Annotated in this window: 57 protein-coding genes and 2 pseudogenes (2 of these 59 cut by a window edge); 19 read left to right on the top strand and 40 right to left on the bottom strand. The window is 45.7% G+C overall.

The window, feature by feature from the left end; translation table 11 throughout:
• On the top strand, positions 1-471 hold the 3' portion of the coding sequence (ilvN, locus tag EYB58_RS19440) for an acetolactate synthase small subunit (protein WP_111959953.1). Its footprint begins 21 nt before the window's first position; 471 of the gene's 492 nt are visible here — the last part of the coding sequence; its start codon lies beyond the left edge, outside the window; its stop codon occupies positions 469-471.
• Positions 468-2,066: a citramalate synthase gene (cimA, locus tag EYB58_RS19445; protein ID WP_111959955.1), complete on the top strand. Its 1,599-nt coding sequence runs from the start codon at positions 468-470 to the stop codon at positions 2,064-2,066. The genes ilvN and cimA overlap by 4 nt, the downstream gene beginning before the upstream one ends.
• A gap of 145 nt (positions 2,067-2,211) precedes the next feature.
• On the opposite strand, the gene lepA is transcribed toward cimA, so the two are convergent.
• Positions 2,212-4,014: a translation elongation factor 4 gene (gene lepA, locus EYB58_RS19450; RefSeq protein WP_111959957.1), complete on the bottom strand. Its 1,803-nt coding sequence runs from the start codon at positions 4,012-4,014 to the stop codon at positions 2,212-2,214.
• Between the two features lie 139 nt (positions 4,015-4,153).
• Here lepA and EYB58_RS19455 point away from each other — a divergent pair, with 139 nt between their 5' ends.
• Positions 4,154-5,053, top strand: coding sequence for a GGDEF domain-containing response regulator (locus EYB58_RS19455; protein ID WP_111959959.1), 900 nt, complete (start codon positions 4,154-4,156; stop codon positions 5,051-5,053).
• A gap of 189 nt (positions 5,054-5,242) precedes the next feature.
• Here the strand turns inward: EYB58_RS19455 and EYB58_RS19460 are convergent, their stop codons facing one another.
• From EYB58_RS19460 to EYB58_RS19500, 10 genes are all read right to left on the bottom strand, one after another.
• The gene (locus EYB58_RS19460) at positions 5,243-5,557 is read right to left on the bottom strand and encodes an EAL domain-containing protein (RefSeq protein ID WP_278186259.1); all 315 of its coding nucleotides are present in this window, start codon (positions 5,555-5,557) and stop codon (positions 5,243-5,245) included.
• 13 nt (positions 5,558-5,570) lie between these two features.
• Positions 5,571-6,710: a transposase gene (locus tag EYB58_RS24260; RefSeq protein ID WP_242637443.1), complete on the bottom strand. Its 1,140-nt coding sequence runs from the start codon at positions 6,708-6,710 to the stop codon at positions 5,571-5,573.
• A 393-nt stretch (positions 6,711-7,103) separates the two neighbouring features.
• Entirely contained in the window at positions 7,104-7,517 is a 414-nt protein-coding gene (locus tag EYB58_RS19470) for a TolC family protein (RefSeq protein ID WP_131072122.1), read from the bottom strand.
• A gap of 79 nt (positions 7,518-7,596) precedes the next feature.
• Positions 7,597-7,746 (bottom strand): hypothetical protein, encoded by a 150-nt coding sequence (locus EYB58_RS23360; protein ID WP_163354678.1) that lies wholly within the window; start codon positions 7,744-7,746, stop codon positions 7,597-7,599.
• Positions 7,743-8,018 carry a hypothetical protein gene (locus tag EYB58_RS19475; RefSeq protein WP_131072123.1) on the bottom strand — a complete coding sequence of 92 codons (276 nt, stop codon included), beginning with the start codon at positions 8,016-8,018 and terminating at the stop codon, positions 7,743-7,745. The genes EYB58_RS23360 and EYB58_RS19475 overlap by 4 nt, the downstream gene beginning before the upstream one ends.
• Positions 8,019-8,083: 65 nt before the next feature.
• Positions 8,084-8,791 carry a cytochrome c biogenesis CcdA family protein gene (locus EYB58_RS19480; protein ID WP_111960761.1) on the bottom strand — a complete coding sequence of 236 codons (708 nt, stop codon included), beginning with the start codon at positions 8,789-8,791 and terminating at the stop codon, positions 8,084-8,086.
• On the bottom strand, positions 8,770-9,192 hold the full coding sequence (locus EYB58_RS19485) for a thioredoxin family protein (RefSeq protein WP_111960763.1): 423 nt from the start codon (positions 9,190-9,192) through the stop codon (positions 8,770-8,772). Before EYB58_RS19485 ends, EYB58_RS19480 begins: the two co-directional genes overlap by 22 nt.
• A 67-nt stretch (positions 9,193-9,259) precedes the next feature.
• Entirely contained in the window at positions 9,260-10,432 is a 1,173-nt protein-coding gene (locus tag EYB58_RS19490) for a permease (RefSeq protein ID WP_111960765.1), read from the bottom strand.
• Positions 10,433-10,564: 132 nt separating this feature from the next.
• Positions 10,565-10,798, bottom strand: coding sequence for a thioredoxin family protein (locus EYB58_RS19495; protein ID WP_111960767.1), 234 nt, complete (start codon positions 10,796-10,798; stop codon positions 10,565-10,567).
• A gap of 171 nt (positions 10,799-10,969) precedes the next feature.
• Positions 10,970-12,106, bottom strand: coding sequence for a permease (locus tag EYB58_RS19500; protein WP_278186260.1), 1,137 nt, complete (start codon positions 12,104-12,106; stop codon positions 10,970-10,972).
• 310 nt (positions 12,107-12,416) lie between these two features.
• Here EYB58_RS19500 and tnpA point away from each other — a divergent pair, with 310 nt between their 5' ends.
• Positions 12,417-12,848: an IS200/IS605 family transposase gene (tnpA, locus tag EYB58_RS19510; RefSeq protein WP_131071986.1), complete on the top strand. Its 432-nt coding sequence runs from the start codon at positions 12,417-12,419 to the stop codon at positions 12,846-12,848.
• 73 nt (positions 12,849-12,921) lie between these two features.
• Here tnpA and EYB58_RS19515 read toward each other — a convergent pair.
• The 4 genes and pseudogenes from EYB58_RS19515 to EYB58_RS19530 all read right to left on the bottom strand — a co-directional run.
• Positions 12,922-13,125 (bottom strand): annotated as a pseudogene (locus EYB58_RS19515) (ArsR/SmtB family transcription factor); the annotation flags it as partial.
• Positions 13,126-13,658: 533 nt separating this feature from the next.
• Entirely contained in the window at positions 13,659-14,393 is a 735-nt protein-coding gene (locus tag EYB58_RS19520; RefSeq protein WP_242637444.1) for an integrase core domain-containing protein, read from the bottom strand.
• 695 nt (positions 14,394-15,088) lie between these two features.
• Positions 15,089-15,676 carry a DUF6399 domain-containing protein gene (locus tag EYB58_RS19525; RefSeq protein ID WP_131072124.1) on the bottom strand — a complete coding sequence of 196 codons (588 nt, stop codon included), beginning with the start codon at positions 15,674-15,676 and terminating at the stop codon, positions 15,089-15,091.
• 21 nt (positions 15,677-15,697) lie between these two features.
• Complete coding sequence (locus EYB58_RS19530) at positions 15,698-16,768, bottom strand: hypothetical protein (protein WP_131072000.1); 1,071 nt, start codon at positions 16,766-16,768, stop codon at positions 15,698-15,700.
• A 146-nt stretch (positions 16,769-16,914) separates the two neighbouring features.
• On the opposite strand from EYB58_RS19530, the pseudogene EYB58_RS19535 reads away from it, so the two are divergent.
• The 6 genes and pseudogenes from EYB58_RS19535 to EYB58_RS19555 form a co-directional block, all read left to right on the top strand.
• Positions 16,915-17,324: pseudogene (locus tag EYB58_RS19535) on the top strand (IS66 family transposase); the annotation flags it as partial.
• 429 nt (positions 17,325-17,753) lie between these two features.
• Positions 17,754-19,406 carry a phosphoglucomutase (alpha-D-glucose-1,6-bisphosphate-dependent) gene (gene pgm, locus EYB58_RS19540; protein ID WP_111959304.1) on the top strand — a complete coding sequence of 551 codons (1,653 nt, stop codon included), beginning with the start codon at positions 17,754-17,756 and terminating at the stop codon, positions 19,404-19,406.
• A 639-nt stretch (positions 19,407-20,045) separates the two neighbouring features.
• On the top strand, positions 20,046-20,720 hold the full coding sequence (locus EYB58_RS19545) for a PEP-CTERM sorting domain-containing protein (RefSeq protein WP_111959306.1): 675 nt from the start codon (positions 20,046-20,048) through the stop codon (positions 20,718-20,720).
• An 8-nt stretch (positions 20,721-20,728) separates the two neighbouring features.
• Positions 20,729-20,893 (top strand): hypothetical protein, encoded by a 165-nt coding sequence (locus tag EYB58_RS23365; protein ID WP_163354534.1) that lies wholly within the window; start codon positions 20,729-20,731, stop codon positions 20,891-20,893.
• Complete coding sequence (locus EYB58_RS19550) at positions 20,893-22,242, top strand: hypothetical protein (protein WP_111959308.1); 1,350 nt, start codon at positions 20,893-20,895, stop codon at positions 22,240-22,242. Before EYB58_RS23365 ends, EYB58_RS19550 begins: the two co-directional genes overlap by 1 nt.
• A gap of 348 nt (positions 22,243-22,590) precedes the next feature.
• Complete coding sequence (locus EYB58_RS19555; protein ID WP_131072125.1) at positions 22,591-22,869, top strand: calcium-binding protein; 279 nt, start codon at positions 22,591-22,593, stop codon at positions 22,867-22,869.
• A 285-nt stretch (positions 22,870-23,154) separates the two neighbouring features.
• On the opposite strand, the gene nadC is transcribed toward EYB58_RS19555, so the two are convergent.
• The 11 genes from nadC to EYB58_RS19610 form a co-directional block, all read right to left on the bottom strand.
• The gene (gene nadC / locus EYB58_RS19560; protein ID WP_111959312.1) at positions 23,155-23,982 is read right to left on the bottom strand and encodes a carboxylating nicotinate-nucleotide diphosphorylase; all 828 of its coding nucleotides are present in this window, start codon (positions 23,980-23,982) and stop codon (positions 23,155-23,157) included.
• Between the two features lie 12 nt (positions 23,983-23,994).
• Positions 23,995-26,664 (bottom strand): valine--tRNA ligase, encoded by a 2,670-nt coding sequence (locus tag EYB58_RS19565; RefSeq protein WP_111959314.1) that lies wholly within the window; start codon positions 26,662-26,664, stop codon positions 23,995-23,997.
• A 199-nt stretch (positions 26,665-26,863) separates the two neighbouring features.
• Positions 26,864-27,199, bottom strand: coding sequence for a hypothetical protein (locus EYB58_RS19570; RefSeq protein ID WP_111959316.1), 336 nt, complete (start codon positions 27,197-27,199; stop codon positions 26,864-26,866).
• Positions 27,200-27,595: 396 nt separating this feature from the next.
• Positions 27,596-28,057: a DUF3465 domain-containing protein gene (locus EYB58_RS19575; RefSeq protein ID WP_111959318.1), complete on the bottom strand. Its 462-nt coding sequence runs from the start codon at positions 28,055-28,057 to the stop codon at positions 27,596-27,598.
• Positions 28,058-28,171: 114 nt separating this feature from the next.
• A complete protein-coding gene (locus EYB58_RS19580; protein WP_242637445.1) occupies positions 28,172-28,561 on the bottom strand; it encodes a YccF domain-containing protein in 390 nt (129 codons plus the stop codon).
• 12 nt (positions 28,562-28,573) lie between these two features.
• A complete protein-coding gene (recB, locus tag EYB58_RS19585) occupies positions 28,574-32,206 on the bottom strand; it encodes an exodeoxyribonuclease V subunit beta (RefSeq protein WP_111959321.1) in 3,633 nt (1,210 codons plus the stop codon).
• Entirely contained in the window at positions 32,203-35,559 is a 3,357-nt protein-coding gene (gene recC, locus EYB58_RS19590) for an exodeoxyribonuclease V subunit gamma (RefSeq protein WP_111959323.1), read from the bottom strand. The genes recB and recC overlap by 4 nt, the downstream gene beginning before the upstream one ends.
• A 25-nt stretch (positions 35,560-35,584) precedes the next feature.
• Positions 35,585-36,058, bottom strand: a complete 474-nt coding sequence (locus EYB58_RS19595) for a hypothetical protein (protein ID WP_111959325.1) — start codon at positions 36,056-36,058, stop codon at positions 35,585-35,587.
• Positions 36,059-36,172: 114 nt separating this feature from the next.
• Entirely contained in the window at positions 36,173-36,694 is a 522-nt protein-coding gene (locus EYB58_RS19600; protein ID WP_111959326.1) for an adenine phosphoribosyltransferase, read from the bottom strand.
• Positions 36,695-36,794: 100 nt separating this feature from the next.
• On the bottom strand, positions 36,795-37,559 hold the full coding sequence (mtnP, locus tag EYB58_RS19605) for an S-methyl-5'-thioadenosine phosphorylase (RefSeq protein ID WP_111959328.1): 765 nt from the start codon (positions 37,557-37,559) through the stop codon (positions 36,795-36,797).
• A gap of 187 nt (positions 37,560-37,746) precedes the next feature.
• A complete protein-coding gene (locus EYB58_RS19610; protein ID WP_111959330.1) occupies positions 37,747-38,301 on the bottom strand; it encodes a thioredoxin family protein in 555 nt (184 codons plus the stop codon).
• 687 nt (positions 38,302-38,988) lie between these two features.
• Between EYB58_RS19610 and EYB58_RS19615 the strand changes: the two genes are divergently transcribed.
• The 4 genes from EYB58_RS19615 to EYB58_RS24895 all read left to right on the top strand — a co-directional run bounded on the left by EYB58_RS19615 (position 38,989) and on the right by EYB58_RS24895 (position 41,914).
• The gene (locus tag EYB58_RS19615) at positions 38,989-40,299 is read left to right on the top strand and encodes a cytochrome ubiquinol oxidase subunit I (protein ID WP_111959332.1); all 1,311 of its coding nucleotides are present in this window, start codon (positions 38,989-38,991) and stop codon (positions 40,297-40,299) included.
• A gap of 14 nt (positions 40,300-40,313) precedes the next feature.
• Complete coding sequence (cydB, locus tag EYB58_RS19620) at positions 40,314-41,342, top strand: cytochrome d ubiquinol oxidase subunit II (RefSeq protein ID WP_111959334.1); 1,029 nt, start codon at positions 40,314-40,316, stop codon at positions 41,340-41,342.
• Between the two features lie 76 nt (positions 41,343-41,418).
• The gene (rd, locus tag EYB58_RS19625; protein WP_111959335.1) at positions 41,419-41,577 is read left to right on the top strand and encodes a rubredoxin; all 159 of its coding nucleotides are present in this window, start codon (positions 41,419-41,421) and stop codon (positions 41,575-41,577) included.
• Positions 41,578-41,692: 115 nt separating this feature from the next.
• Entirely contained in the window at positions 41,693-41,914 is a 222-nt protein-coding gene (locus EYB58_RS24895) for a rubredoxin (protein WP_170299835.1), read from the top strand.
• A gap of 119 nt (positions 41,915-42,033) precedes the next feature.
• Here EYB58_RS24895 and EYB58_RS19635 read toward each other — a convergent pair whose 3' ends face one another.
• The 5 genes from EYB58_RS19635 to EYB58_RS19650 form a co-directional block, all read right to left on the bottom strand.
• On the bottom strand, positions 42,034-43,026 hold the full coding sequence (locus tag EYB58_RS19635; RefSeq protein WP_111959337.1) for a DHH family phosphoesterase: 993 nt from the start codon (positions 43,024-43,026) through the stop codon (positions 42,034-42,036).
• Positions 43,016-43,390 carry a hypothetical protein gene (locus EYB58_RS24605; protein WP_163354532.1) on the bottom strand — a complete coding sequence of 125 codons (375 nt, stop codon included), beginning with the start codon at positions 43,388-43,390 and terminating at the stop codon, positions 43,016-43,018. The genes EYB58_RS19635 and EYB58_RS24605 overlap by 11 nt, the downstream gene beginning before the upstream one ends.
• 115 nt (positions 43,391-43,505) lie before the next feature.
• Complete coding sequence (locus EYB58_RS24610; RefSeq protein ID WP_306464114.1) at positions 43,506-43,730, bottom strand: hypothetical protein; 225 nt, start codon at positions 43,728-43,730, stop codon at positions 43,506-43,508.
• Between the two features lie 958 nt (positions 43,731-44,688).
• On the bottom strand, positions 44,689-45,069 hold the full coding sequence (locus EYB58_RS19645; protein ID WP_111959339.1) for a desulfoferrodoxin: 381 nt from the start codon (positions 45,067-45,069) through the stop codon (positions 44,689-44,691).
• Positions 45,070-45,138: 69 nt separating this feature from the next.
• On the bottom strand, positions 45,139-45,366 hold the full coding sequence (locus EYB58_RS19650) for a hypothetical protein (protein WP_111959341.1): 228 nt from the start codon (positions 45,364-45,366) through the stop codon (positions 45,139-45,141).
• Positions 45,367-45,865: 499 nt separating this feature from the next.
• On the opposite strand from EYB58_RS19650, the gene EYB58_RS19655 reads away from it, so the two are divergent.
• A complete protein-coding gene (locus tag EYB58_RS19655) occupies positions 45,866-46,135 on the top strand; it encodes a glutaredoxin family protein (protein WP_111959343.1) in 270 nt (89 codons plus the stop codon).
• Positions 46,132-46,461, top strand: a complete 330-nt coding sequence (locus EYB58_RS19660; RefSeq protein WP_111959345.1) for a ferredoxin-thioredoxin reductase catalytic domain-containing protein — start codon at positions 46,132-46,134, stop codon at positions 46,459-46,461. The genes EYB58_RS19655 and EYB58_RS19660 overlap by 4 nt, the downstream gene beginning before the upstream one ends.
• Positions 46,462-46,524: 63 nt before the next feature.
• On the opposite strand, the gene EYB58_RS19665 is transcribed toward EYB58_RS19660, so the two are convergent.
• The 8 genes from EYB58_RS19665 to EYB58_RS19700 form a co-directional block, all read right to left on the bottom strand.
• Positions 46,525-47,316 carry an exodeoxyribonuclease III gene (locus EYB58_RS19665; RefSeq protein ID WP_111959347.1) on the bottom strand — a complete coding sequence of 264 codons (792 nt, stop codon included), beginning with the start codon at positions 47,314-47,316 and terminating at the stop codon, positions 46,525-46,527.
• 32 nt (positions 47,317-47,348) lie between these two features.
• The gene (locus EYB58_RS19670; RefSeq protein ID WP_111959349.1) at positions 47,349-47,810 is read right to left on the bottom strand and encodes a ferritin family protein; all 462 of its coding nucleotides are present in this window, start codon (positions 47,808-47,810) and stop codon (positions 47,349-47,351) included.
• Between the two features lie 281 nt (positions 47,811-48,091).
• Entirely contained in the window at positions 48,092-48,949 is an 858-nt protein-coding gene (gene pstB / locus EYB58_RS19675; protein WP_111959351.1) for a phosphate ABC transporter ATP-binding protein PstB, read from the bottom strand.
• An 18-nt stretch (positions 48,950-48,967) separates the two neighbouring features.
• Complete coding sequence (locus EYB58_RS19680) at positions 48,968-50,032, bottom strand: substrate-binding domain-containing protein (protein WP_111959352.1); 1,065 nt, start codon at positions 50,030-50,032, stop codon at positions 48,968-48,970.
• Between the two features lie 110 nt (positions 50,033-50,142).
• Positions 50,143-51,429, bottom strand: coding sequence for a phosphate ABC transporter permease PstA (pstA, locus tag EYB58_RS19685; RefSeq protein ID WP_111959354.1), 1,287 nt, complete (start codon positions 51,427-51,429; stop codon positions 50,143-50,145).
• Positions 51,422-52,810, bottom strand: coding sequence for a phosphate ABC transporter permease subunit PstC (gene pstC / locus EYB58_RS19690; RefSeq protein ID WP_111959356.1), 1,389 nt, complete (start codon positions 52,808-52,810; stop codon positions 51,422-51,424). Before pstC ends, pstA begins: the two co-directional genes overlap by 8 nt.
• Before the next feature lie 428 nt (positions 52,811-53,238).
• Positions 53,239-53,868, bottom strand: a complete 630-nt coding sequence (locus tag EYB58_RS19695) for an MlaC/ttg2D family ABC transporter substrate-binding protein (protein WP_111959358.1) — start codon at positions 53,866-53,868, stop codon at positions 53,239-53,241.
• Between the two features lie 13 nt (positions 53,869-53,881).
• A complete protein-coding gene (locus tag EYB58_RS19700; protein WP_111959359.1) occupies positions 53,882-54,445 on the bottom strand; it encodes a hypothetical protein in 564 nt (187 codons plus the stop codon).
• Positions 54,446-54,630: 185 nt separating this feature from the next.
• Between EYB58_RS19700 and rnhA the strand changes: the two genes are divergently transcribed.
• Entirely contained in the window at positions 54,631-55,392 is a 762-nt protein-coding gene (gene rnhA / locus EYB58_RS19705; protein WP_242637446.1) for a ribonuclease HI, read from the top strand.
• Between the two features lie 3 nt (positions 55,393-55,395).
• Here the strand turns inward: rnhA and EYB58_RS19710 are convergent, their stop codons facing one another.
• A complete protein-coding gene (locus tag EYB58_RS19710) occupies positions 55,396-56,472 on the bottom strand; it encodes an HDOD domain-containing protein (RefSeq protein WP_111959361.1) in 1,077 nt (358 codons plus the stop codon).
• A gap of 253 nt (positions 56,473-56,725) precedes the next feature.
• Here EYB58_RS19710 and EYB58_RS24270 point away from each other — a divergent pair, with 253 nt between their 5' ends.
• Both EYB58_RS24270 and EYB58_RS19720 read left to right on the top strand, forming a co-directional pair.
• Positions 56,726-56,911 (top strand): hypothetical protein, encoded by a 186-nt coding sequence (locus EYB58_RS24270; protein ID WP_242637447.1) that lies wholly within the window; start codon positions 56,726-56,728, stop codon positions 56,909-56,911.
• A protein-coding gene (locus tag EYB58_RS19720; RefSeq protein ID WP_131072126.1) for an aldo/keto reductase crosses the window boundary here: on the top strand, positions 56,908-57,671 show its 5' portion. Its footprint extends 247 nt past the window's final position; 764 of the gene's 1,011 nt are visible here — the first part of the coding sequence; it begins with the start codon at positions 56,908-56,910; its stop codon lies beyond the right edge, outside the window. Before EYB58_RS24270 ends, EYB58_RS19720 begins: the two co-directional genes overlap by 4 nt.

The raw sequence follows: 57,671 nt of genomic DNA on the forward strand, positions 1-57,671 counted from the left end.
TTATCAATTCTTGTGGACAATGAACCGGGGGTTCTGTCCCGGATTTCAGGCCTGTTCTCGGGCCGCGGGTTTAACATTGACTCCTTAAGCGTTGCAAAAACAGCAGATCCGGATGTTTCAGTGGTCACCTTGGCCACCTTCTGTGACGCACACATCATAGAACAGATCAAAAAACAGCTGCATAAGCTGATCAATGTCATCACGGTTAATGATTTAACGCAAAAAAAATATGTGGAGCGTGAGCTTGTCCTGGTCAAGGTCCATGCAAAAACCGAAAAACGGGCTGAAATTATGCGGATTGTTGATATTTTCAGATCCAGGATCGTTGATGTGGGCTGCTCACACTTTATTATTGAAGTGTCAGGAGATTCAGGCAAAATAAAGGCCTTTGTTGAGCTGATGAAGCCCATGGGCATTGTTGAGATTGCCTCCACCGGCACCATTGCCCTGGGCAGGGAGACCGGAAAATGAATGTAGTAAAAGCAAAGAAAAAAGCCTTGCTTTACGACACAACCTTACGCGATGGGATGCAGGGGGAAAATATTTTCTTTTCCCCCGAGGATAAGCTCAAAATCGCCATGCGACTGGATGATGCCGGTATCCACTACATTGAAGGGGGCTGGCCCGGCTCCAATCCAGGGGCCCAGGCTTTTTTTGATCTGGTCAGGGACAAACAGTTCAAACAGGCCAAAATCTGCGCATTCGGATCCACAAGAAGACAAAATTCAACCTGTGAAGAAGACGGCAACATCAAGGCCCTGATTGATTCAGATGCGCCAGTGGTTACAATTTTCGGCAAATCCTGGGATCTGCATGTCACAGAGATCATGAACAATACCCGGGAAGAAAACCTGGCCATGATTACGCAAAGCGTATCCTATCTCAAGGCCCAGGGTCGTGAAGTCTTCTATGATGCTGAACATTTTTACGACGGATATAAGGCCAACGCCGATTTTGCGCTGGAAACCCTGGAAGCGGCTTTGGAAGGTGGGACCCGTTGTCTGATACTGTGTGACACCAACGGCGGCAGCCTCCCCTGTGACATTGACACCATCACCAGGAAAATCATTGCCCATTTCAAAAATTATGATGATGTCATTTTTGGTATACATACCCATAATGACTGTGCCATGGCTGTTGCCAACACCATCAACGCAGTGCATGCCGGTGCAACCATGGTGCAGGGCACAATAAACGGATATGGGGAACGCTGCGGCAATGCCGATCTCACAGCGATTATCCCCATCCTGGCTCTTAAGATGCACAGGAATTGTATCAGTGAAGAAAATTTGGCCAAGCTACAGAATCTGTCCAGATTTGTATCTGAGACAGCCAATATGCAGCCCATCGCCTCCAGACCCTTTGTGGGTCACTCTGCGTTTACGCATAAAGGCGGGGTTCATGTGTCGGCCATCATGAAAAACCCCAAAGCCTATGAACACATAGCTCCGGAACTTGTGGGCAACCGCCGACGGGTTCTGGTATCCGAGCAGTCCGGCAAGAGCAACATTGTCTATAAGGCCAAGGAACTTGGGGTTGATCTGGGCGATGACGAATCCAAAAAGACCTTGATTGTCAACAACATCAAGGAGATGGAAAACTACGGGTATGAATTTGACACAGCGGAAGGGACCCTGAAGCTGCTCATGGAAAAACTCACAGAGCAGTATCAATCCCATTTTGATCTGGAATCCTTCAGAGTGGTGGTGGAAAAGGACAAGGAACGCCCCTGTTATTCCCATGCCATGATCAAAATCCGGGTTGGAAACGAAACCGAAATCACCTCAGCCGAAGGCGAAGGTCCGGTATCTGCCCTTGATAATGCCCTGAGAAAGGCATTGGCGACCATGTATCCCGGCGTCAAAGACCTTCATCTGGTGGATTTTAAAGTTCGTGTTATTGACGGATCCGACGGAACCGATTCAAAAGTCAGGGTATTGATCGAGTCCCGGGATACGGACAATATCTTTTCAACCATTGGTGTTTCCGAGGATATTATCGAAGCCTCATGGCAGGCGCTGGCGGACAGTTTTCAGTATAAACTGGCGCTGGACCATAAAAAATGAAGCAAAGGCGGCCGCATCAAGTGAATAGATATTTTTATTTTCAGATCGACCGGTTTTGTCTTTTTTAAATACATTACAATGAAAAAACCCCCCAGGCTTTTAATAGTCAGGGGGTTTTTTATATTTTTTTACGACGTCATTAAATTTAATCGGACTTCAACACAGACAGGAACGCTGACTGCGGAATCTCCACAGACCCGACCATCTTCATTCTTTTTTTGCCTTTTCTCTGTTTTTCAAGAAGCTTACGCTTCCTTGAAATATCACCGCCATAACATTTGGCGGTAACATCTTTGCGATAGGCAGAAATGGTTTCCCTTGCAATGAACTTGCCGCCAATAGCTCCCTGGATGGGTATTTTAAACTGCTGTCTTGGAATTTCTTCACGCAGCTTTTTGCAGGCAGATCTGGCCTTGCTCTCTGCTTTATCCCGGTGGATCAGCATGGAAAGTGCATCAACCCGTTCCCCATTGATCAGAAAATCAAGTTTTACAAGATTTGTTTCCTGGTAGCCTGCAATTTTATAATCAAAGGAACCATAGCCCTGGGTCACACTTTTAAGGCGGTCATAAAATTCATAAACCACCTCGGCCAAAGGCAGGATAAAATTCATTTCCATACGGTTTGATGTCAGATACTGATAATTGGTGCTGATGCCCCGAAATTCATGGCAGACCTGCATGACATTGCCCATATATTTATCCGGAACAATAATAGAGGCTTTGATAATGGGTTCCCTGACACATTTTATTTCTGTGGGATCAGGATATTCAGTTGGGTTGTCAATGATCTTCACTTCCCCTGACACATAGGTGACTTCATACTGAACCGAAGGAGAGGTCAAAATCAATGAAATATCATATTCCCGCTCAAGGCGTTCCTGAACCACCTCAAGGTGTAAAAGCCCCAGAAACCCACAGCGGTAACCAAACCCCAGTGCTGCAGATGAATCCTTTTCATAAATCAGGGCGGCATCATTCAATTTGAGTTTTTCCAGGGCCTCGGTCAGTTCCACATAATCATCTGATGCCACCGGATACATGGAAGAAAATACCACGGGCGTAGGCTCTCTGAAACCGCCCAGCGCTTTGTCGCACCGTTTGTCCGGCATGGTCACTGTATCACCGATTCTAACATCGGATATAAGCTTTATCCCTGCAAGAAAATACCCTACTTGGCCTGCTTCGAGAATAGGCATAGGGTTCCTTTTGATCTGGAACAGTCCCACTTCTTCAACCTTGTAGGTCGAATTATTAGACATAAACTGTATCCGGTCCCCTTTTTTGATATTTCCCTCAAAAATTCTGATATGAATAATAACACCTCGGAAAGCATCATAGTGAGAATCAAAGACCAGGGCCTTAAATGCGCCTGTATCTTCAATGGTGGGACCGGGTATTTTGTCAACAATGGTCTGAAAAATTTTATCAACACCTACTCCCGTTTTTGCGGACACAAGAAGGGCCTGTTCACTGTCAAGGCCTAAGTCTTCATCAATCTGATTTTTGACCCATTCAATTTCAGCCGAAGGCAGGTCAATTTTATTAATGACCGGAAGGATTACAAGTTCATGTTCCATGGCCAGGTACAAATTGGCAAGAGTCTGGGCCTCTACCCCCTGGGTTGCGTCGGTCAGTATTAAAGCGCCTTCACAGGAAGCAAGGGCCCTTGACACTTCATATGAAAAATCCACATGTCCCGGTGTATCAATGAGATTAAGTAAATACTTGCTGCCGTCCGAAGCCGTATAAGGAAGGGACACGGTCTGGGATTTTATGGTGATTCCCCTTTCCCGCTCAATGTCCATGGAGTCCAGGATCTGTTCTTTCATATCCCGATCTTCTATAATACCGGATAGTTGTATCAGCCGATCAGACAAAGTGGATTTGCCGTGGTCAATATGCGCAATAATAGAAAAATTTCTAATATTCAGGTGATCGTGTTTCAATTAGACTCCAAACTAAGAGTTGACAAAAAAGATGTATCTATCATAATAAGACTATATATTTAACAATTGTATTTTGCAGTGTCAAGAAAAGCCGCCGTTCAAGGCGTTCTATTTGTATTGGATTGTATCGGAGAAACTAATGGCCCATGCCATCCTCATTGTTGATGATGATATAGCAATTAAGGAATCAGTAGAAGAATTTTTAACACTAATGGCCTATGAAGTCAAAAGTGCTGAAAATGCATTCCAGGCCGTTGACATTTTAAAAAATTTTCAGCCCGATATCGTTTTAACGGATATCATGATGCAGGGAATGGACGGACTTGAGCTTACCCGATTGATCAGGGAGAAGTACGACATTGATGTCATGGTCATGACTGGGTATTCTGCTGATTATTCCTATGAAGAAGCCATTAATTCAGGGGCCAGTGATTTCATCTTCAAGCCGTTCCGTTTTGAAGAGCTGAATTTAAGAATCAAACGGATGCTTAGAGAAGCTGCATTTAAGAAGGAAAGGGATAAGCTTCTGAAAGATATGAAGAAACTGGCCATCACCGACGGATTAACAGGCCTGTTCAATTTCCGACAGTTTTTTCATCAAATTAAGCAGGAGGTTGAACGTTTTCAGCGCTACTCCAGGGATTTATCACTTCTCATGCTGGATATCGATTTTTTTAAAAAATACAACGATACCTGGGGACACCTGGAAGGAGACAAAGTGCTGATGAGCATGGGCATGATCATCTCCTCCTGCCTGCGCAGCATGGACTCCGCCTATCGTTACGGCGGTGAGGAATTTGCCGTACTTTTACCGGAAACAGAGTTAGAGGAAGCCTGTCTGGTGGGCACCCGCATCGGGGCCAATGTTCGAAAAGCGATATTCACACCGGAAAAAGGTGTGCAGACATCTGTGACCGTAAGCATCGGGGCGGCACAGATTATCAGTGGTGAAGACGTTACATCATTTATCAAACGGACAGATAAGGCATTGTACCGTTCCAAGGAAAACGGTCGCAATCGGTTAACCGTAGCCTCTTAATCCCGTCTTACATTTTTCTCTTCTTTGTTGTGCATTGAATAATAATGTGAATCAGACAGGGAGACGTTAATTTTCATATTTTCCTGATACTGTTTTCGAATCACGGCACACCTCTATTGAAAGTCGTGTTCGGTTGAACTGGGGGGGATTTTTTATGAGAGCCCTGATTTATGTTATTGCAGTTTTTGATCATTTTTTTTGAAAAAGAGGTGTAGGCTTGCAAACGCCAAATCCCTGGGCAAAATCAACACCTATCTCATTTAATATTTCAATGATAGCTTGATTTTCCGCAAATTCCGCGACGGTCTTTTTCCCAAGAATATGTCCAATTCGATTAATTGTTTCAGTCATTGCTCTATCCACATCATCATGTTCTATATTTTTCACGAAACTGCCATTGATCTTCAAGTCGTCAACAGGTAGGTTTTTTAAATAGCTGAAAGAACTTGTACCAGTACCAAAGTCATCAATGGCAAATTTAAATCCTATCTTTTTGCATTTCATTGATAAATTCTGATTATAACGGATTTGGGGGACCCGTCCGTAAGCCTCCCAATGAACCCGAAATCAAAAGGTTCTGAAGCCAGTTTTCGTGGTACTGAAATCCGTTAATTCTTTCAAAAGAACTCACATGGCCTTTGTGCTTTACCGTCCATGGATTGAGCGGGGCAAAATTTTGGATAAGCGCCCAGGCACGTATGCTGAGATTGGCAGATTTCATAGTGCCGTGAAAATATTTGGTACTGAATAAATGACGATCCATCCGTTGCATCAGCCGGTCAACCATGTTGCTCGTTCTATGTGCGCCAGGAAAATCATAGGCTTGGGAAAACTGTGGAAGATTATCCCTAAGCTTCTTGATTTTAACTGAAATGACGTCTGGAACTTCATTCTCCGTATTTCGACACCATTCGGAAAGCCTCCGAACTCTTTGTGAGAATGATCTTTTGGACTCTGCCCTGAAGCAATCCCATAATCTGGTAGCCGCATCCAGGAAATGCTCCTTGTATTTTTTGCGTGAGCGATCACGTATGCCAATAAAAATGTGCAAAAAGCAGGATAGCACGGCTATCTTGGGAAACAGCTTTTTCCAGGCCTTCTGCGTTGACCGCCATCCGTCGGTATTGACAGTATCCGGCTGATATTCCGGATTAATGCATTCAGCCTCCTCTTTAAAAACACCGTATGCTTTTTGAAGATCTTTACCGGATGCTGTTTCCGAAACACTGGCTCCTAAAATACAGTTATTTCCGACCGTCGTGGCAATATAGGTCTTTTCTCCCAAAAGGCGGGTATGTTTTTCATCAGCAGAAAGGTGCTGGGGTAATTTCTCTGGGGACTTGATAGTGGTTCCTACGAGGCTGTACCGGCCAATAGTTGCTTCAAGACGATACCAATACATGGGATTTTTCCCGAAACAGTGGCTCAGAGCCCAAAATGGAACAGCAAACTTACGCAAAAATAACGGTTTTTCAACATCTTTCACAAATCCAGTCATATACGGCATGGCAAAAGACGGCCTTATTGTGTAACTGACACCAGCTATGACTATCCTTCTGATTTTTAATTTCAGTTTTTTTGAGACTCTGATCTCCTTCATTGTGTATCCGCAGGCGATTTCAGGCGGAAAAATATTAGGATGCTCCTTGATTACCATGTCTAATATTATCCGAAATTGGATGGCATGTTTAATGATGCTGTAATATTGTGCTTGACAAACGTGCATACAAATAGTTCGATTCAGTCGGGGAGCGATGTTAGAGGCAGGAGTCATAATTTTCCTTAGTTGTTATAGTTGCTGTTCGCACTTCAACCATAACTCAGGAAATGAATTTTTTCAGCCTATTTCATCGCTCCCCGACTCAGTCCCCCAAATCCGTTATAATCAGGAACTATTGTATTCAAATAACATTTATTTTACTCTGCTCATTGAAGGCTGGCCAACCGATGAGTGAGATATCAGTTTGGAAAATTGGTATTATAGCATCGACTTGACCAGCCTTTGCATTTTTCAATACTGATTACCTGTTCTTCCCTCAAAAAAACTGGATCATCGAGTATTAATTATACTACCTCCGGAAAAAAGCGGCATGCGAACCGTGACTGCGATATCCGACATATTCCTGCCGAAAACGCCTTGTTCGCCGTTGAAACGTGCCGGTACCAGTCTCTGATCATCGTCAAATTCCGTGACGCCGCCTTTGAGTTTAAAATAGGGCCACCTCTCTGCACCTGCTATTTTCCGGTCAGATGCCGCAATCTGTTTTTCATCACGTGAAGCCTGAAGATCCGGATTGTTAGCAAGGGCGGTTTCAATGCAAAAATCAAGTGTTAAAGGAGGCGCTGTTTCCCCGATGGGTCGAACATGCTCCCCGGATGCTCCGAATACGGGCATCCCACCAACGAAAAGTGGAATCAACATGAAGAGTGAAATAACACTATTCCATAACATGCGGTACGTCATAACTCAGCATCACCTTTTTATTCTCTGGTAAACCGCTCCAAGTCTGGCCGGGGTCGTAACAGGCCTCGAAGACCGGCACTCAATGCCTTTGAAGGGCCGTTTTCAGTTTTCCTGAAAGCGTATCCTTGATAAAGGCAAGAGCTTCCTCTGCGTTATCATCCAGATCAATCATCAAAACTCTGTGAACGTCGGATGTAGTCAGTTCAATTTGAACCTTTTTCACATTCATTGTTCACTCCTTTTCTTTAAAAACCTCTGTATCTCTTTTTGGACGTAATCGGTGAATTGCTCCTCTTCGTGAAGATAGTCCCAAACCTTGGGCAGGTTTTTCCATGCCCTTTCAGACCCATTGACAACCGTAAGTTCAAGCTGTCCGTTATTCAGTTCAGTCTCGAAACCGGACGTAACCGTATAACGGGTGAGTTCTTCATCCCTCAAGAACAAGGCCAGCTCGTGACTTAAATCGCATGTCTCTCCGTCACAATAGGTAACAACTGGCAAACAGGCCCTTTTTACTTAATGGATTCAAGATGCTGGAATTAACGATACTTTTTTAGAATCAGCCCTCATGCGGAAATAAACGGGGAAATGATAAAATAGACCCCCAAAAAACAGACAAGGGTTCCGGCACCTTTCCTGAACCAGGTTCCGGCACCATTCCATGCGCTGTTTTCCAGCAATTTTTTGACCGCTGCAGTTGAACTGCCGGCAATGACGATGGGAAGACAATGGCCGACAGCGAACAGAACAATTAAAATGATGGCGGTGGCAATTTTTTCCTGAACCGTAATAATTGCCAGTATCGGAGCGATAAATCCGAAAGTGCATGACCCGGACAGTACCCCATAGGCGAGTCCCAGGACAAACGCCCCCAATTTTCCCTTGAGCTTCAAGCGGTATAAAAGGCTGCCGGACATCGAGCATTTTTCAACCCCCAGCATTCCCAAAGCAACCCAGATCAGGACAAGGCCGATCAGAATCTGCCAGTAAGCACCCACATCCCCGAGCATTCTCCCAAGTATGGCACAAATGATACCGATTAATGCAATGGTGATGAAAAGCCCTGTTGTAAATAAAACAGAATATATGCCTGCCTGTCTCGGTTGGACCATTCTTTCCTGGCCACCCACATACCCGACAATCAGCGGGATGGATGCCAGATGGCAGGGACTGAACAATACACTGATAACGCCCCATATAAAGCATCCGGCAGCCGCCAAGGCAATGCCGCCGGTCATCCATTGATTGACGGTTAGGAATATGGAATCAAGCATGAGCTTACCCCATTATTTACTATATCCGGTTTCTTTACCCCCATTTCGGTCAGGCGATCAACAATGGTCTTTTCTTCCAGAAAGCCCTCATGACGCCAGACTTCTTCACCGTTCTCGTTAAAAAAGATCTGGGTGGGGATGGTTCTTATGCCGAATCTGGGGGCCTGGCCCCGGTTTTTCCATACATCTATGAAAACGATATGGGCTTTGCCTTCATAAGCTTTTTCAAGTTTTTCCATGATCGGGGCCATCATTTTGCATGGGATGCACTTTTTGGCCCCAAGATCAACCATGGTGACTGTTCCCTTTTCCGGTACTGCGGAAAAATCCTGGGCACAGGCAAGGGATATTGAAAGAAAAAGTAACACCAGAACCGCCGGTCCAACTATTTTTTTAGCCATTCTTCTATCCTTTTTTAATGTAGTTTAGTTAAATTGTTATGTTTTCAAATAAGTTATAAAAAACCATCTACCCGACAATGGTTCCGTACACCATTCCGGCGATGGTGGACAAGATCACGATGATTGTACAAAAAGTAGCAGTCTTTTTTGCGCCCATGATGCTGCCGATCACCAGCATGTTGGGTAACGACAGCGCCGGACCGGCCAGCAGAAGGGCCAGGGCCGGTCCCTTACCCATGCCGGCTCCTAAAAGCCCCTGCAGGATGGGTACTTCGGTCAGGGTGGCGAAATACATCAGGGCTCCGGCCACGGACGCCAGCAGATTGGCCCAAATGGAATTGCCGCCCAAAAGAGACGAAATCCATTGTTCCGGGATCAGTGCCGGATGACCGGGACGGCCCAGTAGAAAACCGGCAACGATTACCCCGCCGAAAAGCAGAGGGAAAATCTGTTTCATGAAGCCCCAGGTGGCTTCCACCCAGCTTTTGCACTCATCTTTGGTGAACCAGGCCTTGATCATTAATCCGAGGACAATCAGCAGGGCAATGGTGATGTACCACTTGACCGCAAAGATTGCGGGCCAAAGCCCGGTCGATCCGGAAGCCGGTTTGGCAAAGGCTGCAAAAACCAAAATCAACACCATGGTCAGAAGGTATAGACTGTCTTGCAACAGAGTTCTTTCTTTGGCCTCCTCGTCCGGCAGATAAATCTTACCAGCAGTGCGTGAGGCATCGTCTTTATGAAAAATCAGGGCCATGAGTAGACCGGTCACCACGGCAAAAATCACTGCGCCAACGGCCCTGGCAAAGCCGAGCTGCCAGCCGAGGATCTTGGCGGTCAAAGTGATGGCGAGCACGTTGATGGCAGGTCCAGAATAGAGAAAAGCCGTGGCCGGTCCGATCCCCGCCCCTCGTGTGTAGATTCCCGCAAACAGCGGCAGTACCGTACAGGAACATACCGCCAGGATGGTGCCGGATATCGAGGCTACAGAATAGGACAACAGCTTGGCGGCCTGAGCCCCGAAGTATTTGAGTACCGAGGCTTGGGAGACAAACACGGAAATGGCACCCGCAATGAAGAAAGCGGGAATCAAACAGGTAAGAACATGTTCCCGGGCATATTCCTGAAGCATCATAAACGCTTCCAGACCGGATTGACGGATCACCGGATGACTCCAGGGTACATAGTAAGCAACCAGAAAAACCCCTATGATCAATAGTAGCTTGGTACGTTCTTTCATTGCATTTCCTCCCAGAGTTGGCGGCCTGGTTCTCCTGCCGGAGGTATCGCGGGCCGCCATCTCATTTTTTAAAATAAAAATTTTAAATAAGGATAATAACTCGATTGTTTTTCATTAAACATTCCTTTGAGACTACTTTGTAATCCAGGCTATGACATCTTCTTTTTTGGGTACTTTTCCGGTACATTTCACCTCGCCGTCCACAATGACAGAGGGGGTTCCAAAGACGCCGTAAGAAGCAATCTGCATCATATCAGTCACTTTCTCCACGCTGGCGTCAAGTCCAGTCTCTTCCAATACTTCCTTGACCAGTTTTTCAGCTTTTACACATTTGGCGCATCCAGGTCCCAATACTTTGATTTCCATGTTTAAACTCCTTCAAGTTTGATTTGTTTGTTCAGTTCATCAACTATTTGATTTATTGAATCAGGTATCAGGCGAATTACTGATCCGCTGAAACCACCTTTATTTTCTCGTAAATATCTTTTGGTGTAACTTTGCTTTGTTCCTTGCACTATCTAAGCACTTCCCCGTTGTTTAAAAGCTGCTCAGCAACCCCAAAAGTTTATTATATAGGGTTGTAATATTGGAAAATAAAATGTCCGAACCATCGTAAAGCACCATGTTAAACAAATAACCCACAAACAAAATCCCGCAGGCGACAACACAGACAAATACGGCGATCAGTCTGGGTTTCAACACTTTTCTTAGAATCACCATCTCCGGCAGGGAGAGCGCAATAACACTCATCATGAATGCCAGGACAGACCCCAGTGACGCGCCTTTGCCTAAAAGCGCCTCTACTACGGGAATTATGCCGGCGGCATTGGAATACATGGGAACTCCGATAACCACGGACAGGGGCACAGACCACCATGTCCCTTTGCCCATAATGGACGCCATCATTCCTTCAGGCACAAATCCATGGATTCCTGCTCCCACTGCAATGCCGAGTATGACATAGATCCAGACCCGACCAATAATCTCTTTAACAGCATCCCAGCCGTAAATAAACCTGTCATTCCAGGTCAGTTTTTCCTCTTCCATTTCTGCTGCAGCCATATTGGCCTGGGTCACCCAGTCCTCAATGTGGTTTTCAAGTTTCAGACGCCCGATAACCCATCCAGCAGCAATGGCGATGAAAAGCCCGGTTCCCATGTATAGGGCCGCCACTTTCCACCCTAAAAGGCCGTATAAAAGACCCACGGCAATTTCATTAACCATGGGAGCGGCAATTAAAAAGGAGAACGTGACTCCAAGGGGCACCCCTGCGGTGACAAAGCCGATGAAAAGCGGTACAGCAGAACAGGAACAAAACGGGGTGATAATCCCCAGAAGGGCTGCAAAAATATTGCCTGCAAATTCACTTTTCCCGGAAAGAAAGGCACGGGTCTTCTCCGGGGTGAAAAAACTGCGGATAACGCCTACGCCAAAGACAACCAGAAAAAGCAGCATCATGACTTTCGGCGTATCATAAAGGAAAAATTCGATTGATTCCCCCAGGTGAGAACCCTTGCCGATTTGCAGCAGGCCGTATGTCAGCCATTTGGATAATTCCGGCAACTGCCGGTAAATCATCCACCACAGAACAACGCCGGCGGCTCCCATGAAAAAATTCAGCATTAATGCAGACTCGTTCTTTCGAACTAAACGGATATTCGATCTGTTTTTCATATTCACTCCACTATTTTTTTACATATATGTACTTGCTTAATTTTTTGATGCCTTATCAACAATACCATACCGATCGATATCCGGAAGAAGCTTAGTCAGTTCTTTAATCTGGCTGTCACTATCCAGCCAGTGTTTCAGATTTCCGATCATGCTGGCGGCAAATGGGGAGTCGTCGCCGTCCGATAAAACGTAATTCTATTGGGTAAACCTCCACCTCCGGTGGAGGACTCGAAAAGTTTGACAGTTCCGGGAGTTGAAAATAAACAACCTTCCTTAAGTTAGCCGCTCAAAGCTATTAAAGGAAGGTTGTATGAAAGATTATAAAAGTTTAAAGCATTCAAAGTGGTATTGCAAGTATCATGTGGTTTGGATTCCAAAATATCGGAAGAAAGTTATTTACGGGCAATTACGTCGGGAACTGGGGTCAATACTACATGGTTTGGCAAAACAAAAAGAATGCGAGATCGAAGAAGGACATTTGATGACAGACCATGTTCATATGCTGATCTCCATTCCACCCAAATTTGCCGTGGCTCAGGTAGTTGGGTTCATCAAGGGGAAAAGTGCTATTCAGATAGCACGTCAGTTTTGTGGTAAAAAAAGGAACTATAATGGTGAAAAATTTTGGGCCAGAGGTTATTTTGCATCAACAGTAGGAATCGACGAACAAACTGTTCGAGCATATATCCGGCATCAAGAAAAAGAGGATCAACGTTGCGAACAGATGAACTTGTTTGATTAAACCGCGCCTTTAGGCGCTTTTAAAAGACCGCTTTGAGCGGTTAACAATCAAGCCCCCAGTTTCACTGGGGGTCATGACTCACCCACAATCCATCCTTGAAGCTTTTGACCAGGTCCGCATCCTCAAGGATTTTTAAATGCTTGCTCGTGGTAGACTGGGCAATCCCCAGTAACTGTTGTATTTCACAGACACAGAAGGGACGCTTCTGGAGAATTTTCACCATTTTAACCCTGTTGGGATCGGATAATGCTTTCATGACTTTGATGAATGTTTTCATGACTGTATTCCCATCTATGCATCCTGCTGTGTTTTAAGTTTGGCTGTAGGTTTCAAGTGTCTACTCTTTAATTTTGTTTCCGCTGGAACAGATTCTACCGATTTTACTTTCCGCTTGATGGCCAAGGGCGGCGACCTCATTGCGCCATAACCTGCATTTTCCTTGAATCCGTAGTCAATGTCTGCAAGGTCTATGTTATTCTTCCAACGGTATTCTGTCTCACCATTGGTATGTTTTTCCTCCTACTTTTGCAAATCGTTAGATGTGAATATATAAATTCAGATCTCAATTGTCAAGCAATGGCCAAAAAATTTTTAACCGCTCAGGCTCACGCTTACCTGTCCTTCGCAAAAATTAATCCGTGATAAATTTGTTGAAAAAATATTCTCCTCTGTGGAGCGATTGAATGAAAGACCCTCTGCCAAATTCATTAAAAACGGCGGATTCAATGTGAAATATTTGATTGAGGTCTATTCTAACCACAGATCAGCAAAGACCGTTACATGCTTTTGATATCAGAACGATTTGAGTTTTCAGGCCACTTTCTTCCACTCGTATCGATGATGTAACCCACCAATGCGCGGCAAATCGATTATCTTACATTTACCGACAGGTCTGGGTTGAACTGGCCGACCGTTTGGCGTATTTTTTCCAAGGCTCAGATGCGTTCTGTCGTTATGATAATATTGGAAATACGCGCAAAGAATGTTTTTCAGATGTCCTTGGTTCAATACGATGACATGGTCTGCACATTCTCGCCTGATTGATCCGATTACCCGTTCAACAAACGGGTTTTGCCAAGGGCTGCGCGGAGCCGAGATCACTTCTTTGATGCCCATGTTTTTTACTCGATTGCGGAAGAAAACGCTATAGATCGAATCCCGATCCCGCATCAAATACTTCGGTGCCGTATCCCAGGGGAAGGCTTCCACAATCTGTTGGGTTGTCCACTCGGCCGTCGGATTTGAGGTTATACTGAAATGTACGACTTTGCGGCGGCTGTGGTTAAGGATCACCAGGACAAACAGAATATTAAGGGTGACTGTCGGAATAGTGAAAAAATCAATCGAACACTTATTGACATGATTTTTCAGAAAAGTCCGCCAAGTCTGAGACGGCTTTAAATTCGGCAGACGTCGGGGCATCAGGTTCGATACTGTTCGCTCGGAAACCTCAAACCCCAGCCTGAGCAATTCCCCATGAATCCTGGGCGCACCCCAGTTTGGATTAGCTGCAAGCCAGCCTCCTGACCAGATCACGAATTTCACGACTGACTTGAGGCCTTCCCGGGCCTTTGGATTTAAATTTCCAGAAAAGTTTGAAACCCTTACGATGCCAGTGGATAACCGTATCTGGCTTTACAATGATGAGAGATTTGCGCCAAGGAGTCCAAATTCGGGAAAGCAAAACCCAGAAGAGCTGATCCGCCATTCGAATTTTTAGCCGCTTGTTCGTCCTTTTCATTACGGCCAGTTGTTGGCGAAGCGCGAGGTTTTCGGCAGCAAGATTCAAAGTGACTTTGAGCTTCAGCTATATGAACAAAACAAGATTTCCAAATATTTTTAGCATGATTTTAACTTGACAGGCGCATGCAAATTTGTCAATACTTTCAGAAAGTACGAATACTTGCGAAGGACACGTAACGCAAATACCACCGAACATTTAGAAGAATAATCTCTTTTTCAAAATGACGCCACTTGAACGAATCTGTCGAATTCATCAATACATTTCCCCCGGTATTTGAGTTTGAGGAAATGCTTTTAACATGGATTCAGAATTCTTTGCAACAGAACCTTAAAAAGAACATTTATATCAAAATCCAGCCTCTAATTAAACGCTGGAAAAGCGACACTTATGTCTATTATGTATCGCCGAGAACATTGTGAATAAAGGCGTTAACTACTTCTGATATTAATAATGTCAGTTCAAATATTGGGGTTGATCATAAGATCGGCCATTCTCACTAACTCACCATTTTTATTCTACTTCTTGGCCTTGCAGGTAAAGGCATATTTTCAACAAGCCATTCAAACATGTTGATCGGTTTGTTTTCAAAAAATCGTTCTGCCGCAGTGGTCCCGTCAAGCCTTTTTAAATGGAAGTTATGAATTACCGTCAAACCCTTCATTTTTCGATCACTCAGGCGGTGCATTCCATGGTGATGCAAAGATAGTTGAGCATTTCGTCCTTCTACACAGGAACTTGATCTTTGAAAAAGTCCAGCACACTCCTTGGCAGTTCTTACCATAGAGTCGATTTCACAATCATCAAATCCGGAAAGAGGCCCGGTTTTGTCCTTCAAGACTGAAAGTAATTCCTGTGATTTTTGTCGAATTTTCCCTCTTTGTTCGGGGTCCGTCTCCTTTTGGGCAACTTTGTGGAGGTAAAAGCCCGGAATCAACCAGTTGTGCATTAATTCGCGTTGGTCATCAGTCAAAGCCATCTTGTTGACAAGCGATTCGACCATCCAAAAAAAAAATGCAATGGTTGCTGTCATCTTTTCGGTGACGCGCCAGGCCTTCTCAATTCGTTCCTTGCATCGATCTGCCAAGTCTTCTGTCTCTTCCCGGATTTAATTAAAACACCCTTTCAGTTGAATACTTACAGAGGCTGAGTCCCGCCTTGCACCTGTGAGAGAGTCGTAGGGATGATAAGCCGTGCTTATTTCCTTTCTTGCTTTTGAAACAGTTTCCCGGTTTCCCCTTGTCTTATCCAGAGAGGCTCTTGCTTCTTGTTCTTTTTTCTGACAAATGGAGATTCTTTTATCAAAGTCGGGATGCCTGCCAACGGGCCGTTTAACAAGGTTTTCAAAATCTTCTTTACTTTTCAGTGCCCCATGGACTGTCTTTTCACTTTTTTCATGTTCTTTTTCGGCCTTTCGGATTGCGGCAGAGAGTGGAGCTCCGGTTCCCCTGCTGATTTCATACATTACATGAAAAAGATCTGGGGAGTGATGGCCGTTCAGACCTTTGGTAACATGATAGATCAGTCCTTTCCCCTCATCGCTGGTACCCTGGAGAACCTTGACGGGGAGATTAGCAATCGCCTCGATCACCGCCTGGTTCCAGGTATCTCCCGAGCGATTCTTTTCATATCTTTCAAGGATGATATAGTTGGAGTCAGGCTCAATAGCCACAAGGCAGATCTGAGGATGAAAGGTTTCGTCTTCACACAGGGTGATCCGTTTTTCAGGCATCAGTATTGAAAGACGAGCTTTTTCCATATCACCGAACTGGCCTATCATGATGTCTATTTCATCCGAAATCTTTTGATGGGTGCCGTAGGATGAAGCCACAAAGCTTGATAATTGGGTTAACTCCAGGAAGTTAGATATATTCCGAAGGCTGGCACAACCTACCTTGGTGAATTCAAAATGGAGAGCCTGAATCAGGATATGTAAAAATTTAACCCCTGCCGGGCTCTCAAAAAAAGAGACCATGGACGGATCCGCATCAATTCGGTTCATACGGTTCAGCCAATTTTGGAGCGTCGTACGGGGAACACCGTTATCTTTAGCAAACTCCCGCTGGCTGAGTTTTTCTTTGTGGGTTTGAAAATCAATAATTTTCATGGAGACGTCGTCTCTATCCCACCTCTTTTTCAGATTTGCTTTTTGAGAAGACTCAGAGTATGTAATGGTCATGCTCGGTCTGTTGTTCCTTTATTTAGAATAGTTTTTGTTGGCGCAATATCTATTCTCAGACCGGGCTATTTTTGTCTATCTATTTTTCTCATAAATTTATTTTCTTTTGCTACCCCGTGGCCCATCTTATGATCAAGCCCGCTAAACCGATACTGGATGAATTCAAATTATGGCTTGATGTCATGGTTGAAGCCGCTCCACCAAAAAGTTTGCTGGGAAGGCTGTTAACTACGCCCTGAATCAATGGCATCGACTTATTGTCTATGCAGATACGGCATACGTCACTTTGGACAACAATATGGCGGAAAATACCATCCGTCCTTTTGTGATCGGCAGAAAGAACTGGCTGTTCTCAGCAAGTCCTGAAGGGGCCGCTGCCAGCGCAGCGTTATATAGCTTGATTGAAACCGCCAAGGCAAATGGACTTGAACCATATTGGTATCTTCGTTACCTCCTCGAAAAACTCCCCGATGCCATGACCGAAGACGATTATAAATCCCTGCTGCCTCAGTACCTCGACAGGGCCTCTCTTGCCGGTCCTCCTCATATCTCATGATTGACCGTACCTGACAAGATGCGGTTCATTAAGCGCTTACGGGAGAGCACCCTTTTTTGTCAAAAAAAAAGTATATAAATCCCGATCCCGCGTCAAATACTTCGATGCCGTATCCCAGGTGAAGGCCTCTACAGAAATTTGCCATAATGATAGAACCTGCGCCCAAGTGTATTCAGCCGGATCTGACAGTGGATTCCCTTTATTCCAACAAGCATATAGTGGAAATACCACTAATGTTAAAACATACGTTGAACAATGGCATCCGCTAAATTGACGTGCTGGGGATTTTCATCCAAATGTTTAATTGCACTCTATTTTGCTTGTTTTGAAGTATGTCTTGAAAATAATTTTTTTTGCATATAAGTTTCGAATATATTCCATCGCCAAGCTTTTTATTAAAAAACTTGAAACCTACAGGAGCGATCCAACATGAAAATGCACCCACTCGCCGGAGAAATAGCACCGAAATCTGTGCTGGCCAACATTCCAAGGCTCGTTTCATCCTACTACACCCATCAACCGGACGTTTCTAAGTCGAACCAGCAAGTCGTTTTCGGAACATCGGGCCACCGGGGCTCGTCACTAAAAAACAGTTTCAACCAAGATCACATTCTGGCCATCAGCCAGGCCCTTTGTGAATATCGAACATCCCAGCATATTGACGGGCCGCTCTTCATGGGTATAGATACCCATGCCCTCTCCGAACCGGCCCTGGCCAGCGCACTCGAAGTCTTTGCCGCTGCCGGTGTGACCGTCATGATCTCCAAGGGACTGGGCTATACGCCTACACCAGTCATTTCGCATGCCATCTTGACCTTCAATAAAAACAGACAGAAAGGCCTGGCCGACGGTGTGGTCATCACCCCCTCCCATAATCCCCCTGAAGATGGCGGGTTCAAATACAATCCTCCCCATGGCGGGCCGGCGGGTAATGAGATCACCCAGCGCATTGCTGACAGGGCTAACCAAATCCTGGAAAATGGTCCGGATCAGGTCAAACGAATGTCTTTTGAAAAAGCGCTCAAAGCCGATACGACCCACGAATATGACTACATAACCCCCTATGTGGCGGATCTTGCCAACGTGGTCGACATGGAGGTGATCGCCGAATCCGGGCTCACGCTTGGTGTGGATCCCCTGGGAGGGGCCGCCGTACACTACTGGGCGCCCATTGCCGAACGCTACGGGCTTTCCCTTGAGATCATCAACCCGTTCGTGGATCCTACTTTTGCGTTCATGACCCTGGACAAAGACGGTAAAATCCGCATGGACTGTTCTTCACCCTTTGCCATGCAGGGGCTGATCAAACTCAAAGATAAATTTGACATCGCTTTTGGCAATGATACGGATGTCGATCGCCACGGGATTGTCACCAAAAGCGCCGGACTGCTCAATCCCAATCATTATCTATCTGTGGCGATATGGTACCTGTTTCAAAACAGACCCGACTGGAGTCAATCGGCCGCCGTGGGTAAAACACTGGTATCCACCTCAATGATCGACCGGGTCACGACGCATCTTGGGAGAAAGTTGTCTGAAGTGCCCGTGGGCTTTAAATGGTTCGTGGATGGACTGATGAGTGCTGAAATCGGTTTCGGCGGCGAAGAAAGCGCCGGGGCGTCGTTTTTGCGCAGGGACGGCTCGGTGTGGACCACGGATAAGGACGGCATTATCATGGATCTTTTAGCCGCTGAAATCATGGCCAAAACCGGCAAAAATCCGGGTGAAATATACACGTCGCTCGAGGAACAATTTGGTACTTGTGTTTATGAGCGTATCGATGCCCCGGCAACTGCCGAACAAAAGGCGGTTTTAACGAAACTCTCCCCCGAAACAATTACCGCCAAGGAACTGGCCGGAGAGCCGATCCTGGCCAAACATACCCGCGCACCGGGCAATCAAGCCCCTTTGGGGGGGCTAAAAGTGGTCACGGAAAACGGCTGGTTCGCCGCCCGACCATCCGGCACCGAAGATATTTATAAAATTTACACCGAAAGTTTCAAAGACAAGACGCACCTGCAACGTATTCAGCAAGAGGCTCAGACCATTGTCAGTGCGGCATTTCAAGTGGCGGGTGTTTAAAAAGAAGTTAAGACCGATGAAACCTTCGGCTATCGTCTTAAGGGTTTGAACTGTCCCAACATTACTCCAATGAAAGAGAACCTTACGATGAAGAGGTTGTTGGCTGTTATTTTTTTTACCACGGAAACCTGGCGAATGCATTCGGGCGATAAAAATGGCGCTTCGCTCTGCTTTTTTTGCCGCAGGTAATTTGCGACGTTCAGCAGTGGCAAAAAATATATTGCCGGGCGCAAAGGGAGAGGAGGTGACATTGAGAGCAATTGAGTAACGGAAGAACACATAATTTAAAACATCTTTAATGCTTTCACAAAAAAATTAAAACTCGACTATCAAGTGTTTCATATAACAGCCATGGGCTGACTTGGTCTATCAATACCGAGGTTCAACCCACAACAAAGCATGAAAGTAATTCAGCAACTTATTGGAACTTTCATATAAAAAAAATAGACTTATATTAATTAACATTTTTACAACTCTAACAAAAAGCATGCTGTCTTGGCATTATTCTTAATAACCTATTATAATATCAAATTTTTATATTTTAAAAATATTTTTTACCTACGAAAACGCTCACTTCCAAGGCTTGTGGTTACAGGGTTGAAAAAAAACTTGATAGTCGAGTAAAAAGGAGATTTGGTTATGAATAAAAGAAATACAATATGTTTACTCATGGTTTTGTTTTTCGTTGCAGTTGTAACTTGCCAAGCCAACGCAGACCCCATATTGCTTGATATTGGCGCAACAGGTCAGGACATTCAAAATGGCTGGACAGGATTAACAAATGAAAATTCAATATCTGTTGCCAGTGATTTTGCAGCTATAGGTAATATGGTATCGATTGATATTGGTGTAAATCAATATAGAAACCGGGGAGACATCAGCAGTGATCCTTTAGGTGACGTCATAGAGGATTTTGGTTTTATCGGAAGTGATTCTACTTCAATTATTTTTAGTAATCTGGCGGCAGGCGATTATCAGTTAACTGGATATCACAATGATCTTTATTTTTCCGGACAATTTAAATTTTCTGCCTCGAGCATTACTGGAGTTACTATTTCAGATCTCTCCAATGCACAAAATATCATTTCCGGAACCACAACACCAGTTACGAGTTTAGTTACTTTTTCAAGCAACGGAACAACCGACGTTGAACTGTTTTTTTCAAAGGCTGCAGCTAATAGTGTTGGTATTGTATTTAACGGCTTGGAACTTGATAGGACCGTTAGCCCAGTTCCAGAACCATCCACACTAAGCCTCCTTGGCACTTGCATGATTGGCCTGATCGTTTTCGGTCGACGTAAAAGAATCTGCTAAGGTTATTGGTGACCCGCCAGGGTCGGCCTTTCCTTTTCACCGTTATCAAAGTGGCCGGCCTTGGATTTCTGGACTCCACATTCGGGGCTTCCCGGCAAGCGACACTGGACACTGCCGGCACCGAATTTGTCAACATGTCTGCCGATATTTCAGCAACTCGGGTACGGTTGTGATGAGCGTTACCTCCAGCGATGCCCCCAATTCGGACACCTTGGCGTCGGCGGGTACTGAAATAGTCGAGACGGTTACGCCGGGGTTCACGGATGGTGAAGTGGTCAAGACCAAGTTACAGACCGGAGTCGACCTAAACGGTGCAGTATCCATCATTCCAACGACCCTCTGTCCCGGTAAAGGTTCTTTTCCCGATGCTGATTGTTTGATCAAATATGGTGCGGAAGATCTGTTTCTCCTGTTCGGCAAAGGTGTTCGTCAGTCGGGCGACACCGCAGCCACCTGCGTCTTGAGTGGTCCGGCCCAGAAGTGGAAGGAAGCCCAGATCAAAGATATTGGCTTTGGGCATTTCGATGGTCTGGCCACGACCAGCCGCGTTTCTTTGGTGAGCTTCCCTTCAAGGGTAAATCCACCCCTGGTGGACTATCAGACCGGGGCAATCACGGCGAGCGATTTGAATTTTCCTTTACAGTCCATTGAAAACTACATTGGCTACTACTTCCAAACCCAATCGCTTTGGCCGGTTCTTGACCACGAATTCAAAGTTGGGCCGAAAGATATTGTCAATCAACTGATCACGGATTTTAGTAAACCCACACCAGTGGCCTACACGCTCGCCATCTTCAAGATGCCGGGGTACAAAGAGGGCCATTCCATCGCACCTTACGGCGTGGAAACGGTGAATGCCACTGAGTCACGCATTATCGTGTATGACAACAACTTCCCCAAACAGCGCCAGTATATCACCGTCGACATGGCGGCCAACACCTGGCGCTACGTAACAGCATCCACACCCGGCGAACCGTCCGATGTCTACTTTGACACGGCGAGTGGGAAAACCTCTGGTGGTTTGAGTATCCTGCCCACCAACGCCGGCTTACGGGCTGCCGCCACTGGCATGGTGGCGGGGACTCTCACCTTTCAATCTTCCGGTGAGGGGGCTATCCTGGTTGAAAATGACGAGGGCCAGGCCACCGGCTATGCCTTCGACATCGAAGAAGACATCAACGAAATCCCAGATGCCGAGCTGTTCTACTTCAAAGGCGAGCTATGCTTCGATGTTCTACCCCGCATCAAGGTACCTTTTTTCGAAGCCGATGATACCCTCTATTCGGTCTTCATCAGCGGTAAGAAAATCGACGATATCGCCCAGGGCTCGCTGACGATAACGGGTGCAGGATTTGCAATCGGCGTGAACGACGTCAACCTCGTCCCCGACGAATTCTTTGAATTTAAGCTTAACCCCGATGGCGACCACATCTCCTTTACGGCCACGGAGACGGGAGAGACTCCCAGGCATTTATATCTCCTACGATCATATCTCCGACGACGATCCGAGCATCATCTTTGACGTAGAGGGTGTAACCCTCCATGCAGGTGAGACGGTTTGGCTGGATCTCGAACCTGATCAAGAACGCATCTACGTTGAGGATACGGGTGCAGAGGATTAGCAGTTCGACATCACCATGACCATGATCTGGCCCAATGGCAATGAGGAAGAGTACACCGAGATGATCCATATCCCGGCAGGCTCCTCGAACGCTTTCATCGACTTTGGCGCCTAGGACGGTCTGGGTGACCCGGCCATCTACATCGATGATGTCTTGCAAAATTCGTTGATCAACCATCGTCTCAAGTTGGAAAGCGCGACCGGCACCTATGATTTCCCCCCCCCCCCCCCGGCCTAATGCGCCGGCCGGTGTCTACCACCTTCGGCGGCAACGCGGATGATATCATCGACGGCGGCAGAGGAGCTGATGTCATTTACTGTGGTAACGGTTCGGACTACCTGGATGGGAACTCCGGCGCTGATATTCTCCGTGGTGATCAAGACGATGACGATCTGTTTGGCGGTTTAGGCCAAGACCAACTTTTTGGCAACAACGGCAATGATAATCTTGATGGTGGTAAAGCCAAGGACTTCTGCGACGGTGGTCGAGGCGACGATGGGATCGTTAATTGCGAAAGCACACATTGATACATTGACAAACTAAAAACCTGTCGGACTTTCCTGTTTTAAAAAAAATGGGCTCCCAATTTGATCTGTGTTTCAAAGAAAAATATTTAGCAGGGGCAACCGGGTTCAATTTTTACAAATCTTGGTCTGAAATTACTTAAGTCAGACAGGTGCTTATGATTTACATTAAAGGCGCCCTATAAGTCCTTAGACCAAGCAGGAATACATTTTGCGGCAACAAATAGCAACGGCCCAACCCGATAGTCAGGTTGGGCCGTTCTTATTTTAAAATCAATTATAGCGTTACTAACATTGGATACGCATACTTAAATCAACAGAAACAGACTGATGGGTGAGCGCGCCGCAGGAAATAATATCCACGCCGGTTCCAGCGATGGCGTTTAAAGTCTGCAAACTGACATTACCCGAAGCTTCAACCACGGCGCGCTTTCCGATCAACGTCACGGCTTTAGTCATGGTATCGATGTCCATATTGTCGAGCATGATCACATCTGCCTGGGCATCGAGGGCCTGCTGCACCTCGACCATATCCGAGACTTCCACTTCCACCTTCATTAGATGGGAAGCCCTGGCCCGGACACGGGAAACGGCTGCCGCAATGGAACCGGCAGCCGCAATATGGTTGTCCTTGATCAGAATGCCGTCATACAGGGCAAATCTATGATTAAATCCTCCCCCTGCCCTGACAGCATCTTTTTCGATTTTTCGCCATCCAGGGGTCGTTTTTCTTGTATCCACCAGCCTGACTTTTGGGTTATCCAAGGCATCGACAAACTCTCGTGTTAAGGTTGCAATGCCGGAAAGCCGTTGCAAAAAATTTAACGCCACACGTTCTGCCGTCAAAAGAGAGCGAATATCGCCGGTTATGGTAAAAATCACATCATCTTTTTTAATGATGTCTGAATCATCAAAATGAACTTTGCATTCCATGGAAGGATCTACAGCATAGAACACCTTTTTTGCCACATCTGTTCCTGCCAGGATAAAGTCCTGCTTTGCAATAATGATGGCGGTTTTTTCCTGGGGATAAAGGAAAATACTTTCCGTGGTCACATCCCCAAAACAGGTATCTTCAAAAAGTGCCAGCCGAATGATCTGTTTTGTCATATCCATGTATATACGTTTTCAATCCTGTTTCAGATTTTTGACCCGATCCAAGTTCACCGTAATCTTATCCTGGGTTTCCTTAAGCTCTTCATGTTGTGCTTTGACCTTCTCAATGACATTTTCCGGGGCTTTTTCAAGGAAACTGTCATTATTCAGCCGTTTCTGGATGCCATTCAACTCTTTGGTGTTTTTCTCCAGCTCCTTTTCAAGACGGCTGATTTCCTTGTCAAAATCAATTACGCCCTCAAGACAGACATAGCAGGTGGTGGCTCCTGAAACCGTTGTAGCTGAGGATTCAGGCGGATTATCTGCTTCGCAGAAAGACAGATTCTCAAGGGTTGCAAGATTGATAACGACAGATTTATTTTCGGCAATCAACAATTTTTCCGCCTTTTCTGCCGTGGTGGCCAGGACCTTAACCTTAGTCGAGGGCTGGATATTCATCTCGGATCTGACATTGCGGATCCCCGATATCAAAGAAAACAGAAATTCCATCTCTTTTTCACAGGCCGGATCTTTGAACTTTTTGAAGTCATCGTCATTATATGGAAATGTCGCCTTCATGACAGAGCCGCTTGTGCCCGGAAGAATATTATAAATTTCTTCGGTCACAAAGGGCATGAAGGGATGCAACATGATAATAATATCTTCGAGCACTTTTGCCAGAACACCACGGGCAGCGTCACGGTGTTCGGCCCCTAATTTTTCATATAAGGCAGGCTTGGCAGCTTCAAGATACCAGTCGCAGAATTCATGCCATACGAACTGATAAACGGTAGAAGCGGCTTCATTGAACCGGTATTCCTCAATCCCCTGTTTAACGGCCAAAGATGTTTCAGCGCATCTAGACAGAATCCAGCGGTCCGTCAGGGTCAAGTCAAGATCATCTGTCAGTGCGTCTTTTTCCGTAATGTGCATCAGGGTGAATCTGGCAGCATTCCATAGCTTGTTAACAAAATTTCTGTACCCTTCCACCCTTGATTCGGACATTTTAACGTCTCTGCCCTGGGCCGCAAAAGCAGCCAGCGTAAACCTGAACGCATCGGCTCCGTATTCATCAATCACCTTAAGCGGATCAATGACATTGCCCTTGGACTTAGACATTTTTTTGCCGTGTTCATCCCTGACCAAAGCATGAATATAAACATCCTTGAACGGAATTTCATCGTCCATGAAATGGATACCCATCATCATCATTCTGGCAACCCAGAAAAACAAAATATCAAACCCTGTGACCAGGACATTAGTCGGATAAAAGGTTTTCAAAAGATCTGTTTTTTCAGGCCACCCCATGGTGGAGAAGGGCCAGAGCGCCGAAGAAAACCAAGTATCGAGGACATCGGTTTCCTGGACAATATTTTTGGAGCCACACTCGGGGCAGGTATCAGGATCCGTCTCTTCAACAATAACGGCCTTGCATTCCGGGCATTTCCATACAGGGATGCGGTGGCCCCACCAGATCTGCCGGGAGATGCACCAGTCCCTGATATTGTCCATCCACTCAAAATAAGTTTTTGACCAGTTATCAGGAATAATTCTGGTTCTGCCGTCCCGTACAGCCTGGGATGCTTTTGCAGCCAACGGTCCAACCTTGACAAACCATTGTTTGGAAATGGAAGGCTCAACATCTGTATGGCAGCGATAACAATTACCAACACTGTGCTTCAAGGGTTCTTTTTTCTCAAGCAATCCCAGATCTTCAAGCGCTTCAACCGCTTTTTTGCGGCATTCAAACCGGTCAAGACCGGCAAAACGCCCTGCCCCTTCCATCATTACGCCCGCATCATCAATGACCTTTAATTTTTTCAGGTCGTGTTTTTCGCCCAGATGAAAATCATTGGGATCATGGGCCGGGGTGACTTTCAGGGCTCCGGTACCAAACTGGGTATCCACATATTCATCCCGGATAATGGGAATGACCCGGTCTGTCAGGGGCAATTGAACTTCTGTTTCCCCAAGGTCCTTGAACCGTTCGTCTTCGGGGTTGACTGCCACGGCCATATCCCCAAACAGGGTTTCAGGCCGGGTGGTGGCAACGGTCAGCCCTTTTTTCTGGCTGTTTTTGAACGGGTAGCGGATATAATAAAGGAAACCGTCCTTTTCTTCGTATTCAACCTCAAGGTCTGCAAGTGCAGTCTTGCACCTGGGACACCAGTTAATGATATACTGGCCTTCATAGATCAGGCCTTCCTTATACAGGCGGACAAATACCTTGCGCACCGCCTCGGACAATCCCTCATCCATGGTAAAGCGTTCCCGGTCCCAGTCACAGGATGCACCAAGGCGCTTGAGCTGGTTGATAATGGCACCACCTGATTTTTCCCGCCATCTCCAGACTTCCTCAATAAAGGCTTCACGCCCGACTTGATCACGGTTCTTGCCTTCGGCAGCCAGTTTACGTTCCACCACATTCTGGGTGGCGATTCCGGCGTGATCAGTTCCCGGCATCCATAGAACATTCTGCCCCAAAAGCCTTCTATATCTGCACATGATATCCTGGATCACGTTGTTCAGCGCATGACCCATATGAAGCACGCCAGTGACGTTGGGCGGTGGAATCACAATTGAAAAGGGGGGGCTGTCACTTTTGTCTTCAGCTTTGAAAAATCCGTTTTCAAGCCAGAACGAATACCATTTTTCTTCAATCTCTTTTGGTGAATATCCTTTGTCCAGGGAATCCGAACACATAATTCAACTCCTCAAACCCTTTTAATATGACAACCCTTTATTATAAATGTAGGGGCTGTGTCATGTTTTGTCATGAACCGCCACGCGTTTTTAAAAAAACCACAGCAGTCCAAGGCCAGTTAATGAAAAACGGGGATTGAATCAATCCCCGCCACGTTAATAAAAATTTTTAAAAATTAAGTCAATCGTTTAATCAAGCTTAACCAATATCATCAAGATCTTTTTTAAGTCCTGCTTTAATATCTTCTATTTCACGCTTGATTACCTTTTCCGTTACTTCAAAAAGAATTTTTTCAATAATTTCAGAAAATTTTTTCTCTATAAGTTTTTCAAGAACAGCCTCTATGTCCACCCGGTCCAGTGGCGGGATGATATTTTCACCATTTTTTCGGCCCAAAGAGACATCTTCGGAACCTAACGCTCCCGGATCAGAGGCTTGTTGGGTCAGTTCAATGACGTCCTGATCTTTTGGGGATGATTCTTCGGTGACCACATCAATCAGCTCAATAATATCATCATCATAATCTTGAACCATAAAATCCTCATTTCGTCCTGATTTTAAAGCGTTTTATTTTATTTTTACGAGACTAAAAATTTATCAGAGCAGATATAAAGTGTCAACAACTTATGCTTTCTTTACAGGGTCAACGCATGTAAACATTCTGAGTATGGTCTTGTTATGCCAGCCATCATCTTCTATCCGAACACCACATCCTGCAAAGATTGTTTATTCATTGCAGTTTCCAAAGAAATGCGCGGTATCAATCTGCTTCATTTGGATTTTGATTGAAAAATTGGGGTCTGTCCTCGAATTTCCATGTCCCCGAATTTCCCAACTTTTAAGCATACGCGTCCCAAAGAAAAATAATTTTTCGCATAAAAGATTGCCTCCTTAATATTGTTTTTTTTATGTTATTCTCACTTGCAAAATTTATTGATACATTTTTCCGTCATGATTTAACCAACCGCCTTCATGCTGCCCATTGGGGTCATGGTGAGTCCAGTGAATAACCCCACCCTTTGAATTCCACTCGTACTGGCCATAGAAATTTACATGATCATCGACTTTTAGGAATTGAATTTTTGGCGCAAGATCAATGTTGTGTGCAATTAGTAGCGTCTGATTGGAGTTCAATTTGAGAATAAAACGTTGGTGCCTGCTTCCTTTGTTATCATCTGGTAGAATTTTGATAACTTTACCTGATCCACCAATTTGAACACCACTAATTTTATTTTCAAAGACATTTTTTAGCGCTTTATCGCTTGTAGAAAATGTTGTATTTGTAAAAGGAAGAAATGCTTTTATTGAGCTTATGGAAAAACTATCATGAGATAGGGACACTATTGCATATGCCCCAATACAAATTAAAAGTATTATAATAAATTTTTTCATTTCAACTACCCTAAATGAGTAATGACATAAAGTGATTCTGTGGCTTCTACATATCTTTTATATTCATTTATCTAACGGGATAACATCCGAAAAGTAGGCCACCGACATCATATCTCAAATCGAAACCGTACGTGTCCCCAAGGGCGCAAAGCATACGGCGGCCAACCGGAAATGGGCGAATCCAAAGGGGATGCCGATAATAGTCAGACAAAGACTGACCCCGGCTATGATGTGTGAGATGGCCAGCCAGATACCCGCAAAGATGATCCACAAAATATTCGCTAGCGTCGTACCGGTTATCACGTCTTCGCCCACAGCCCTGGCATCCACAAGTGTCTTGCCATAGGGAAAGGCGGCAAATCCTGCAATTCTGAACGCAGCCCAGCCAAAGGGAATGCCCACAACCGTGAGCATCAGAATACAGCCGGTAAGAATCCATAAAAGGCCTGCAGCCCATCCCCCGCCAAGTACAAACCAGAGCAAATTCAATAAAAAAGTCATCATTCCTCCTGATATTTACGATAAAATTGTTCTCAACTGCTTTATAACTTCATTGCCGGGCCTGTGAAAATAGATCCCGGTGTTTTTGTCCCCAGCCATCCCCCGGATAAACAGGTAAAAGACGCCACCAAAATGGTCAGTATAATTATAATCTTTCAGGCGTAACCTTAAATACCTGTCCAGGGCCGCAAGGTAAAGATAATATTGCAGGATATAATCATGGCTGATCATGGCAGCCGTTAGCGCTGCAGGATTATAATCACTGAAACAAGGTCCCAGGTAATTGGACTTGTAATCCAGGATATACCATTGGTTTTCATGGCAGACCACAAGATCGATAAATCCTTTTAAAAACCCTTTAAACCCGGATACCTGCATGGAGGAAATCCTGGTGCTATAACCGGCAATTTTTTCATCTTTTTCAACCGTTTCAAACAACTTGCCAAGGGCTGGCGGGTTAAACCGGTCCAGGGTAATATTAAACTCCATCTCCACCAGCCGGTGGGCCGGCGTAATCTGATCCAGGGAAAAACATCGACCCTGCCCCGTATCAAGGGGGGCGGATAAAACACCCCTGACAGCATCGCAGATATCCGGAACAGCCTTTGGCATGGCAAATCCAAACCGTTCAAGGTTACTGACAACAGACGGTTCAATAGCGGCAGGATCGCAAAAATCAATTTCTTCAAACACCTTGTGGAAAAAATCGCCAGCTCCCGGGCCTTTGGGAAAAGTAGACAAGGGTACAATTTCCACGGCAGGGGCCGGGGCAGCATCTGTCAAAAAAATATCGGGATCTGGCTCCTGCCTCTCCTTTTGCCCGTCCTGCACGGGATCATAGGTGTGCCCTGCAGCAAGGGCGGAATAACTTGATATCCGCCAAGCGGGGGCAACCTTTCGGGTCATGGTTTTTGGGATAAAATCATTATCCTGAACCGTTTGAGCATCAAAAATGCCTTCGGGCAAAGTATCAGGTTTCAGTATAATGGCTTCAATGCTTTTGTCTGACGCTTCACACAATTGTTCAAGGTCTGCAAACAGGGGCAGATCTTTGCCTGAACCACCAGGCTGCAAAAGGCGTCCCAGCGCCGAGCCTTCAATGCCTGCAAAATTACCCCAAAAGATCCTTACGCCGACCGAAGCCCGGGTCAGGGCCACGTAGAGCAAACGCATATCTTCAGCAGCGACTTCATTCCGATTCAGCTGCATGGCCCGTTCCCTGTCTTCCGAGCCCAAATCCAGCACCAGGGCATGATTGTCTTCCGGATCATGGAATAAAACAGGTGCATTGGTATCCTTGACGGTGCGGGCGTGCCACAAAAAAGGCAGAAACACAATGGGGTATTCAAGCCCCTTGCTTTTGTGGATGGTGACAATGGCCACGGCCCGGGCATCACTTTCCAGGCGCAGCTCATCGGCGGTTGCCTGCCGGGTCTGTTCAAACAGCTGTTTTCGAAACCATTCAATCAACAGGGCAATCTTAGACGGAGTCTCTTTACCCAGGTTCATGGCGGCCTGGGCCAAAAGCTCCTTTAAATGAAACACATTGGTCAAGCCCCGTTCATCCATATGGGCACAAGGGCAAGGCTGGGCATCTTCCTGGTACAAAAGGGCGGTGATCATGGGAATAAAGCCTTTTTCCTCCCAGATCCGCCTGTAGCCTGCAAACCGGTCCTGCCAGGTACCGGCAAGGATGTCGTCGGTATTCATACGCCTTAAAAACGCCTCATCAGCCTGGTATACCGAAGAGACCAAAGCCGCCTTGATCAGGCCCATGTCCCCGGGGCGATCCACTGCACAAAGGATGTCATAAAGCTCCTGGGCCTGGATGGAATCGAACACCGACCCGGTTTTGGATAAAAAGCAGGGGATACCACGTTTAATAAGGGCTTTTTGCACTGCCTCGGCCTGGACATTGGTACGCACCAGCACGGCCATATCCCCCGGTGTCACAGGTGTTTCCCCACCGTTATCGCCCGGAGCGTCTTTATCCAGCAGACAGATATCGGAATTCTTTAAAATGGAAAGCATATCCTTTGCAAGGATGTCCAATATAAGATCCTGGGCATCGGACTTATTTATTACACCGTTTTTGTTACTGGGTAACCCTTGTGTGTCCACAACCAGAAAGGTTGCCGGCGGGACAGGCATCTTGTTGCAGACCAGCCGGTCAAGAGCTGTTTCAGGTGTTCCCACGGGCAAAAAAGGAATAAGTTCGAATCCGAACGGATTTTTTTTTGATGAAAAAATGGTATTCACAGCCCGCACCATGGCCGGTGCGGAACGGTAATTTTTTGTCAGGGTGAAGCTTTGGTCGCAGGCATTGGCTGCCGTCATATAGGTAAAAATATCACCGCCCCTGAAACCGTAGATAGCCTGTTTGGGATCTCCGATCATGAAAAAAGCCGTGCCCGGATCTGTGAACAGGATGGAAAAAATTTTATACTGGCCCGGGTCCGTGTCCTGAAACTCATCAATGAGGCAGGCATGGAACCGTTTTCTCACAGCCGTTTTCAACGCAGGACCGCTCGGCCCGTCCAAGGCCGTTGCAAGATCATTGATCAGATCATCAAAAAAACAGGCACCCTGCCCCTGCTTCATGGCCGCCAGGGCGGCGGCATAATCATCAAGAAACAGATATTGTAACGCAATAAGATTTGCCGCCATGGATCGGGACAGTTCAAGCACGTGTTCACAAAAATCAAAAAAAATATGGATCGGCGGGGTATGACCGGCCTTTGTCTTTTCTGCCAGCCGGGTCCGGGTAAATTTATACAGGGCATCGCCCTTTTCGGTCATATCAAACAGCAGATCCGTGCCGGGGCTTTTTTCAAATTTCTTTTGACAGGCCCCCAGCCAGTTAGACAGATTTTTTTTATTATAACTTCGTTTATCTATCCCGGCATGGTTCTGGATCAGGCTTCGGATGTCTTCCAGTTCCCCGTTTAAGATTTTTGCGGCTGATTTGACCGTATCTTTGTAATCGTCACAGATTTCTTGAAATTGGTCCTTTTGAAACGCCAGAGGTTCCGGCACCACCCTGATTTCCGGCCGGGACGCGGCCTGGACAAGGCCTTTGGCAAAAGTATCCGGGGTAATATTGTTCTGGTCCAGAAAAGATAAAAACAATGGATCAAGATGATTGATACGGCCTGAAAAAAAATCCCGGACCACCTGGTCAACAAAAATCCGGTTATCTGCCATCAGTTCGATGTCAAAATGGGCATTACTTTCAAAGGCATTTTCCCTGAGCACGGAAAAGCAAAAAGAGTGGATGGTCATAATGGCGGCCTGGTCAAAACAGGTCACCGCAAGACGAAGCAGGCGACGAATTTGATCCGCATCGTTTTGTTTTTGCAGAAAATCGGTAAGATCGTCCGCCGCGTATTCGTCACGTTCCTGACCGGAAAGAACCATCAGACAGTGGACCAGGCGTTTGCGGATTCTTAATTTCAACTCTGCGGCAGCCGCCTCGGTAAATGTCACCACCAGGATGGATTCCACCTTATACCCCATGGCCACCAGCTGGACAAACAGGGTAGTGATGGTATATGTTTTTCCGGTTCCTGCACTGGCTTCGATCAGACTGATCTTTTCAAGATCCAGGGCAAAGGGGTCAAGGGGCAACGGCAAGGCAGGTTTGTTCATGATATTAAATGCTCCAGCATGGGCCTGTACACGGCAAGGCCTGCATCCAGCACCCCGGAATGTTCAAGGGCCAACGAATCTGAAAACGGGTTGTCCTGCCCGAAAACAAGGGTTGTGTAGCGATTAAAACTTTCCCCGGTTGAACTAAAATTGTTGCGCCACAAACCGGCACATTTATTTAAGGCCTTTGCCAGGGACGGTGCTGACAAGTCATAGTCCCGTGAGGATAGATCCAAAACCAGCTGGAAACAAAGATCGGCAAAAAAGGGAAAAGCCCTTACCCTTCCGGCCAGGTAATCTCCGGCCAGGTCCAGGAGCAACGCCTGGGCCCGGGTCTTTTCTTCAATAGCGGAAAATTCAAATTTCACCGCAGGCTTGCGGCCCTTGGGGTCCTGCCCCACCATTACGGTGGTTCCGGGGTGGTCTTCAACACACGAATACGCCAGGTGCATGATCCACTGGATCAGCAGACGGGACGGATTCAGTTTGCCAAAACCTGCCACGGCCCGGCCCTGGTCATACACATTAGTCACCCGGCCTGTGATGCAGCAGGAATCTGTTTGTAAACACAAGTCAAGTGTGCGTGGGTCCCCATCAGGGAGTTCCTTTTGGGCCAGATGTTTTACCGGTTCTGCCAGATCATTGATTCTGGCCCATTCCTGTTCTCCTTTTTTTCCAAAGGGCAGGCAGCCTTGGGCTTTTACTATGGGGTAAAGATCAAGTTTCTTACGATTTTCAACCGCCAGGGAACCCAGCTGGTAAAGGGACAGTCCGGACAACCTGAAGGGCTCACGTTCATCGGTCATCTGCCCCGGTTCCGGATAGATCACGCCCAGGATACCGGTGACATAATGTTTGACAGGATGTCTGAAAAACGCAATGAGATCGGCAAGTGCAATCATTGGTATCTCTTCTGACGCCTGTTTTTGCAGGGCCGTGTCACCGTCCGGGTCCCGGAAGTAAAAACAAGGTGTCCTGACGCTATCTCCATGTCCATTGTTTCGGGTACTCCGGCTGCTGCAGATCCGACACTGGGCATTTGAATAGGAAAAATAACCCGGCGCACTGGTATTTGAAAAATAAACCGGACTGAACGGGTGCAACGGATGGGTAAACTGCCATTGAAATCCCTGGGGAAAGACAAAGCTGTTTTCAACGGTATCAATCAGTTCCGCCACAGGGGAAGCAACGGGAACAGGAGAGTTGTCACTGATACGCATGCCGGTATAGGTAATGATGAGCCGAAGACGTGCGCACAGCAACGCCTCCAGAAAAAGTTCACAATCCTCCAGGCGGTCCTGCTTGTCCCCGAGCCTGGGATTTTGACGAATCAGGTCAAAACCGGGGGAACTGCCTGTCCTGGGAAAACTTTGGGCATCCATTCCCATCAGGCAGACAAGCTTGAACGGAATGCTGCGCATGGGCATAAGATTACAGAACGTGATCCCCCCGGAAAGGAAACTGCCCTGGGAAATATTCACATCAAGCTTGGCCGTCAGGGCCAGGCGAACGGCGGCAAAAGAGATCTGTCTTTCAAATTTGGCCTGACCAGCCTCTTTTTCCATATCATCCAGGGCATTGAGCAGCACAGCCATATCCCCGTCATTACCAAGATCCTTTGCCAGCATGTCCGAAATGATGGTCCGGAACCGGGTGGCCCACTCCTGAACCGTACCGGGGGAATCCATCAGTTCCATGGCCTTGAACAAAGAATGAATAAAATGAGTGCATTTTCCTAAAATCTCCCCTTCAAGCCCTTCAACCCCGTCACAGGGAAGCACATTATTGACAAACACGGTGCTTGCTTCGGGCAGAGCAAAGCCTGCCATGAGCCGATTCAGACCAAAGGTCCAGGAGTTGTGTTCATAGGGCCGGCCCAAAATCTTTTGGCGATGGGCACCGTCCTTGCCCCACAAAATTCCGGCAGTGTCAAACAGGGCAGAAACAAGATCCTGGTCTCCCATGGTCAGGCCAAATTTATCTGCAATGACAGGGCTGGATAAAAGTCCCATGATCTTTGATTTTTCAAAACGTGTCTCTTTTATGTCAAGGATATTTAAAAAAGCCGAAAGGGTTAAGGATTCAGAACGACGGCGGCGGTCCGACACGGTAAAGGGTAATCTGGGCGACTGGGAGAATACGGCCTCCAAAAAAGGGGCATAGGCCTCAATGTCAGGCATCATCACCACCACATCATGGGGGCAAAGATCGGGATCATGGTTGAAGGCATCCAGGATCAAATCCTTCAGCACCTGGGCTTCGCGCATGGGGGAGTGGCAGGCATGAACGGCCAGGGAATTATCGCCGGGAGAAACGGCCATGGGGGTGGCCGCCCTGCCCCTGCCCCGCCAGACAAGGTTCAGAATATCGGACTGGATCACCCGAAGCACGCCGGCAACACCCTGGTCATGGGTATACTTTTCAACCGGATCGGCAAACAGGTCGCCCATGGGCTCGTCATAGTCAAAATTTTCCAGAAGTCCCTGGGTCTCGCGACTGCTCTGGCCCAGGGCACCAAGCAAGGGATTTCCCTCTTCCGGCAGCTCTGAAAAGGCCTTATTTTTCAATGCTGCCTTTTCCTGTTGCTGGGGCGAAGGCAGATCAAAAAAGAACTGATAGGTTGGCGTGAGCAGAAACAGAAAAACATCCATGTTCCGTCCCAACCGATTAAAAAGATCTAAAAAAAACGGGGGTATGGCAGAGATCCCGAAAAGGGATATGCGCCGGGGTAAAGCCATTGCATTGACGGCACCGGATTCAAGTGCAGCAACACAGGCCTGCATCTGGTCGGGCAGGGACATGCCTTTTTGGGTCAAGCCCTGCCACAAAGAAGCCTGCCACAAGGCATGGGGATCTTCGAATTCTTGGTCTTCTCCCCTGCCCCAGGCCGCAAGCATATCCGGACGATATACCTGGTAATCATCCAGAACAATTGCGATCCTGCGGCTTAAGGCCATGGCCTTGATACCGGTGTCGTCATGTTCAAGGTATGTTTCAGGCCCCCAAAGGCTCTTGTCTGACCGGTCCGGTTCCGTTCCCTTGGTCATCAATGCGTCCAGAACAGCCCAAGCCATCATGTCCCGGTTCAACAAACCCAATTCTGTAAGGCCTGCTCCCTGGCTTTCGCAACTGTTCTCCCGGATATATTCAAGCATCTGCCGGGGAAACATAAAACGCACATTGGCGCATATCCCGAAGTGACGGGCGATCACCTGGGAGAGCCATTGTTTCATGCCCCGGGACTGGATACCGATGAATTCGCATGTTATGGGATTGCCAGGGCCCTTGCCGATCACGGTGCAAAGGGCTTGAGCCAAATTTTCCATGCGGTTGCTTTTGATCAGATTGAGCATGGCACTGTTCCCAAGCGTTTAATATTCAAAAAAAAGAACGACTGACTTTAGGCTTGTAAGGGTTGAATACCTGAATCCTGTAATTTGTATCATCCACAATGACACCCGTTGAATAATAAAAGGAGAACCACATACCTATGGTGTTGCCTGCCGGGCCAATAATGGTCCTGGCATACATTCTGTTCTGGCCGGATTCCAGATTACTTAAATGGTCGATCTTACGATAAAGCTCCGGCCCGGGTTCAATGGGAAACCAGAATTTTGTTTCAAACGTATAGGCCGGGTCAATGCCCACTACAGCATAGGGCAAATTTTCCCTGCCGCAGTAAAAATAGGAGAATTGTTTAGGAAGCAGCTTTTCCCGGTACTGTTCCATAACTACCGGACTGTGCTTCATATGTCCGGCCGTGTTAAGCCCGCATCCTGCCGGAATGAAGAAAAACACCAGGAATAGACAGGCGGTCACCTGTAAGATCAAATGAATACGGTCATTTTTCATGAATATACACCCCTTGGTCCTTTAGTTAGTGCCTGAACGCAAACCCGTTTTTGGGCACAAAGTTACCCAGATACAAGCCACAGATGAGTGACTTTTCGTTCAAACACAATTTAATTATTCTCCTTGAAACTCAGTGATACTAAACACAGGGCAATCCGGAATCTGATCCCGGCCCTTAAGATCAGGCAGTTCCACAACAAAGGCGCATTCCAGCAGATCAGCCCCAAGCTGCTTTACCAGCTTCACCGTGGCACCCACAGTGCCGCCGGTGGCAATGAGATCGTCTACAATGACCACTTTTTCGCCGGGAGAAACGGCATCCTCATGCATTTCAAGGGTATCTTCTCCATATTCAAGGGTGTAGCTCTGCTGAATGGTCTTATGGGGCAGTTTTCCTTTCTTGCGCACGGGGACAAAACCAATACCAAGGCGATAGGCCACCACAGCACCAAATACAAAGCCTCGGGCATCAATACCGACCATCTTGTCAAGATTCTTGTCTTTGTAGCGGTCGTAGAGAATATCACAAGAAAGTCTAAATGCTTCGGGGTTTTGCATCAATGTGGTCAAGTCCCTGAAAACAACGCCTTTGATAGGCCAATCCGGAATACTTCTGATGTTCTGCTTTAAATCCATTTTTTTGTTGTTTCTCCTCTATGTACATATAAGGATTGATATACAATCCCAATAAATTATTAAATCACCTGAATACTTTTTCGGGTTGATGAGGGCGTAACTAGACCGGGTCAGCCATGGCCGTTATTTGTGAAATCGCCTTGATGAACAATTGTTTGACATTATCGGCATTTTTTTTGAACACCGATAAAATTTCATCCCAGGTAACCGGGGCTTCATCCTGTTTCCAACAGTCATAATCGGTGGCCATGGCCACGGCGGCATAAGGGATGCCCGCCTCATTGGCCAGCATGGCCTCTGGGGCCGTGGACATATTGATGACATCCGCGCCCCACACCCTGAACATTTTGGATTCAGCCACGGTTGAAAACCGAGGGCCTTCAATGGTCACCACGCATCCTTTGTCATGGGCATTCAGTCCCATATCTATGGCAGATCTGTACAGCACATTGCGTAGGGACTCATCAAAGGGATAAGCCATGGCCGTGTGAACCGCACCTTGTTCAAAAGAATCGGCAAAGGTATTTTTGCGAAACCGGGTAAAATCAATGAACTGATCCAGGATCACAAAATGGCCCCGGTCGATTTCCGGATTCAGGCTGCCACAGGCGGTCGTGGCAAGGATATGAGTGGCACCGGCCTGTTTCAGGGCATCTATGTTTGCCCGGTTGTTCACCTGGGTGGGGCTGTATTGGTGATTGCGGCCGTGTCTTGCCAGACTCAATACCTGGGTATCGTTGATCAGACCGGCCATAATATCTGATGAAGGCGGACCATAGGGCGTATCCATCTCAATTTTTTCACAATTTTCTATAATATCAGGATCATCCAGTCCTGACCCGCCAATAATCCCGACCCGTATCATCTTCAATTCTCCTTAAATAACAACCATAGGCTGATCTATCCGATCACCCCAGACTCACCCCACAATAAACCATGAAAGTAGTTTAACGACTTATTGTAAACTTTATATAAAAAAACCAATCTACAAGAGCTCTGCGCTATCATATATCTCATGAGATATTCAAGCAGTAATTTATCAGAAGATTGGATCAAGATTTTTTTTGTTGGACATATTCCTGGTAACTCATATTTTTGTAACTTTGGGTGTGAATATATTGCAAGATCGAAAGCAGCTGATCCGCATTAGCAAATCCAGGCAGACTATTGATTTTTGTTCCGTCAGGTTCCAGGAACCACAGGGTTGGAAGCCCCCGAACCCCCCATTGCCGGGCCAGCTTTTCACGTTTTTCCGTATCCACGCCAATGCTGACAAAATGGTCGTTCAGGTAGGCTTTAATCCGGTCATCCGTGAAGGTTTCCTTTTTTAATTTAGTACAGTATCCGCACCAGGACGCATGGAAATAAAGAAAAATGTTTTTACCCTCTTCCCCGGCCAGTGCCATACCCGGGGTGTAATCATTCCAGGAAATATCGTTTGATGCCGCTGTGGATGAACTTTGCGGGGTTTGATGTTCTGCAACACGCGGCTCAATGTTTAACTGAGGTACCTGGATGCCCAAATCTGATGCAGATCGGTTGTATAAATAGATCCCACCCAACACCATCACCACCAGTATCCCCACCAATATACTTTCTTTTCTCATTTTCAGTCCTTTTTAACAAATTTTAAAACTATCTGATCTAATGTTATTATATTTGCTTACATGCCACTCATCTTGATTACAGCATGACAGCAAAAAAGATACCGACATTGGTATTCGAAGACCGATGCATTCACCCCACCCCATGAACCAAATGTAAAAAGGTGAAAATAGCACAAAATCATTTGATAAAAAAGACGACAGATTTTATACAATAGGCAATCATACATGTAAATTCAGACAGCTTCCATGTCAGTTGAATTGCCAATGTACCATAAAAGCAATGGAAACAAACAAATCAATCTACAAGCGACTAACACAGGATACGTTAAGCGACTCGAACACACATAATTAGTTGAATGACACGATTGTATCAAAGTATCGAAACAGTTTCGTCTCAATTGAAATGTAACACATTCGGCATAGAGACAGATATCAAAAAAATGATTTTTAAAGTCCCTGCCTCCACTTGAAAATCCGGAAACATTCCGGTATGCTGACAACACAATTCAAAAAGATCTTCGGTATCAATTCAACACAACCTGGAAACTGGCATGTTATTTGCTGAAAGCCTTAAAAAAGTAAACATATGCAACTTAATTTTTCAGGAGCAAGCAATAATAAATAATATTTTAAGTGCGATAACTGTTAAAAAAACCTTTTTAATCAACTTCTAACCTGGAGGAAGTTATGGATCCAGTTTTTCTGTCCAGACTGCAGTTTGCAGCAGCAACCATGTTCCATTTTCTTTTTGTTCCCTTGACCTTAGGTTTGTCCATTTTGATCGCATATATGGAGACCAAATATGCCTGGTCAGGGGACAAAAATTATTTAAGGATGACCAAATTCTGGGGGAAATTATTTCTGATTAACTTTGCCCTAGGCGTTGTCACCGGTATCACTCTGGAATTTCAATTCGGCACCAACTGGTCCCGGTACAGCGAGTATGTGGGGGATGTCTTTGGTTCCCTCTTGGCCATAGAGGCATCAGCCGCCTTTTTCCTTGAATCCACTTTTATCGGCATCTGGATTTTCGGCTGGAACAAGATTTCAGCCAAGGCCCATGCCGGTGTAATGTGGGTGGTGGCAATAGCCGGGAATTTCAGTGCAGTCTGGATTCTCATTGCCAACGGGTTCATGCAGCATCCCGTGGGTTATGATATCAGAAACGGACGTGCGGAACTAACTGATTTTATGGCTGTGGTCACCAACAAACACGGGCTTTTGGAAATTATCCATGTGGTGCCGGCATCCCTGCTTTTAGGCGCCTTTTTTGTCATGGGCATCTCTGCCTACCACCTGCTAAAAAAACAGCATACTGAAATCTTTTTAAAATCTTTCAGAATCGCTCTGGTTGTGGGCCTTGTCAGCTCACTAACTTTAGGGTTCACCGGGGATATGCATGGCGTTAATGTATCAAAACACCAGCCGGCCAAACTGGCAGCCATGGAATCCCATTGGGAAACCCGTACCCAGGCTCCCATAGTCATGTTTGCCATACCCGATGAAACCCAGGAAAAAAACAAAATCGAAATCGGCTCTATTCCAGGCGTATTAAGTTTTCTAGGTTTTCATGATTTTAATGCCGAGGTTGTTGGATTACGAGACATTCCAAAAGAGGACCGGCCGCCAGTATTGCCGACATTTGTCGGCTTCAGGACCATGGTGGGGCTTGGCACCCTGTTTATTCTTCTTATGATTTACGGCTGGATCCGACGCAACAAGCTGCTGGAAAGCCCCAATTTTCTAAAAATCATGTTATGGTCCATTCCTTTACCCTACATTGCCATGGAAATGGGATGGGTGGTTTCTGAAGTGGGACGCCAGCCCTGGATTGTTTACAATCTAATGCGCACGTCAGATGCGGTTTCCCCCATTGCAGGCACCCAGGTTATGGTATCACTTACGGCATTTATCCTGGTCTACGGTCTGCTCGGGGCTGTGGGGTTTTACCTGATTGCCAAATCCGTTAAAGAAGGCCCTGAGGCCGTTACTGCATAAGGAGAATAGAACAAATGGAACTTCAATCAATATGGTTTTTTCTATGGGGACTTCTTTGGGCGATATTTTTCCTGACAGACGGATTTGATTTCGGCATCGGCATCCTCTATCCGTTTGCCGGAAAAACAGACCGGGACAAACGAGTCATGCTCAATGCCAAAGGACCTTTATGGGACGGCAATGAAGTGTGGCTGGTCACGGCCGGCGGCGTTACCTTTGCAGCCTTCCCTAAAGTCTACGCCACCATGTTTTCATCCCTTTATACCCCGTTGATGCTCATTTTATTTGCATTGATATTCAGGGGCGTAGCCATGCACTTCAGAGGTAAAATTGAAAGCCCTGGCTGGAAAAAAACATGGGATACCCTGATTTTTCTGGGCTCTTTTCTGCCGGCCCTCTTGTTCGGGGTGGCTTTTGCCAATATTTTCGCAGGCATTCCCTTTGATAACCAGGGACTGTACCACGGTAACACCTTAAAGCTGCTTACCCCTTATGGCCTTTTAGGCGGCATATTGTTTGTTCTGATGTTTATGCTTCATGGGGCAAACTGGATGACCATCAAGGCCACAGGGGAACTGCAGGATCGCTTTGCCCGAATTGCTGCCAAAACATGGATGGTACTTGTGCCTGTGGCCGTGGTTTTTCTGATTGCCTCCTATTTTGCCACCAGTCTTTATGACAACTACATCAAGTCACCAGCCCTGTTCTTAGTTATTGTCATTGCTGTAGCGGCACTGTTATGTGCACGGTACTTCAACGCAAAGCAAGCATGGTTCAAAGCCTGGTTTGCATCGGCCCTGACGATCATGGGATGCATTTTTTTCGGTATCTGTGGCCTGTTTCCAGCCTTATTCCCCTCGAGTATGGACCCGGCCTGGGACCTGACTGCATTTAATGCATCATCAAGCCCCCTAACCCTTAAAATCATGCTGGGCGTTGTTTCAATTTCTATTCCCATTGTTATTGCATACCAGTCCTGGTCTTATAATTTGTTCAAGGATCCTATTTCCGACGAAGACCTGGACATGGACGAAGCTTATTAAGTATAATCAACTTGCAGGTTTAATATTGGATTAGGCCTGTGCTTATAAACCAACAAAAGTAAATAAGGAGAAAAATATGGACAAATATGTATGCGGCCCCTGTGGTTATGTGTATGACCCGGCAGAAGGTGATGCTGACGGCGGTATTGATCCCGGCACTGCCTTTAAAGATCTGCCCGAAGACTGGGTCTGCCCTGTATGCGGCGCAGCCAAAGACGAATTTGAAAAAGAATAATAATGACCTGCCCCGGGCCTGTTCCAGTTCGTAGCCAAGTCCGGGAATAGCGTAAAACATTCGACGCCGGTTGCCATTTATTGGTAACCGGCGTTTTTTCCTAAAGGAACAAAATATGGATAAATATGAATGCGGCCCCAATGGCTACGTGTATGACGATGCCCCAGGATGTGATGGAAGCCCGGGAGCATCCCGGCCCTGTGATTATGTGTATGACCCGGCACAAGGCGATCCCCACAACGGCATTGATCCCGGCACTGCCTTTGAAGACCTTCCCGAAGACTGGATCTGTCCTGTATGCGGCGAACCCAAAAGCGAATTTAAAAAAGAAGCGTAACACACTGCCCCGGACCTGTTTCGGATCATAGGCAAGTCCTGGAATCGTGTAAAACATTTAATGCCGGTTGTACGTTATTGCCAACCGACATTAAATGTTTTCCCTAAAGCCGATCCAGGCTATTCAATTTTTTTCCCTGCGGTTTGGGTGATCCGTTCAACCACCCACTGGGTCAGCGCCTTTTGGTTTACCCGCTTGATCTCTTTGCGAATCAGGGAAATATCCAATTCAGCCCTGGCCATGGTTTTATGTCCCCCGGCAGACCCGAATTTGGCAAATGCCTCTTGGGCAGTCTTCCCAGCACCTTTTCGCAGGCCATCGTTGCGCAGGATCACAATCAGCGTTTTATCCACTACCCCGGAGACCACGCTCCAGTTGACCCCGGCAATGGAGAGAAAAAAATCGGCAGCCACCACCAGCTCATCGGGTTTAGACATGGTTCCGGCATGATAAAAGGCCCGGTTATCCTGGACGATTCTGTGCCTTATTGCATTGCCCAGGAAATCCAAGTCAGATTCCGTCATATGGGCCCGTTCCACCTTCGTGACGATATTCATATTCGCATATTTGTATAAAAACTGAAAAGCCCTAATATCTTTGGACGATGCCTGACGAGTAAAATCGGCCGTATCCGTTTTTATCCCCAGCATCAGAGCCGAAGCCAGTTTAGCCGACGGCTTTATCTTCAGGCTGCGCAGATATTCGGTGAACATGGTTGAACAGGCCCCGTAATCCGGTCGTATATCCACAAAAGCACCATCACTGCAGGATATTGGATGGTGATCAATGATGGCGTTATATTCAATACCGGAAAAATTTTCATTATGGTTGGGCTGGGAATCCACCACCACAAATTTGTCAAACAACGATCTGTCCACATTAGCCATGGGGACGATTCCGGCTTCAGTATACTCAATCATGGCCAAATTGTCCGGCCGGGTGATCCGATTAAAATAGGTAATCACAACCTCACTGACCCGCCGCCACAAAATACGCTTCACAGCCATGGCAGACGCAATGGCATCAGGGTCTGCATTGATGACTACAAGCACCTTGGATGTCCCTGAAAAATGTGACAAAAACAGTTTAATTCTTTCTCGGTTACTGATCATAATTAATTTGTCCGTTTCCTGAAAAAAACAGGGTCAAGGTAATAAATGCATAGCCAGCTATGGCAAGTACCGCAAACCATCCCTGAAAAATACCAAGGGGAGCCAGCACTAATGCCGTAACCCAGTGTACCATGATCACGGTTGTCAAGTGAAGCCTTATGGGAAAATCGTCAAATCGACAGATCACTGCCAGACCGCACAGATTCCAGCCGTAAAGGGATGCAAACACATGAATGTGGCGCAGCCACTTGGTCTTCAGAAGATCATATCCATCCTGCATCTGTAAACAAATAGAGGCAATGCCCGTCACTGCCGTAGCAATGAGAAATCCAATGTCCGAAGTTAAAAACTTTTTCTGCTGCATGTTGTCCGCAGAGGGTGATAGAGCATAAAAACCATGACAACCGCTGTGAACAATGCGGCAGTCACAAAAATTGGGGGCAAAAATTTTTCAAACACAATGAAAATAAAAAAAACAATCACCCTGGGGTGATCGTCCAAAAGCATAGCTCCATGATAGATTTGCTTTGGGGATCTTCAATATCTATAATATTTTGGTACGGGTCCCAGAAGTGCACATCTTGTGAGCAATCATTGAAATCACATACCATGGGATCTCGCACCAGACGGATCACCTCATGACCACAGATTTTTAAAAAAGCGACCAAAACCTTTCCAATGGCGCCGGATCCGCCTGAAATCAAAATCCGCTGCCTTCGTGCATATTCATAGAAGGGAAGGCTAAAAATACCAAAGGGGAGCCGGAATCTGACCTGATCCTCCATCACAGTTAAATCGATTTATTTTTCATGAAACAGATAGCTGTGATCCCAGTCGGCAAAAAGGCCTTTAACCTGGCAGTCTCGGAACATTGCGTTTTTTTTGTAAGCAATATGCCGGGCCTTCCATTTCATGGGAATCTCACAATTTTTTTTTAAAACGTGACTTCGACGCCTTTATCAATGCCCCTCCTTCCTTGCCACCAAGGACAAAGGTGGCCATGGCGGCGTAAGGCGGTTGATGGCACCCTTTTTTGCATGCCAGGCAAAAACAGTGGAAACCGGGGCATGGATTGTGGTTTTTCGAATAAACATTTTTTTAGTCATAACATTTAAGTTCTTGAATTTTGGTTCATCTACAAGGCGCATTAAAGGTTGAATAGCAGGCCTATTGGGCCTTTGATGCAACGAAGTAGATGGGCCAAAAGGCAAGCTATTTTGTTCAAGTTATTTAATCTGCGGGCCTTATCGTAAGGAAGTAAAGAATCCTGACCCAGAGGGCCAGGCTTTGGGTTAAGCCCAGAGGGCATGGTTTACTGGCGCTGTTAAAAACCGATACGCAGAGACATATATGAATGTGGTCCAAGCTTTAAAGGCCTCTAAATGCAAACCCATTTGTGCGGTAACATTCATTACAAAAGGCCTGCGGCCTTTTGAATTATGGCAGAGCCACTCTTTGGGGGAACACTTCGCCAACGTTTGAAAGGCAAAGCCATTTTTCTCTGACCTGGCCCTGAGGGCCAGGGTTTATATACCGGACTAAAAAAAAGGCCCGCCGTCTCCGAAACAAAGACAGCGGGCCTTTCATATTTGGAAAAACCAGCATATTCTATACTTATAATTGCCGGTTTCTACCCCAAATAATGTTTAATTCTACATAATTTTAAGATTTCCACAGTCCGTGGAGATTGCAGTAGGCCATGGCCTCAACCTTGTCCTCGTCACATTTAAAAACCGCTTCGGGTGCCGCATCTGGGGCCATCATCATACGCTGAACATATGCACCGTTACAGGATACAAGTTCAATCCATTCTATCCAATGCTCTTTTGTCATGGGATGAGCAACGCTGCCCACAGACACTTTGTATCCACCTTCTATTTTTTCTACTACGGGGACATGCTTTTCTTTAGCGGCATCAATCGTATTAGCCACCAGGCGATCCATGGGCTTTCCGCAGCAGGTTGCCGGCGGTTGTTCTCCATGAAGAACCTGAATAATGTTGCCGCATTTTTGACACTTATAAATTCCCATTTTTTCAGCCATTGATAACACTCCTTTTGTTTTAAAAGTTTATTAAATGCTGTCTGTGAGAGTCAGTTTTTGACCCTGCCATCAATATAGGTTGTTGACAGACTTTTTTCCAGAGCGGTCCGCTTCTTTTGCCTTGAGCATCTGCTCAAGCATTTGCCCTGATAATTGTCTTCGGCCTTTGGTCGCCTCCCGGAATAAGGAGGCAATTTGAAAATAAAATTCATTTTCAGACTTAATCGCACCGTAAAAAGGAGCCCGTTTTTTTTTTGACCGGCTTTCAGCTTTTTGATATGCAATTACTTTAGTCATCTTCTTGCCTCCTCATTTTAACCGGGACTGATCAAAAACACCCAAACCCAATAATTAATCTAATGCAGAAATGTAGCAAAAACAATACCATCATTTATTTATTTACGATTTAGCACCAGTATATTAACGGTAATTATATTTATCCGGGAGAATCAGTTACCATGCTCGCCTTAAAAGGAAAGCGTTAACACACATATGTCTCATAAAAACGTATCATTGACGATACATAAGACAACTGGTTTATAAAATATTTTTTAGTAGTTTTTAATATTTGATAATTATCGAAAGAATTTTTATGAATATACCAAAACAAAAAAATAAAAAGCAAGAAAAAAAAATTACTTTTTATATCCTTAAATCCATCTCTATCAAGAACAAATATAAATATATACACAGCAGCAATCCCAATATTGCACGTTGACATTAAACTTTGAGCAGGCATAATATATGCTTTATTTTTGATGGTTAGAAAATTTAAATATTTAAGGAGAAAATTTAAATGGACAATTGTGATTGTATCCCCAAGCTATACGCATTAAGCACCTGTAGCCATTGCAGGGCTACCAAAAAACTGTTAGATAAATATAATATTAAATATGATTACATACAGGTTGACGATTTTAAGGGAGATGAACGCGAGGCAATTATCAAGGCGATCAAAATATTGAACCCAAGGTGCTCTTTCCCCACGATTGAAATCAATAAAGAGACCGTAATTGTTGGAAATAAGCAAAATGATATTAAAAAAGCATTGGGAATAGACAAATGAACTTAGAACAGCTTTATGACACATTGAAAAAATCACAGGAAAAAAAAGGAGCTTATTTTAACAAGGATAAGGACCTGGTATTTGAATTGCTGGAAAGCCTGCAGCTCAACAAAGAAAGATACGGCTACATGGCCTGTCCCTGCCGCCTGGCCAGCGGAGACCGGGAGCACGACAAGGACATTATCTGTCCCTGCGTGTACCGAGAACCGGATATGGAGGAATTTGGGACCTGTTATTGCGGGCTTTATGTATCGGAAAAGGTAAAAAAACTTGAGATGGTACCTGAGTATGTCCCTGAAAGAAGACCTGCAGAAAAAATAGTATAAAGGAACGCTCCGTCCGGTACAAATTAATTGCACCGGACGGAGCGTTTAAGTGAAAGGACACACCTACACTGCAACCACTAATCCGACCGGGCAGTGATCAGAACCAAAGATATCGTTATCAATAAATGCGGCTTTTATAATACCGTTTTCAATGAGATCACGGGTGACGAAAAAGTAGTCAATGCGCCATCCTGCATTATTTTTTCTTGCATTAAAACGGTAAGACCACCACGAATATTTCACCTCTTCGGGGTAGAAATGGCGAAAGGTGTCCACATATCCCATATCCACCATTTTATCCAGCACATCCCGCTCAATCCTTAAGAAACCCGATCGTTTGGCATTAGGCGCCGGATTTTTCAAATCGATTTCATTGTGGGCCGTGTTAAAATCACCGGTGACGATGATTGATTTTCCCTCATCTCTTAATTTCTGAGTATAATCAAGAAACCAATCATAAAACGCTAATTTATAGGAAAGTCTTTCATCGTTCATCTGACCATTGGGAAAATAGATGTTAAACAAAACAAATGTTTCAAAATCCATTCTTATTATCCGGCCTTCACCGTCATACTCGGGCTTTCCAAACTCTGTGGTCACAGCATCCGGCGTAATCCGCGTGTATGAGACCACGCCGGAGTAACCCTTTTTAACGGTCGAATAATTCCAGAAACTTTCATAATCACCAAACCGAATCATTTGGTCACTGCGCTGATTCTCCTGAAGCTTTGTCTCTTGAAGCATGAGAATATCCGGGTCCATGCCGGTTACCGAATCAAAAAAATCCTTTTTCAAAACCGCACGAAGCCCGTTTACATTCCATGAAATCAGTCTCACTTGTTTTTTTTCACTCATAGTGCTCTTTAATTATGGATCAGGATCTAAAATTATCCGTCCATATCAGCCAGATAATCATCATACATGCTTTCCAGGCCAAGTTTATGCTTGGACTCTTCCTGCGCAAGGAGCAGAAACAGTTTTTTTGCATCGGAATTATCGGTCTGGTCCGCCAGAAGCTGATACAGCTTAACGGCTTTTTCCTCATTTTTCATGGCCAATTTCAAAACGTCGGGCATGGGCATACCTTTTTCATAGACGGAATCCACCATGTAGTCGCTTATTTTAAGGTCAGGAATTTTCTTGAATTCATAGCTGTCAATCTTGGCCTTGTTTCCCGAAATATCGGAAAGCATCGCCGCATGTTTTTCTTCCTCTTTGGCAAAAGCAAGAAAGGTCTGTTTCAGTTCTTTGGAAGTCGCCTCCTGGGCACAAGATGTATAAAGAGCTACAGCTGCATTTTCTCTGTCAATGGCAAATTCCAGTATTTCATCCACGGATTTAAACTTCATTTGATATTACCTCCTTTGCTGGTGTTATGCTTTAATTCAATATCCTATAAACCATTTTCACGTCGAATACTTACCCAAATTGTCAGCAAATTTTATACCATACAATTTGAGAAGATTAAATAATATCGTGCACTGTATCACATTTGACAATGATAGCATAGAGTGCCGGATAAGCAGTATATTGAATTATGGTAAAAACATGTTTCACACAATTTTGTCTCGGGCAAAGTTGTGTCACTAAGTTAAGAATCTTGAATTGCCACTTCATTTATCTAAAATCGCTATTCGAATCGCCCGGTGATATAATCTTCTGTGAGCTGGTGCAGCGGATTTAAGAATATCTGGTCCGTGGACCCCACTTCAATGAGATCTCCCTGGTGAAAATAGGCAGTACGCTGGGAAATTCGGGATGCCTGCTGCATGGAGTGGGTTACAATGGCAATAGTATAGTTCTGTTTAAGTTCATCAATAAGTTCTTCGATAATGGCCGTGGCAATGGGGTCCAGGGAGGAACAGGGTTCATCCATGAGAATCACCTCCGGGTTCACAGCAATGGCCCTTGCAATACACAGACGCTGCTGCTGTCCGCCGGACAGGCTGGTGCCCGGCATTTCCAGCCGATCCTTGACTTCACTCCAAAGACCTGCGTTTTTCAAAGCACCCTCAACCAGTTCATCGGTCTCGTCCCGGTTCTGGACAAAACCATGGATTCTTGCGCCATAGGCAATGTTGTTATAAATGGATTTGGGGAAGGGATTGGGTTTTTGAAAAACCATGCCCACCTGGGCCCTTAGCGGCACCACATCCACGTCGTTGTCATATATATTTTTTCCGTCCATGAAAATCTGTCCGGTCACAAGACACCCTTCTATGGTATCGTTCATCCGATTCAAACAGCGTATAAAGGTGGATTTACCGCATCCGGAAGGCCCAATCATGGCAATCACTTCGTTGTAACCAATATCCAGGGTAATATTGCTGATGGCTTTTTTGGAGTCGTAATAAACCGCCACATCTCGACAGCTCATCTTGGGATTTTCAACCGTAGTCTGCCCCACGGTTGTCCGCTCTGTCCGATCAACCAGCGGATGACGTCCAGGCCTTCGGAACGAACGACCAGTTGTTTGTTCTTGATTCATTTTTGTTTTTATTTAACCTTAATTAAGATCATCCAACGTTAAGGGGGTCAATTCTTCAACAACTTTTCTATAATGTCGCCGTTCCTCCCCAGGCATGGGAATCAACCCTTTAGTCGCCAGGTAACCCTCATCACCCCAGGTATTTTCACTGGTGAACTCAGCCAGATACTCCCTCATACCGGGGATGTTGTCGACATGGGCCTTTTTAACATAAATATATAAAGAGCGGAATAAAGGATAGGACCCGTTGGAAATGGACTCAAATGTCGGCTGCACACCGTTAATAAAAGAACCCTGTATCTTATCAGTGTTCTGGTCCAGAAACGAGAAACCCAAAACGCCTAAGGCCTCAGGGGCTTTGATCAATTTTTCCACAATCAAGTTATCATTTTCCCCGGCTCCAATATAGGCTCCGTCTTCTCGAAGAGTATTACAGATTACCTTGTATCTTTTTTTATCGGTTTTTTTCAATTTCGCTATCCATGTAAATGCATTTGCACCACCTTCCATGGCCAGTTCCATAAACGCATCACGGGTTCCGGATGTAGGCGGCGGCCCAAGCACCTCAATTTTACTATCAGGAAGTGATGGATTTATTTGCCTCCAGGTCTTATAAGGGTTTGGTTGCAAAGCACCCGTATCCCCCGCCACAGGAACCTGTTTTGCAAGGCTGAGAAACAGATCTTTTATAGTCAACCTGAACACCTGGGCCTGCCTGGAATTTGCCACAACAATGCCGTCATAGCCGATTTTCACCTCAACGACGTCTTTTACACCATTTTTAAAATCTTTTTTCAGCCGGCTTTTTGTGATCCGGGACGAAGAGTTGGTGATATCCGGGTACTTTACACCAACACCGGCGCCAAAAAGTTTATGTCCGCCGCCGGATCCTGTGGATTCAATTTTTGGAATTTTATAGCGGGTTTTTTTTCCAAAAGTTTCTGCAACAACAGTGGCAAAAGGATAGACAGTTGAGGATCCGACAATGGAAATATAGTCCCTTGCGGCATCGGCACCGGCCTGGACTATCCCCAAAATAAACAGATGAACCAGGGCAATCGAAGTGACAATAAATTTTTTCATGGGTAACTCCTGAAACATGCTTTCTACAATAACGGCCATAGGCCGGCCTGATCTATTAATACTCAGGCTCAACCCAAAACGAACGTTGAAAAATCTATGAACCTGACAAGTTACTGTCTTTTTTTAAATATTTTTCTCAACATAACAGCCATGCCGTTCATGACCATCAAAAAAATTAGAAGCACCATGATGGCAGCCGACGCTTTTTCTAAAAAGGCTTTTTCCGGACTGCCTGCCCACAGGAAAATCTGTACGGGCAGCACCGTGGAAGGATCTGTGAACCCGGCAGGGATATTTGCAATAAAGGCCACCATACCAATCATCAAAAGCGGCGCAGTTTCCCCAAGAGCCCGGGCCATGGCGATAATGGTGCTGCTGAGCATGCCCGGCAGGGCCTGGGGCAAAACATGATGTGCTACCATCTGGATTTTGGAGGCACCAATACCAAAACTTGCTTCACGAATGGAAGGCGGCACCTCCCTTAGTGAGGAACGGCCGCCGATAATAATGCTTGGCAGCGTAATCAAGGCTAAAACCAGCCCGCTGACAACCGGGGCGGATCTAGGAAGGCCCCAAAAATTTAAAAATACGGCCAGCCCCAGCAACCCGAATACGATGGAAGGCACGGCTGCCAGATTATTGATGTTCACCTCAATAATTTGTGTCCATCTGTTTTTAGTTGCAAATTCTTCCAGATACACAGCCGCCGCCACCCCAATGGGAAAAGAGAGGGACAGCGTAATAACAATGGCGTAAAAGGAACCACAGACCGCTCCACGGATCCCGGCAAGTTCAGGCTCCCTGGAATCTCCTGCGGTGAAAAAAGTTTTATTAAATACCTTTTTGATCTGTCCCCGCTTAACCAGTTGATCCACCCAGGCAAGCTCCCGTTCATCGATCCGTCTTTGGGATTCCGGCTTATCTAAATCAATATGCCCTTTCATCAGCATGTCCACATCAGCATCGGCCGGTACCCATATCTGAATGGTGGTTCCAATTTTATCCCGGTTTCTGGCCACAAAATCCTGGAGTATGTAAGCGGCGCTGATACTGACAAGCCCGTACAATTTACGTTTATCAGTATGTTTTGTCACATCGGGAGAAATGGACAACAAAGCGTTATGAATCAATTTGGAATAATTTGCATCTGCAAGGTCATCCTTGTCTATAACGTCGGTATCCAGCAAGACATCCAGCCGGACCACGGTCTGCTGAAAAGCCGTATACCCGTTGAAAATAATAGAGATCAACAGCAGGGACAGAAAGCTTAAACTGATAAGAATGGCTGCACACCCGAAAAAACGAAACCTGCGTTCTTTACGGTGACGTCTGTTCAGCCCCTTTTTGACCATATCTATGGTCCCAACCCTGCTCTGTTCATCATTTAAATTATGCATAATGTGCCCTGTACTTTCTGACCACCGTAAGGGCCACCACGTTTAAAATCAAGGTAGCAACAAACAATACAAGCCCCAGGGCAAAGGCAGCCAGGGTCTTGGCACTGTCAAATTCCTGTTCCCCCACCAGCAGGGAGACAATCTGCACCGTAACCGTTGTAACTGCCTCGAAAGGATTTGCGGTCAGGTGTGCAGACAGGCCGGCTGCCATCACAACAATCATGGTCTCCCCAATGGCTCGGGACACGGCCAGCAGCACCCCACCCACAATGCCGGGCAGGGCTGCGGGCAGCACAACATGTATAATGGTTTCACTCCGTGTGGAACCAAGGCTTAGGGCGCCGTCCCGCAAGGACTGAGGAACCGCATTGATGGCATCATCAGATAAAGAGCCAACAAAAGGAATGAGCATAATTCCCGTAACGACCCCGGCTGCCAAAGCACTCGCCGAAGATACGGAAAACCCCAGGATATCACCTGCCTCCTTGATGGCCGGGGCCACAACAAGGGCGGCAAAAAAACCGTAAACAACCGTAGGTATGCTGCCCAGAATACCTAAAAGCGGCTTGACAATACGTCGAAACTTTCCATTGGCATATTCAGATAGATAAATGGCAGACATAATCCCTAACGGCACAGCCACACACATGGCAATGCCCGCAATGAGCATGGTACCAAAAATAATTGGAACCACCCCGAATGCACCGGAAGAACCTATCTGCTCTGCATGAATAGCCATCTGGGGGCTCCATTCAAATCCGAACAAAAATTTATGTACCGGCACAATTTTGAAGAATCGAATTGACTCATAAAGTACGGAAAGGACAATACCGATGGTGGTAAAAACAGCTAAGACGGCGCAGGCAATAAGTAGAACCTCAACAATTTTTTCAACATGATTCCTGGCCCGAAGCGTGGGTGTTATTTTTAAACATATGCCGGCAATGGCAACCATAGTTATTGCCGTTATAATAACGCCTAACGCCGTATGGGCAGTCATCTCAAGGCTTTTGTAATGATCGGCTGCAGCCTGGATGGCAGGACTGATTTGAACGCTCACAGTATTACCGGACACAATATTTTTAATATCATTGACAACAAGATTAAGACGGGCGTCAGGCAGGGATCGGATCTGGTCAGGAAGATCGGCCATCACCATATCCATGATGATGGTGGATTGAAAAAAATGCCAGAACGAAAAAACAATCAAGGCCGGCACCGCACACCAAATGGAGGTTAGAATCCCGTAATAGAAGGGTCTGGAATGAAGCGCACTTGGACCGCCCTGGGCTGCGCAAACAGAAAAGGCCTTGCTGCGGCCTATAAAATAGCCTGCAACGGTCAGCATCCAAAGGGTTAAAAGCAAATGAATCGATGTCATGCGTGTTCCTTAAAAATTTCGAATACTTTCATTTTTATGCATTCAACGAAAATCTTGCTCAAGTTTATTAGATTCAGTTTAATATTATATTAGCGAAAAGTTAGAATTGTGTTTCGCCCCGCCGTTTTTTAATTTGACCTCTTTCCATGCTGAATCCGACACAGATTCTATTCGTAATCCGTTTATTTGCCATAAAAATGAAAATTATATTAAATTTTGGTGGGAACTCAGACCAGCGGAAAAGATTGAAAGGCAATAGAACACAAAAAGATGTGAATATAACAGCTATGGGCTGACCTGGCCGATCAAGACCCACAACAAAAATTTAAAAATTCATATAGATTAAAAAGACTTTAATTATAAAAACATGCCGGCCCGTTAGAGCCCGGACCGGCATGCGTTTGAATGGGTCACTTTGCGTTTAAACACTATTGAGAACTATTTTTTTCATCAATATCGTTGAGAAGCTGTGAAAACGATTTTTGACTAAGGAATTCACCGAACTGGGAACGGTAATTATTAACCATACTAACCCCTTCGATGTTAATATCAAAGACTAACCAGGGATCTTTACCCTGCCTGTACATCAGGTAGGCTATGGGAATTTCTGTACCATCGTCGGTAATAACCTGGGTCTGAATTTTTGCGTATTCTCGGTCTTTTTTCGTTTTACGCTGCTCATCAAAGTAGACCACCTTTTCATTGGTATAGGTTTCAAGCTTGGCGATATATGTATTTTCAATCAGACGCTGGAACCGGAGCGTAAAATCCTGTTTTTCTTCCGGAGTTTTCCCTCTCCAGTGTTTCCCAAGACTGGACTGGGCCATACGGCCAAAATCAAAACCATGCAGGACGATGTCACGAATTTTTTGCCTGCGAACCTCTTTGTTCTCATCCCCTTCAAACTCCGGGTTTTTAAGCACATCAAGGATAGCGTCAATCTTGACCTTAAGGGTTTGTGTGGCTGATAAGGCGTCTTCAGCCACGGCCTGTTGGGAAAAAACAGACATTGCAGAGAGCATGAATGCAAAGAAAACCAGTGTTCTGATTGTGTTCATCCGTTTCAGTCCTTCAAATATTGCCAGTCTTATTTAAAATGCCGTCAATTTCCTGGAAGGGAAAAGGTGTGGATAAATTTTTTGCACCCTGACCTTTGGGGCCGGCTTTTGGTTTGTGACCTGAACCCGTAAACGAGGCTCTTTGACCGTCTTTGAATTCAATTTGGTAGTTGGGGCGAATACCTTTACCCGTAGTGCCGAAAAGAACTTTTGATTCGGAATCACCTGCCATGTTCTTCAGTACTTTTTCAAGAAAGGTTTTTGATAATTGTGCCACCCGGTCAATGTCCCATTCAATATTGTTTTTTACCCGGGAGCCCGAGCCGGATGATGCTGATCCCTTGGTTTTTAACTTGGAAATCCTGTCTTCCATGCCTTTGAGCTTCATTGCCAAATTCTTAACCGAGCGTTCCTGAATATCTCCTGAAGCCTTAGGCTTCAACTCGCCCAGTTGACCGAATGCCTGGTCAAAGCAAGCCCTTGACTCATCCACCTCCTTTTTTTCTATAAGCTGGTCCATTTGTTCACACAAACGGTTGATGGACAGTCTTGATTCACGGAATTTAGTGGGTTCCATTTTACCTCCTTACATGTTTAACGCAAACTGTTTAACCGCCTGTTTTGTCTGCCCGTCCCCTTGTTTTTTAAGGTTATGGAGCACCTGAAACCGACGGAAACATGCTGCAATTGATCCGTTATTGTTTCAATACTCTACACTGGCTGCATATTTATTTCAAGAAACAGCCCAAATTTGATACACAGATGTTTCTTTACATTGCTTTTCTTTGCCCTTATATTCTGCCCATGAAATTCTACGCAGTGGCCAGGGGCCGAAAAACAGGAATATTCACATCATGGTCCGAGGCCGAGCGCCAGGTTAAAGGATTTGCAGGCGCCAGGTTCAAGAGTTTTAAAACAAAACAGGAGGCATTGGCTTTTCTGGAGGATCCGTCCTACATAAATTCTGCGTCTTCAACTAAAGATATTGATTGTGCCCCAAAAAAGAAAAAGACCACGCAGCACCAGACCGCCACTTATGAATACCCGGAAAATGCCGTGATGGTATATACGGACGGCGGGGCCATCGGTAACCCCGGCCCAGGTGGCTATGGTGTGGTCTTTGAAACAGGTGAAACCTTTTCCGGTGGGTTTAATCTGACCACCAACAACCGTATGGAACTTTTGGCTGTTATCGTGGCCCTTGAGGCCCTTGAAGGCGAGGCCCGCCCCATCTGCCTGCATTCGGATTCCCGATACGTTGTCAACGGTATTACCAAAAATTGGGCAAAAACATGGAAAAAAAAGGGCTGGAAAAAAGCTGACGGCTCCCCGGCCATGAATCCGGATTTGTGGCAGCATCTTCTGGATTTGCTGCCAAGTCTTGATGTCCGGTTTATCTGGGTAAAAGGCCATGCCGGCAACCCCTTGAACGAAGCCTGCGATCATCTGGCCAATTCAACAGCACGTATGCCCGGGCTGCCCGACGACACAGGTTATCTTAAAAGCCGCATAGACAGCGATTAAATGTCAATGAAACAGCGAACGTATCCAGCTGAAAAAACCGGTCTTAGACGAATTGCCTTGGGTTGGATTCAGTTTGGAGGACATTGAATTTTTTCCATTAGTAATATCCGAATGTTGAAAAACTGAATTTTCTGGCGCGGATACCGGTTCTTGTTTTTGGGGAACGATACCGATGACGCTTTCCGATTTTTCTTCCAGGGAAGCGTGGATCTCATTGACGACTGCTTCCTGAATTTCCTTTTTGGACAACGGTAATCCCGATTGCCCGGCAATCCATGTGGATTCAAGGGAGGTGACACAGCCATCGCCGTTTTTTCCAATACCGGACATGGAGGCCACGGCATAGGCGAACTCAAGCAATGCCGCGATCTTCCTATCTTTTTCCGGTGCCAATGCAGGATTCTGATAAAATTCAATCCCCGTACAAACCCGGGAAGGGATATGCCAGATCCCCAACAATTTTGATGCGATATTGGTGTCCGTCGTTCCGAACTCATTCAGCTCCGCCATATGAACAGGTTCGTTTAGTTTCGCTGCTGTCTGAATGCATTTTGTAAATTCAAAAGGATATTGAATTGCAAGAATTAATTTTCCAATACCATGAAGCAACCCTGCAATATAAAGCTCACCCGGGTTGACATTCATGCCTATATTCGGATGCCCCAGACGTCTTGCCGCATTGGCGCAAGCCCAGGAAAAGGCCCAATATTCCTGGGTTTGAAATCCCTCTATTTCAGGAAGCTTTGGAAGCATACGCCGGAAAAAATACAGGTTGGCGGAATCGATGGTCTCTTGAAGTCCGATACGGGCAATGGCTGACCGTAAACTGTAAACCTCATCAATGCCTTTGAAATATGCGGAATTTGCCAATTGAAGAATCATGGATAAAAGCCCTGGATCTGAATCAATGATCTTTACAAAATCATCCACTTTTATATCATTAATTGATTTTCTAATCAGGGACATCAGTTTCGGCCCATTCGCCGGCATGGGAGGTATTTGGACTTTTGAATTTAAAATGTCCAATGCGATGGCGTTGGCAATGGTTTGCTCTCCCTGATTTTTTTCTTTAGCCGTCATATTTTTTCCTGTCAATTAAAGTCTTATCACTCAAAGATATGATTCCGAACAATTACCATGGGCTGGCTCGATCTTTCATGATGTATATATACAACAAAACACACAACAACTTCAATTTCAAGACGTTAAAAATTCCTTTGGTGATTTGCATTTAAAAAACAGGCAATGGGACAATTTAAACATCTTTTGCTATATTGATCTGATGGTTGAATGGTGCAAACATTTCAATGTAAAAATCTGGAGTTACTACCTGATGCCCAATCATACCCACCTGATTGCAGTTTCCGCAAGATCGGATGGACTTGTCTCCGGCATAGGCGAAGCCCATATACGATATGCAAGGATGGTGAATGTTCACGGCGGCTTCGCCGCCGTGAAACGCGGTGCTTATTTCGTCCATCACCGCGTTTATACACATAAATATCAGGAGAAATTATGATAAATCTTGCCGAACCAAATTCTTTTCAGAATTCTAAAAAAAAGCTCACTCGGGTAGGTCTGGGTGGGGAAGGTATCCTTCGAACAACCGGACAAAAAGACCTGGCACATGCCGTTATTAAGGAAGCTTATGAACAGGGTATTGGCTATTTTGATACAGCACGGGTATATCTGGACAGTGAAATCTATTACGGGAATTACTGGGGAAACAACCCAGATCATCGAGAATCCATCTTCCATACCAGCAAATCTGCAGAGCGAACCCGAGAAGGGGCAATGGCAGATCTAACGCAGACTTTGACCCGGCTGAACACCTCATATCTTGACCTGTGGCAAATTCATGATGTCAGAGATGAAAGGGATCTTGACTTGATTTCCCGAAAAGGCGGTGCAATGGAAGCCTTTACAAAAGCTAAGGACCTGGGACTTGTAAAACATATTGGCGTTACAGGGCATCATGACCCTGATATATTAACACAGGCTGTAGAGAACTGGCCTGTAGATGCGGTCCTGATGCCTGTGAACCCGGTGGAGGAAATCATTGGCGGTTTTTTAACCCAAACGCTTGAATCTGCTAAAAGAAAAGGTATTGCCGTTATCGGAATGAAAGTTTTAGGCGGCAAACACTATATTGCAAAAAATTCCGGTATCACAGCAGGATTACTGACCCGGTTTGCTCTTTCGTATGATATCACAACCGCCATTGTGGAATGCAGTAACCCTGACGAAGTAAAAGAACTGGCTGATGCAGGCCGGGTTCA

The sequence above is a fragment of the Desulfobacter hydrogenophilus genome, assembly GCF_004319545.1.
GTDB lineage: Bacteria > Desulfobacterota > Desulfobacteria > Desulfobacterales > Desulfobacteraceae > Desulfobacter > Desulfobacter hydrogenophilus.

What these genes read in the sequence shown, in the direction of transcription:
- EYB58_RS19665 (WP_111959347.1), bottom strand. Translation starts at nt 47,316, where the DNA reads ATGAGTGAAAAAAAACAAGTGAGACTGATTTCATGGAATGTAAACGGG.
- EYB58_RS19700 (WP_111959359.1), bottom strand. Translation starts at nt 54,445, where the DNA reads ATGGAACCCACTAAATTCCGTGAATCAAGACTGTCCATCAACCGTTTG.
- pstA (WP_111959354.1), bottom strand. Translation starts at nt 51,429, where the DNA reads ATGCATAATTTAAATGATGAACAGAGCAGGGTTGGGACCATAGATATG.
- EYB58_RS24260 (WP_242637443.1), bottom strand. Translation starts at nt 6,710, where the DNA reads ATGGTAATCAAGGAGCATCCTAATATTTTTCCGCCTGAAATCGCCTGC.
- EYB58_RS19615 (WP_111959332.1), top strand. Translation starts at nt 38,989, where the DNA reads ATGGATCCAGTTTTTCTGTCCAGACTGCAGTTTGCAGCAGCAACCATG.
- EYB58_RS19530 (WP_131072000.1), bottom strand. Translation starts at nt 16,768, where the DNA reads ATGACCATTACATACTCTGAGTCTTCTCAAAAAGCAAATCTGAAAAAG.
- EYB58_RS19710 (WP_111959361.1), bottom strand. Translation starts at nt 56,472, where the DNA reads ATGACGGCTAAAGAAAAAAATCAGGGAGAGCAAACCATTGCCAACGCC.
- EYB58_RS24270 (WP_242637447.1), top strand. Translation starts at nt 56,726, where the DNA reads ATGCCCAATCATACCCACCTGATTGCAGTTTCCGCAAGATCGGATGGA.
- EYB58_RS19490 (WP_111960765.1), bottom strand. Translation starts at nt 10,432, where the DNA reads ATGAAAGAACGTACCAAGCTACTATTGATCATAGGGGTTTTTCTGGTT.
- EYB58_RS19565 (WP_111959314.1), bottom strand. Translation starts at nt 26,664, where the DNA reads ATGTGTTCGGATTCCCTGGACAAAGGATATTCACCAAAAGAGATTGAA.
- EYB58_RS19610 (WP_111959330.1), bottom strand. Translation starts at nt 38,301, where the DNA reads ATGAGAAAAGAAAGTATATTGGTGGGGATACTGGTGGTGATGGTGTTG.
- EYB58_RS19595 (WP_111959325.1), bottom strand. Translation starts at nt 36,058, where the DNA reads ATGAAAAATGACCGTATTCATTTGATCTTACAGGTGACCGCCTGTCTA.
- EYB58_RS19635 (WP_111959337.1), bottom strand. Translation starts at nt 43,026, where the DNA reads ATGATCAGTAACCGAGAAAGAATTAAACTGTTTTTGTCACATTTTTCA.
- cimA (WP_111959955.1), top strand. Translation starts at nt 468, where the DNA reads ATGAATGTAGTAAAAGCAAAGAAAAAAGCCTTGCTTTACGACACAACC.
- pstC (WP_111959356.1), bottom strand. Translation starts at nt 52,810, where the DNA reads ATGACATCGATTCATTTGCTTTTAACCCTTTGGATGCTGACCGTTGCA.
- nadC (WP_111959312.1), bottom strand. Translation starts at nt 23,982, where the DNA reads ATGGATATGACAAAACAGATCATTCGGCTGGCACTTTTTGAAGATACC.
- rnhA (WP_242637446.1), top strand. Translation starts at nt 54,631, where the DNA reads ATGTTTCTTTACATTGCTTTTCTTTGCCCTTATATTCTGCCCATGAAA.
- EYB58_RS19650 (WP_111959341.1), bottom strand. Translation starts at nt 45,366, where the DNA reads ATGACTAAAGTAATTGCATATCAAAAAGCTGAAAGCCGGTCAAAAAAA.
- EYB58_RS19550 (WP_111959308.1), top strand. Translation starts at nt 20,893, where the DNA reads ATGAGCGTTACCTCCAGCGATGCCCCCAATTCGGACACCTTGGCGTCG.
- rd (WP_111959335.1), top strand. Translation starts at nt 41,419, where the DNA reads ATGGACAAATATGTATGCGGCCCCTGTGGTTATGTGTATGACCCGGCA.
- EYB58_RS19570 (WP_111959316.1), bottom strand. Translation starts at nt 27,199, where the DNA reads ATGGTTCAAGATTATGATGATGATATTATTGAGCTGATTGATGTGGTC.
- EYB58_RS23360 (WP_163354678.1), bottom strand. Translation starts at nt 7,746, where the DNA reads ATGAATGTGAAAAAGGTTCAAATTGAACTGACTACATCCGACGTTCAC.
- EYB58_RS19670 (WP_111959349.1), bottom strand. Translation starts at nt 47,810, where the DNA reads ATGAAGTTTAAATCCGTGGATGAAATACTGGAATTTGCCATTGACAGA.
- mtnP (WP_111959328.1), bottom strand. Translation starts at nt 37,559, where the DNA reads ATGATACGGGTCGGGATTATTGGCGGGTCAGGACTGGATGATCCTGAT.
- EYB58_RS19470 (WP_131072122.1), bottom strand. Translation starts at nt 7,517, where the DNA reads ATGACGTACCGCATGTTATGGAATAGTGTTATTTCACTCTTCATGTTG.
- EYB58_RS19495 (WP_111960767.1), bottom strand. Translation starts at nt 10,798, where the DNA reads ATGGAAATCAAAGTATTGGGACCTGGATGCGCCAAATGTGTAAAAGCT.
- EYB58_RS19655 (WP_111959343.1), top strand. Translation starts at nt 45,866, where the DNA reads ATGGACAATTGTGATTGTATCCCCAAGCTATACGCATTAAGCACCTGT.
- recC (WP_111959323.1), bottom strand. Translation starts at nt 35,559, where the DNA reads ATGCTCAATCTGATCAAAAGCAACCGCATGGAAAATTTGGCTCAAGCC.
- EYB58_RS19600 (WP_111959326.1), bottom strand. Translation starts at nt 36,694, where the DNA reads ATGGATTTAAAGCAGAACATCAGAAGTATTCCGGATTGGCCTATCAAA.
- EYB58_RS19645 (WP_111959339.1), bottom strand. Translation starts at nt 45,069, where the DNA reads ATGGCTGAAAAAATGGGAATTTATAAGTGTCAAAAATGCGGCAACATT.
- EYB58_RS19660 (WP_111959345.1), top strand. Translation starts at nt 46,132, where the DNA reads ATGAACTTAGAACAGCTTTATGACACATTGAAAAAATCACAGGAAAAA.
- EYB58_RS19580 (WP_242637445.1), bottom strand. Translation starts at nt 28,561, where the DNA reads ATGATGACTTTTTTATTGAATTTGCTCTGGTTTGTACTTGGCGGGGGA.
- recB (WP_111959321.1), bottom strand. Translation starts at nt 32,206, where the DNA reads ATGAACAAACCTGCCTTGCCGTTGCCCCTTGACCCCTTTGCCCTGGAT.
- EYB58_RS19455 (WP_111959959.1), top strand. Translation starts at nt 4,154, where the DNA reads ATGGCCCATGCCATCCTCATTGTTGATGATGATATAGCAATTAAGGAA.
- EYB58_RS19680 (WP_111959352.1), bottom strand. Translation starts at nt 50,032, where the DNA reads ATGAAAAAATTTATTGTCACTTCGATTGCCCTGGTTCATCTGTTTATT.
- pstB (WP_111959351.1), bottom strand. Translation starts at nt 48,949, where the DNA reads ATGAATCAAGAACAAACAACTGGTCGTTCGTTCCGAAGGCCTGGACGT.
- EYB58_RS24895 (WP_170299835.1), top strand. Translation starts at nt 41,693, where the DNA reads ATGGATAAATATGAATGCGGCCCCAATGGCTACGTGTATGACGATGCC.
- EYB58_RS19460 (WP_278186259.1), bottom strand. Translation starts at nt 5,557, where the DNA reads ATGAAATGCAAAAAGATAGGATTTAAATTTGCCATTGATGACTTTGGT.
- EYB58_RS19480 (WP_111960761.1), bottom strand. Translation starts at nt 8,791, where the DNA reads ATGCTTGATTCCATATTCCTAACCGTCAATCAATGGATGACCGGCGGC.
- EYB58_RS19485 (WP_111960763.1), bottom strand. Translation starts at nt 9,192, where the DNA reads ATGGCTAAAAAAATAGTTGGACCGGCGGTTCTGGTGTTACTTTTTCTT.
- EYB58_RS19545 (WP_111959306.1), top strand. Translation starts at nt 20,046, where the DNA reads ATGAATAAAAGAAATACAATATGTTTACTCATGGTTTTGTTTTTCGTT.
- pgm (WP_111959304.1), top strand. Translation starts at nt 17,754, where the DNA reads ATGAAAATGCACCCACTCGCCGGAGAAATAGCACCGAAATCTGTGCTG.
- tnpA (WP_131071986.1), top strand. Translation starts at nt 12,417, where the DNA reads ATGAAAGATTATAAAAGTTTAAAGCATTCAAAGTGGTATTGCAAGTAT.
- EYB58_RS19575 (WP_111959318.1), bottom strand. Translation starts at nt 28,057, where the DNA reads ATGAAAAAATTTATTATAATACTTTTAATTTGTATTGGGGCATATGCA.
- EYB58_RS19500 (WP_278186260.1), bottom strand. Translation starts at nt 12,106, where the DNA reads ATGAAAAACAGATCGAATATCCGTTTAGTTCGAAAGAACGAGTCTGCA.
- EYB58_RS19695 (WP_111959358.1), bottom strand. Translation starts at nt 53,868, where the DNA reads ATGAACACAATCAGAACACTGGTTTTCTTTGCATTCATGCTCTCTGCA.
- cydB (WP_111959334.1), top strand. Translation starts at nt 40,314, where the DNA reads ATGGAACTTCAATCAATATGGTTTTTTCTATGGGGACTTCTTTGGGCG.
- EYB58_RS24605 (WP_163354532.1), bottom strand. Translation starts at nt 43,390, where the DNA reads ATGCAGCAGAAAAAGTTTTTAACTTCGGACATTGGATTTCTCATTGCT.